Annotated in this window: 46 protein-coding genes, 9 tRNA genes, 2 rRNA genes and 1 riboswitch (1 of these 58 running past the window's edge); of the genes, 10 read left to right on the top strand and 47 right to left on the bottom strand. The window is 32.0% G+C overall.

Annotated elements, in window-relative coordinates; all coding sequences use genetic code 11:
- Positions 1–450: the 5' portion of a peptide-methionine (S)-S-oxide reductase MsrA gene (msrA, locus tag B6K90_RS20235; RefSeq protein ID WP_088014559.1), read on the bottom strand. The gene continues 498 nt to the left of window position 1, outside the view; 450 of the gene's 948 nt are visible here — the first part of the coding sequence; the start codon lies at positions 448–450; its stop codon lies beyond the left edge, outside the window.
- A 151-nt stretch (positions 451–601) separates the two neighbouring features.
- Between msrA and mscL the strand changes: the two genes are divergently transcribed.
- Positions 602–1,003 (top strand): large conductance mechanosensitive channel protein MscL, encoded by a 402-nt coding sequence (gene mscL / locus B6K90_RS20230; RefSeq protein WP_088014558.1) that lies wholly within the window; start codon positions 602–604, stop codon positions 1,001–1,003.
- Positions 1,004–1,086: 83 nt separating this feature from the next.
- On the opposite strand, the gene B6K90_RS20225 is transcribed toward mscL, so the two are convergent.
- The gene (locus B6K90_RS20225; protein WP_088014557.1) at positions 1,087–2,298 is read right to left on the bottom strand and encodes a C40 family peptidase; all 1,212 of its coding nucleotides are present in this window, start codon (positions 2,296–2,298) and stop codon (positions 1,087–1,089) included.
- A gap of 355 nt (positions 2,299–2,653) precedes the next feature.
- A complete protein-coding gene (gene lysA, locus B6K90_RS20220) occupies positions 2,654–3,973 on the bottom strand; it encodes a diaminopimelate decarboxylase (protein WP_088014556.1) in 1,320 nt (439 codons plus the stop codon).
- Positions 3,974–4,105: 132 nt separating this feature from the next.
- Positions 4,106–4,279, bottom strand: a riboswitch (Lysine riboswitch).
- A gap of 304 nt (positions 4,280–4,583) precedes the next feature.
- On the opposite strand from lysA, the gene B6K90_RS20215 reads away from it, so the two are divergent.
- Positions 4,584–5,519: a cation diffusion facilitator family transporter gene (locus tag B6K90_RS20215; RefSeq protein ID WP_088014555.1), complete on the top strand. Its 936-nt coding sequence runs from the start codon at positions 4,584–4,586 to the stop codon at positions 5,517–5,519.
- Positions 5,520–5,646: 127 nt separating this feature from the next.
- Here the strand turns inward: B6K90_RS20215 and B6K90_RS20210 are convergent, their stop codons facing one another.
- From B6K90_RS20210 to B6K90_RS20200, 3 genes are all read right to left on the bottom strand, one after another.
- Positions 5,647–6,303, bottom strand: a complete 657-nt coding sequence (locus B6K90_RS20210; protein WP_088014554.1) for a VC0807 family protein — start codon at positions 6,301–6,303, stop codon at positions 5,647–5,649.
- Between the two features lie 229 nt (positions 6,304–6,532).
- Positions 6,533–7,000 (bottom strand): DinB family protein, encoded by a 468-nt coding sequence (locus B6K90_RS20205; protein WP_088014553.1) that lies wholly within the window; start codon positions 6,998–7,000, stop codon positions 6,533–6,535.
- A gap of 192 nt (positions 7,001–7,192) precedes the next feature.
- Entirely contained in the window at positions 7,193–7,579 is a 387-nt protein-coding gene (locus tag B6K90_RS20200) for a DoxX family protein (RefSeq protein WP_088014552.1), read from the bottom strand.
- A gap of 180 nt (positions 7,580–7,759) precedes the next feature.
- On the opposite strand from B6K90_RS20200, the gene B6K90_RS20195 reads away from it, so the two are divergent.
- Positions 7,760–8,404, top strand: coding sequence for a TVP38/TMEM64 family protein (locus B6K90_RS20195; protein ID WP_088014551.1), 645 nt, complete (start codon positions 7,760–7,762; stop codon positions 8,402–8,404).
- A gap of 112 nt (positions 8,405–8,516) precedes the next feature.
- On the top strand, positions 8,517–8,825 hold the full coding sequence (locus B6K90_RS20190; RefSeq protein ID WP_088014550.1) for a DUF4870 domain-containing protein: 309 nt from the start codon (positions 8,517–8,519) through the stop codon (positions 8,823–8,825).
- A 118-nt stretch (positions 8,826–8,943) separates the two neighbouring features.
- Here the strand turns inward: B6K90_RS20190 and B6K90_RS20185 are convergent, their stop codons facing one another.
- The 3 genes from B6K90_RS20185 to B6K90_RS20175 all read right to left on the bottom strand — a co-directional run bounded on the left by B6K90_RS20185 (position 8,944) and on the right by B6K90_RS20175 (position 12,196).
- Entirely contained in the window at positions 8,944–9,828 is an 885-nt protein-coding gene (locus tag B6K90_RS20185; protein WP_235821867.1) for a TVP38/TMEM64 family protein, read from the bottom strand.
- A gap of 293 nt (positions 9,829–10,121) precedes the next feature.
- On the bottom strand, positions 10,122–10,952 hold the full coding sequence (locus B6K90_RS20180) for an aldo/keto reductase (protein ID WP_088014549.1): 831 nt from the start codon (positions 10,950–10,952) through the stop codon (positions 10,122–10,124).
- A gap of 41 nt (positions 10,953–10,993) precedes the next feature.
- Complete coding sequence (locus tag B6K90_RS20175) at positions 10,994–12,196, bottom strand: MFS transporter (protein ID WP_088014548.1); 1,203 nt, start codon at positions 12,194–12,196, stop codon at positions 10,994–10,996.
- 429 nt (positions 12,197–12,625) lie between these two features.
- On the opposite strand from B6K90_RS20175, the gene B6K90_RS20170 reads away from it, so the two are divergent.
- Entirely contained in the window at positions 12,626–12,991 is a 366-nt protein-coding gene (locus B6K90_RS20170; protein ID WP_088014547.1) for a winged helix-turn-helix transcriptional regulator, read from the top strand.
- Between the two features lie 49 nt (positions 12,992–13,040).
- Here B6K90_RS20170 and B6K90_RS20165 read toward each other — a convergent pair whose 3' ends face one another.
- Positions 13,041–13,712 (bottom strand): DUF4352 domain-containing protein, encoded by a 672-nt coding sequence (locus B6K90_RS20165; RefSeq protein WP_088014546.1) that lies wholly within the window; start codon positions 13,710–13,712, stop codon positions 13,041–13,043.
- 64 nt (positions 13,713–13,776) lie between these two features.
- Entirely contained in the window at positions 13,777–15,141 is a 1,365-nt protein-coding gene (locus B6K90_RS20160) for an alkaline phosphatase (protein ID WP_088014545.1), read from the bottom strand.
- A 332-nt stretch (positions 15,142–15,473) separates the two neighbouring features.
- Here B6K90_RS20160 and B6K90_RS20155 point away from each other — a divergent pair, with 332 nt between their 5' ends.
- Positions 15,474–16,016, top strand: coding sequence for a copper resistance CopC family protein (locus B6K90_RS20155; protein ID WP_167555445.1), 543 nt, complete (start codon positions 15,474–15,476; stop codon positions 16,014–16,016).
- Positions 16,013–17,086 carry a copper resistance D family protein gene (locus tag B6K90_RS20150; RefSeq protein ID WP_088014543.1) on the top strand — a complete coding sequence of 358 codons (1,074 nt, stop codon included), beginning with the start codon at positions 16,013–16,015 and terminating at the stop codon, positions 17,084–17,086. The genes B6K90_RS20155 and B6K90_RS20150 overlap by 4 nt, the downstream gene beginning before the upstream one ends.
- Before the next feature lie 72 nt (positions 17,087–17,158).
- On the opposite strand, the gene B6K90_RS23850 is transcribed toward B6K90_RS20150, so the two are convergent.
- The 6 genes from B6K90_RS23850 to B6K90_RS20125 all read right to left on the bottom strand — a co-directional run bounded on the left by B6K90_RS23850 (position 17,159) and on the right by B6K90_RS20125 (position 21,292).
- The gene (locus B6K90_RS23850) at positions 17,159–17,323 is read right to left on the bottom strand and encodes a hypothetical protein (protein ID WP_167555444.1); all 165 of its coding nucleotides are present in this window, start codon (positions 17,321–17,323) and stop codon (positions 17,159–17,161) included.
- A 54-nt stretch (positions 17,324–17,377) separates the two neighbouring features.
- Positions 17,378–17,812, bottom strand: coding sequence for a methylglyoxal synthase (locus B6K90_RS20145; protein ID WP_088014542.1), 435 nt, complete (start codon positions 17,810–17,812; stop codon positions 17,378–17,380).
- Positions 17,813–17,971: 159 nt separating this feature from the next.
- Positions 17,972–19,399 carry a sensor histidine kinase gene (locus B6K90_RS20140; protein WP_235821864.1) on the bottom strand — a complete coding sequence of 476 codons (1,428 nt, stop codon included), beginning with the start codon at positions 19,397–19,399 and terminating at the stop codon, positions 17,972–17,974.
- On the bottom strand, positions 19,389–20,063 hold the full coding sequence (locus tag B6K90_RS20135; protein WP_088014575.1) for a response regulator transcription factor: 675 nt from the start codon (positions 20,061–20,063) through the stop codon (positions 19,389–19,391). Before B6K90_RS20135 ends, B6K90_RS20140 begins: the two co-directional genes overlap by 11 nt.
- Positions 20,064–20,211: 148 nt before the next feature.
- Positions 20,212–20,880 (bottom strand): PspA/IM30 family protein, encoded by a 669-nt coding sequence (locus tag B6K90_RS20130; RefSeq protein ID WP_167555443.1) that lies wholly within the window; start codon positions 20,878–20,880, stop codon positions 20,212–20,214.
- 1 nt (position 20,881) lies between these two features.
- Positions 20,882–21,292: a hypothetical protein gene (locus tag B6K90_RS20125; RefSeq protein ID WP_088014540.1), complete on the bottom strand. Its 411-nt coding sequence runs from the start codon at positions 21,290–21,292 to the stop codon at positions 20,882–20,884.
- A 1,354-nt stretch (positions 21,293–22,646) separates the two neighbouring features.
- Between B6K90_RS20125 and B6K90_RS20120 the strand changes: the two genes are divergently transcribed.
- The gene (locus B6K90_RS20120) at positions 22,647–24,974 is read left to right on the top strand and encodes a hypothetical protein (protein ID WP_088014539.1); all 2,328 of its coding nucleotides are present in this window, start codon (positions 22,647–22,649) and stop codon (positions 24,972–24,974) included.
- Between the two features lie 592 nt (positions 24,975–25,566).
- Here the strand turns inward: B6K90_RS20120 and B6K90_RS20115 are convergent.
- Both B6K90_RS20115 and B6K90_RS20110 read right to left on the bottom strand, forming a co-directional pair.
- Positions 25,567–25,956: a mCpol domain-containing protein gene (locus tag B6K90_RS20115; RefSeq protein ID WP_088014538.1), complete on the bottom strand. Its 390-nt coding sequence runs from the start codon at positions 25,954–25,956 to the stop codon at positions 25,567–25,569.
- Positions 25,940–26,908, bottom strand: coding sequence for a hypothetical protein (locus tag B6K90_RS20110; protein ID WP_088014537.1), 969 nt, complete (start codon positions 26,906–26,908; stop codon positions 25,940–25,942). The genes B6K90_RS20115 and B6K90_RS20110 overlap by 17 nt, the downstream gene beginning before the upstream one ends.
- Positions 26,909–27,336: 428 nt before the next feature.
- On the opposite strand from B6K90_RS20110, the gene B6K90_RS20105 reads away from it, so the two are divergent.
- Positions 27,337–28,533, top strand: a complete 1,197-nt coding sequence (locus B6K90_RS20105) for a phospholipase D-like domain-containing protein (protein ID WP_088014536.1) — start codon at positions 27,337–27,339, stop codon at positions 28,531–28,533.
- A 476-nt stretch (positions 28,534–29,009) separates the two neighbouring features.
- Here the strand turns inward: B6K90_RS20105 and B6K90_RS20100 are convergent, their stop codons facing one another.
- The 6 genes from B6K90_RS20100 to B6K90_RS20075 form a co-directional block, all read right to left on the bottom strand.
- Positions 29,010–29,705 (bottom strand): hypothetical protein, encoded by a 696-nt coding sequence (locus tag B6K90_RS20100; RefSeq protein WP_088014535.1) that lies wholly within the window; start codon positions 29,703–29,705, stop codon positions 29,010–29,012.
- 348 nt (positions 29,706–30,053) lie between these two features.
- On the bottom strand, positions 30,054–31,931 hold the full coding sequence (locus B6K90_RS20095) for a TnsD family Tn7-like transposition protein (RefSeq protein WP_088014534.1): 1,878 nt from the start codon (positions 31,929–31,931) through the stop codon (positions 30,054–30,056).
- 21 nt (positions 31,932–31,952) lie between these two features.
- Positions 31,953–33,596, bottom strand: coding sequence for an ATP-binding protein (locus B6K90_RS20090; protein ID WP_139840770.1), 1,644 nt, complete (start codon positions 33,594–33,596; stop codon positions 31,953–31,955).
- On the bottom strand, positions 33,586–35,763 hold the full coding sequence (locus B6K90_RS20085) for a Mu transposase C-terminal domain-containing protein (RefSeq protein WP_139840769.1): 2,178 nt from the start codon (positions 35,761–35,763) through the stop codon (positions 33,586–33,588). The genes B6K90_RS20090 and B6K90_RS20085 overlap by 11 nt, the downstream gene beginning before the upstream one ends.
- Before the next feature lie 4 nt (positions 35,764–35,767).
- On the bottom strand, positions 35,768–36,574 hold the full coding sequence (locus tag B6K90_RS20080) for a TnsA endonuclease N-terminal domain-containing protein (RefSeq protein WP_088014531.1): 807 nt from the start codon (positions 36,572–36,574) through the stop codon (positions 35,768–35,770).
- A 266-nt stretch (positions 36,575–36,840) separates the two neighbouring features.
- Entirely contained in the window at positions 36,841–37,305 is a 465-nt protein-coding gene (locus B6K90_RS20075; RefSeq protein ID WP_088014530.1) for a hypothetical protein, read from the bottom strand.
- A 208-nt stretch (positions 37,306–37,513) separates the two neighbouring features.
- Between B6K90_RS20075 and B6K90_RS20070 the strand changes: the two genes are divergently transcribed.
- A complete protein-coding gene (locus B6K90_RS20070; protein ID WP_088014529.1) occupies positions 37,514–37,780 on the top strand; it encodes a hypothetical protein in 267 nt (88 codons plus the stop codon).
- A 95-nt stretch (positions 37,781–37,875) separates the two neighbouring features.
- Here B6K90_RS20070 and B6K90_RS20065 read toward each other — a convergent pair whose 3' ends face one another.
- From B6K90_RS20065 to B6K90_RS19960, 22 genes are all read right to left on the bottom strand, one after another.
- Positions 37,876–41,232, bottom strand: a complete 3,357-nt coding sequence (locus tag B6K90_RS20065) for a DEAD/DEAH box helicase family protein (protein ID WP_139840768.1) — start codon at positions 41,230–41,232, stop codon at positions 37,876–37,878.
- Between the two features lie 69 nt (positions 41,233–41,301).
- Positions 41,302–42,483, bottom strand: coding sequence for a restriction endonuclease subunit S (locus B6K90_RS20060; RefSeq protein ID WP_088014527.1), 1,182 nt, complete (start codon positions 42,481–42,483; stop codon positions 41,302–41,304).
- Positions 42,480–44,060 carry a class I SAM-dependent DNA methyltransferase gene (locus tag B6K90_RS20055; protein ID WP_088014526.1) on the bottom strand — a complete coding sequence of 527 codons (1,581 nt, stop codon included), beginning with the start codon at positions 44,058–44,060 and terminating at the stop codon, positions 42,480–42,482. The genes B6K90_RS20060 and B6K90_RS20055 overlap by 4 nt, the downstream gene beginning before the upstream one ends.
- A gap of 293 nt (positions 44,061–44,353) precedes the next feature.
- Positions 44,354–45,292: an AlbA family DNA-binding domain-containing protein gene (locus tag B6K90_RS20050; RefSeq protein ID WP_088014525.1), complete on the bottom strand. Its 939-nt coding sequence runs from the start codon at positions 45,290–45,292 to the stop codon at positions 44,354–44,356.
- A 241-nt stretch (positions 45,293–45,533) separates the two neighbouring features.
- Positions 45,534–45,974 (bottom strand): hypothetical protein, encoded by a 441-nt coding sequence (locus tag B6K90_RS20045; protein WP_088014524.1) that lies wholly within the window; start codon positions 45,972–45,974, stop codon positions 45,534–45,536.
- A 20-nt stretch (positions 45,975–45,994) separates the two neighbouring features.
- Positions 45,995–48,577: a hypothetical protein gene (locus tag B6K90_RS20040; RefSeq protein ID WP_088014523.1), complete on the bottom strand. Its 2,583-nt coding sequence runs from the start codon at positions 48,575–48,577 to the stop codon at positions 45,995–45,997.
- Between the two features lie 443 nt (positions 48,578–49,020).
- Positions 49,021–50,823, bottom strand: coding sequence for a glutamine--fructose-6-phosphate transaminase (isomerizing) (gene glmS, locus B6K90_RS20035; protein ID WP_088014522.1), 1,803 nt, complete (start codon positions 50,821–50,823; stop codon positions 49,021–49,023).
- A gap of 534 nt (positions 50,824–51,357) precedes the next feature.
- On the bottom strand, positions 51,358–52,701 hold the full coding sequence (glmM, locus tag B6K90_RS20030; protein WP_088014521.1) for a phosphoglucosamine mutase: 1,344 nt from the start codon (positions 52,699–52,701) through the stop codon (positions 51,358–51,360).
- Between the two features lie 13 nt (positions 52,702–52,714).
- A complete protein-coding gene (locus B6K90_RS20025) occupies positions 52,715–54,004 on the bottom strand; it encodes a CdaR family protein (RefSeq protein WP_088014520.1) in 1,290 nt (429 codons plus the stop codon).
- A complete protein-coding gene (gene cdaA / locus B6K90_RS20020; protein WP_088014519.1) occupies positions 53,997–54,815 on the bottom strand; it encodes a diadenylate cyclase CdaA in 819 nt (272 codons plus the stop codon). Before cdaA ends, B6K90_RS20025 begins: the two co-directional genes overlap by 8 nt.
- Positions 54,816–55,393: 578 nt before the next feature.
- Positions 55,394–56,293 carry an arginase gene (gene rocF, locus B6K90_RS20015; protein ID WP_088014518.1) on the bottom strand — a complete coding sequence of 300 codons (900 nt, stop codon included), beginning with the start codon at positions 56,291–56,293 and terminating at the stop codon, positions 55,394–55,396.
- A gap of 240 nt (positions 56,294–56,533) precedes the next feature.
- A tRNA-Ala gene (locus tag B6K90_RS20010) sits at positions 56,534–56,609 on the bottom strand.
- Positions 56,610–56,627: 18 nt separating this feature from the next.
- Positions 56,628–56,702, bottom strand: a tRNA-Gly gene (locus tag B6K90_RS20005).
- 17 nt (positions 56,703–56,719) lie between these two features.
- Positions 56,720–56,792: transfer RNA gene (locus tag B6K90_RS20000), tRNA-Lys, on the bottom strand.
- Between the two features lie 27 nt (positions 56,793–56,819).
- Positions 56,820–56,894 (bottom strand) — tRNA-Gln (locus tag B6K90_RS19995).
- An 8-nt stretch (positions 56,895–56,902) separates the two neighbouring features.
- Positions 56,903–56,987: transfer RNA gene (locus B6K90_RS19990), tRNA-Tyr, on the bottom strand.
- 18 nt (positions 56,988–57,005) lie between these two features.
- Positions 57,006–57,081, bottom strand: a tRNA-Val gene (locus B6K90_RS19985).
- A 10-nt stretch (positions 57,082–57,091) separates the two neighbouring features.
- Positions 57,092–57,166 (bottom strand) — tRNA-Glu (locus tag B6K90_RS19980).
- Positions 57,167–57,182: 16 nt separating this feature from the next.
- A tRNA-Thr gene (locus B6K90_RS19975) sits at positions 57,183–57,255 on the bottom strand.
- Positions 57,256–57,268: 13 nt separating this feature from the next.
- A tRNA-Asn gene (locus B6K90_RS19970) sits at positions 57,269–57,343 on the bottom strand.
- A gap of 10 nt (positions 57,344–57,353) precedes the next feature.
- Positions 57,354–57,469 (bottom strand): 5S ribosomal RNA (rrf, locus tag B6K90_RS19965).
- A 120-nt stretch (positions 57,470–57,589) separates the two neighbouring features.
- A 23S ribosomal RNA gene (locus B6K90_RS19960) occupies positions 57,590–57,671 on the bottom strand; the annotation flags it as partial.

Here is a 57,671-nt window from a genome sequence, read left to right as displayed (position 1 = left end):
CTTCTTATAATAATGCTGATGATATTCTTCTGCTTCATAAAATGGTTTCGCAGATAAAATTTCTGTCACAATTGGTTTCTTGAAAACGCCACTTTTCTCTAGTTTATCTTTTGAAGCTAGAGCTAGCTCTTTTTGATTTTCATTATGATAAAATATTGCAGTTTTATAAGAACTACCTCGATCATTAAATTGCCCACCTACATCTGTTGGGTCAATTTGTTGCCAAAATAAGTCCAATAATTTTTCATAAGGATATACTTCTGGATCAAATGTAATTTGAACAGCTTCGTAATGACCTGTTAAATGAGTGCATACTTCTTCATATGTTGGGTTTTCTTTTTCCCCACCTGTATAACCTGACACAACTTTTATAATTCCGTCCTGTTGATCAAACGGTTTTACCATACACCAAAAACATCCACCAGCAAATGTAGCTAATTCTGTGCCCATACCTTACTCCTCCTAAAAATTGTCATTAATTATATTTACCATATCTAATTGACGATATAAATATTTTTGCTTAAAAAGACCAATTGCTAACTTGAAAGAATTTAAATTTGTATGTAAACTTATACGATAATTATACAGGAGGACATTAAATATGTTTGAAGAATTTAAGAAGTTTGCCCTAAAAGGGAATGTACTTGATTTAGCAGTCGGGGTAATTATTGGTGGTGCCTTTGGAAAGATTGTATCTTCTTTAGTTGCTGATATTATGATGCCAATAATTGGATTAATCTCTGGTGGTATTGATTTCTCTAAATTAATGTACACATATAATAAAACTGAAATCAGATATGGCCTGTTCATCCAAACAGTGGTTGATTTCCTTATTATATCAATTTCAGTATTTTTCTTTATTCGATTAATCAATAAACTATCATTTAGAAGGAAAGAAGTAGAAGAAGCAAAACCTGTTGTTCCTACTAAAGAAGAATCCTTACTTATTGAAATTCGTGATTTATTAAAAGAACAGGTTAAAAACCAAAAAGATATAAGCTAAAGAGCTTATATCTTTTTGGCAATTTTTAATAGAAAATAAAAAACCTCGTACTATACTAATTATAATACGAGGTTAATAAACTATTAGAATTTTCCATAGCCTAGGAAGTGAGAACGAACCCAGCTATTACTTAAGCTGATTACGCTGATACCTTTACTTCCAGCATGAACCATTTTATTTCCGCCAATGTAAATACCCATATGTGAAGGACCATTAATATAAGTATTTTGCAAGAATACTAGGTCACCAGGTTGTGGAGAGCTGATTTTTGTAGCATTACTCCAATATGTTTTTACATTTCCACGAGAGATGCCATATCCATTATGTGAATATACATACCAAATGAAACCACTGCAATCAAAACCGCTTGGTGACGTTCCACCAAATACATAAGGTACACCTCGGTATTGTAAAGCATAATCTACAATTGAATTTCCAGTTGCAGCTGGGCCATCGTTATTTGAACCTGAATTAGATCCAGAGTTTGAGTTTGAGCTAGGTTTTGAATCAGAATTTGAACTAGATTTCGATTCAGAATTTGAACTAGATTTTGTAGCTGGAGTGCTAACGCTGTCATCTTCATCATCATCGCTAGATAAAGCAGCTAGTTCAAGAGATTGTTGCTCAAGACGTTGAACTCTTTCGTCTTCTTTTGCATTCTCTAGTTCTTTAACAGCTAACTTTAAGTTAGCTTCAGCAGTATTTAATGATTTTTGTTTTTCAGCTTGTGATTTAGAAAGTTCACTTTGTTGAGCAACTAAATCTTCTTTTGCATTTACTAAAGATTCTTTCTTCTCGTCAACAAGACGTTTTTCCTTTTCAACTTCTGCTTGTTCAGACTTTTGTTCTTTAATGATATTTTGATCAGCTTCAAAAAGTGTTGAAATTGAGTTTACTCGATTAATGAAATCTACGATAGAATCTGAATCAAATAAAACATCTGTTACTAGATTAACTTTTGGTTGCTTTTGCATTGCAACTAAACGATCCTCTAATAAATCGTTACGTTTTTCAATTCTGTCTGATAAGTATGTAATTCTTGCTTTTTTATCTTTAATAATCTCTTCTGTTTCAGAAATTTCTGCTTTTTTTGCTTCTATGTTTTGCTTAGTTGTTTTAATTTGAGCATCTATTTTCTTTACTTCGTTGCTTAGTTCTTTGAATTGTGATTGGAACTTATCTACTTCAGCTTGCTTTTTATCAACTTTGCTATCAGCTAATACTGAAGCATTTGGCGCTAATGATAATACTATTGTACTTGCCATCGCCAGCACTACTAGTTTTTTTCTTAACATTTCAGCGTTTCTCCTCTCGCTAATCTACGTAAATATTTATACCATAGATTCCCGAAGAGAGTCGCAATTGTTACAATATTGTAATATAAATGATAAATATGTCTTTATATGTCGATAAATTATCATATACTATTAAGGAAAACGAAATAAAACACTTCTATATTACATAGAAGTGTCAGAATGTTGACAAACGCTCGCTTTCTTCGTTACTTCGCCTGTCTGCGGTGCTCATTACCGTCTAGGGTAACTTCGCGCCTCGATAGACAAGCGCTTGCAATCAGTCTGAAAATCAAAATTTAAGTGTTTTGTCTAAACATTGACTCAGTACCTGAGACAAATAACACAAAAATGTTAATTATCTACTAGAGTTTTCAATGTAAACTCTATCGTTTCTTACTAAATCTTCATATGTTTCGCGACGAACTACTTCTCTTGAAACACCATCTTTAACAAAGACTACTGCTGGGCGACGGATACGGTTATAATTATTAGCCATTGAATAGCCATAAGCACCGGTGCAAGATACAGCTAATAAATCACTGTTTTCTACAACAGGTAGGTTACAATCCCAAATTAACATATCGCCACTTTCACAGCATTTACCAGCAATCGATACAACTTCTTTATTCTCATCATTTGCTCGATTTGCTAGCATCGCTTCGTATTTTGATCCATATAGTGCAGGACGAATATTATCAGTCATTCCCCCATCAACAGATACATATTTACGAATTGAAGGAAGAGTTTTTGTTGAACCAATCGTATATAGTGTTGTTCCAGCTTCCCCAACAATACTACGTCCTGGTTCTAACCATAATTCTGGTAGTTTGTAATCTAACTCTTCACATTGTTGTTTAATAATAGTAGTAATTTTTTCAATGTGCTTTGCGACAGCTAAAGGTTCGTCTTCAGAAGTATAACGAATTCCGAAACCCCCACCTACATTTAATATTTCAGCTGTAAAGCCTAAATCGTTTTTAAGTCCATTTAAAAAACTCATTAATACATTGATTGCATGAACAAATCCATCTGGCTCAAAAATTTGAGATCCTATATGTGAATGTATTCCTAATAATTTTAGGTTATTTGAATTTAATGAAACTTCCACTGCTTCATTAGCTTGAGCAGACATAATATCGAATCCGAACTTAGAGTCCTCTTGGCCTGTCATTACATACTCATGTGTATGTGCTTCTACACCTGGTGTTACACGTAATAATATTGATACTTCTTCATTACGCTGTTCAGCTAAAGCTTGTAATACTTCTAGCTCAAAGAAATTATCGACTACAAAACAACCGATTTTTGCATTTAAAGCTTCTTCAATTTCTTCAATTGTTTTGTTGTTTCCATGAAAGTGAATTTTCTCAGCCGGATAGCCTGCTTGTATAGCTGTAAATAGCTCTCCACCAGAAACAACGTCTAGGCATAGTCCTTCTCTTTCTATTAAGCGGGCTTGTTCAACACATAGAAACGCTTTACTTGCATAAGCAACTTGATATTTCATTCCCGTTTCTCTTAAAGCTTCATGGAATTCCCTACATTTTGATTCAATTAATGCTTCGTCATAAATGTATAGAGGCGTACCGTAATTTTTTGCTAAATCAACAGTATCACAACCTCCGATTTCTAGATGTCCTTCATTATTAATTCGACTATTACCATGTAAATACATTCGTATTCTCCCTTCAAATCAAATGTAAGATCATTCTAAGAAGCTTCCTTCAATGTATTAGTGTATTAAAAAAGACACATGAAGTATGTTCATGTGCCTATCGCTTTAAAAAAAGGATTTAGCCAATCACATCTCTTCAATAGCTCTTCACAAACACATGTGACAGTACTACATTTATTAAATGTAGTCCCAGAAATAAAATGTGTGGCAATTTATTTCTTCGGCATAGGATCCTTTCTCATTTCGTCATAAAACCCACAGTTCTCTAAAATGATACTCATATACAATGCAACCTCTACGAATAGACTGTTATTTTTTATATTAGTCTATGTATAACACAGTCTAAAAATAGATGTCAAACCATTTTTAACATATTTGTCGATATATATTCAATCACACACACAGCTATTACTTTCCAAAATAGTATCTATAATATAGAATATGTTTTATGTGAGAGAAAAGGTGATTCAAAATGAAAAATCATTTCAATAAATTTAAATTAAATCTAAAAAAAACAAACCACTAACAAACTGTTAGTGGTTTTTCTTTTTTGTTGCCTTATTACAAAACTCTTAACTTAAGTAGAAAAAATTGGACAGGGGTGAATAGATTGCGTTCAAGCAAAATAGCAGTACTTTCTATATGTAGTAACACATTCATCGTTTTATTAAAATTAATAGTCGGAATCTTTACTGGTTCCGTAGCAATCATCTCGGAAGCAATTCATTCTTTACTGGACCTGGTTGCATCAGTCATTGCATTTTTCTCTGTAAGGATTTCAAACAGACCGCCTGATAAAGATCATCCTTATGGTCATGGTAAGTTTGAAAATATTTCTGGTACGGTCGAAACAATCTTAATATTTGTAGCCGGCATATGGATTATCATTGAATCTGTTGAAAAACTTCTTCATCCTACTCCAATTAAAATGCCAATTATCGGCGTAGTCGTCATGTTAATTGGAGCATTAATCAATTGGAGAGTAGGAAAAATCGTTCAAAAAGTAGGTAATGATACTCATTCTGTTGCAATGCAATCAAACGCTTTGCATTTATTGACAGACGTTTATTCATCACTCGGAGTTGCAGTAAGTTTAATTTTAGTAAGTCTTTTTGGTTGGGAATTTCTCGATGCATTGATCGGAATTGGAATTGCAATTTATATAATGAAGGAATCAATCGAACTTGGACGTAAGTCGTTTACCCCCCTACTTGATACTGGACTTTCCACAGATGAGTTAAAACAAATTGAAAATGTATTATATTCTTTTAAATCTCAATTTATCGAATACCATGACCTACGCACTAGACGTTCGGGTGCCGAGGAGCATATTGATTTTCATTTAGTATTACCATCACACATGAGTATTGAAGAAGCCCATTTACTATGTGATAAAATTGAAGAAGAAATAAAAAAGGTTTTAGTAGATCCTAAAATATTAATTCATGTGGAACCAGAAAATGAAAGAATACAAAAAATTGAATTCTTAAATGCATCTAGAGAAGACAAAGAATTGCAAGAAGTAGGAAATTCATTAAAGGGATAACTTGATATTAGTAATATAAAAACCCACAAGGAACTTTTATAGTGACCCCATAAAGTTAGACTGTGTCTAACATTTGGGTTGCACTTCAACTTGTACCTTGTGGGTTTCATTCTATTAAAAAACTTTACTAAATAATAATTTCATCAGAAGGTTGCTCTGAGTCATCCCCTTTTAATTTTTGAGCTCTCATTGTAACCATCGCATAGCCAATGGCCATAATTATGCCAAAAACATATCCACCAACCGTAAAGATAATTGTACGTGAGTAATATGCTTTTAATCCATACGTATCAACCATCCACCATTGTGCAATAGCAAATAATATATCTTTAATAATCCATGCGATAAACAAGTATTGAAACACTTTAAAAAGTGAAGGGTGTTTATATAATTTTTTACTTTCTTCACGATCTTGCCCCTGTATTGCAGCAATATCGATCATAAAATAATATGGTAATGGCTTTTTCAAAGCCATTAAAAATAAAAATACTCCTACTAGCGCAAAGTGATAATACACATTGTACAAAATTAAGTTTTTCGCAGAACCTAACGCCATTAAATCAACTGCAGTACTAACAGTTAACGTTGAAATAATAAAAATACCAGTAACATTAAACTGTTTTGTATACCAAAAACGAAATAAAGTATATAAGATCCCTGGAACAGTAGGTAAGAGCATTGCCCAATAGTCGCTAAAATAGTGTTGTAAAACTTTATATAAAACAAGCGGAAATACTAAATACAAAATTAGATCGTAAATAATTAAATTACTTTCTTTCTTCATTTATATAACCTCGTTTTTTTTAGGCTGTCTTCGTAATAATCGCTGCTATTTAATATTCTTATCCATTCTACTAAAAAACAAAAGTCAATTACAAAAAAGCCATATTTTATTTTGAATTACCAAAATTTTCAAACTTTCAAGTTGTCAAATAGTTAAACATGATTATAACAAAAAAATCTAAGAGCATAAACTCCTAGATTTAGTGTGAGGACAAAAGTTAAAAATAAATCTATTGGCCAAGTGATCTTTTTAAACCATTTATTAATCCTGTATGTAGACCTTCATGGAAAATGTTAAAGCTAATCATGTCTCGAACAGTCTTTATTTCAAAACTACCTAGTTTCATTTCTTTTGGAATGATTTCATCTAATCGTCCTTCGTATGTAGTAATAACTTGTTCAACTTGCTGTTCTAGTAATGAAACAATTTCCTCATATGATGGTGGCTCCACTTGCCAGTCACCTGGGTTAGTCCCACCCTTGAAAAAATCAATGAATTCCTTTGAAAGTTGGCCAGTATCACCAGTGTTAGCATAAAGTAATTGCTCATATGCCCCTAGTACATGACCGGCATTCCAAAGAATATTATTATTGAATCCTGCTGGTATTACATCTACAACTTCTTTTGAAACTGAACTAAGAACTTTCAAAGTATAAACCCTTGTAAACCTAAGTTGTTCAAAAATAGCATCTACCATCTTGATCCCTCCATATTGTCAATACTTATATCGTATCACGAATGAGGGATATTTTTCATAAAACGAATGTGAACTCATAGGCTCATTAAATGAAGATGAACGTTTTAACGATAACTGAGAACGTGATAGAGGGAAGCCTCTACTATTGAGGCTTCCCTCTATCACGTTCTAGATTTCCAAAAGATCAATCACTTAAAATAAAACCATTGATCCTGGGCCAGTAAGCAATAATCCTACTGCTGCTGCAATAATTAATAGATTAAACTCAAATCCGTTCGAACTATTCCAGAATCCGTTCTTTATATGAACCTTTATTACTGCTACTGCCATTACTACTATAATTAACCATGCACCTATTTCTGTATATACACCGGCCGCTATAAAGAATCCACCTACAATTTCTGCCGCTCCTGTTATAAAAGCAAAAAATGCACCAGGTTTGATTCCAATCGACTCTAACCATTGTCCAGTTCCTTTAATCCCATAACCACCAAACCAACCAAATACTTTCTGCACCCCATGCCCAAATAAAATAATACCTAAAACAAGTCTAATAACTAATAGGCCTTCATCAAGCATATCTCCACCTCAATTCTCTTTGATTTGAGATATTTAATTTAGTGCATAATTATTTTTATTCATTTTTTGACTTGTTTATAACCTTTATTATTAATTTTTAAAAATGAATCAGTTTTCTTGTACTTGAAGAATAGAATACTATAACAGAAGATTTTCTAACTTAAAAGGAGAGCATAAATCATGAAAAAAGTCGTTCCAATAATTGTAATCGGCTTTTGGATTTTAATGCTACTACTCGCTATTCGATATCATTTATTTCATTTAACATTACAGGATATAAAACATTTCATTACTAATTCTTCCATCAATCCTATGCTATTATTTGTCGCTATTTTCTGTGCAAGAATCTTTCTATTTATTCCTAGTTCTGTATTAATAGTAGTAGGTAGCTTGTTTTTTCACCCGTTTGAAACCATTCTCTTATCCTTAATTGGAATGGCCATCACCGAAACAATTATTTACTTATTAAGTAGAAGTATTTTAAGTGATTCGATCCAGCAATTCATGGAGAATAAATACCCAACTCTATTTGAAGAAATTATTTCTAACCGAAAGAGATACTTATTCTTAACAGTTGCAACTCCTCTAGCTCCGACAGATGGCGCATGCTTTATCGCAGCTTCCACTAATATGAAATACTTATCCTATATTGCAATTGTATTTGCTGGTAATATACCGATTGCTGTTCTTTATACTTTATACGGAAATTTCTTGCTTGGCTCGCCATGGGTTACAATCTGTATTACTGCTACAATCTTAGTCACCTTTTTCATTTATATTTCCTTAAAAAAGAAACAAAAAAAGGATACACATTTCTCAGCCTAAACTTTTTAAAATTAAATAATTTCAAAAATTATTAATAAATAAATCGATATATATATATAAATTAAACTATACTAAGATTAATTAAAATTTTTTAAGAAATCGAGGTAAAAAGATGGAAACAAATAAGATTTTGTCCTCATTATGTTATTTTAGTGTATTCTTCGCACCTTTCTTATTCCCAATAATTGTTTATTTCGTTGCAAAAGATCAACAACTAAAATCGCATTCTAAACGAGCATTTTTTTCACACATACTCCCATTTCTAACAATTATTATTTTGGCGCTAATTTCCCTTTTCACTTTTAATACTTTTGGTGATGGTGCTGGTTTTGCTCTTATAGGTGGATTTATATTAGCATTCATTGTTAATTTAATTGTTTTTATATGGAATATAGTTCAAGGTATTAAAGTATTGATGTAAATTCGTCATGTTTTCTACATTATTTCTCAGGAAATTTTCAATTTCGACAAAAGTAAATTTATAATTTCTTAAGCATAAAAAGGCAATGTAAGGTTAAACCATTACATTGCCTTTTTTATTATTCACTTTGTGCTACGTAAGCTTCTTTTGAATTCGTTCGTTTAATTGATTTCTTAATAATAAATGATAAAGATACGATACAAGCAATTAAAATGGAGCTAGTTAAAGCTATTTGCGAAGTTGTTAAAGAGAAAAACTTTGCCAAATAGACAGAGTATGATAATAGAGATGATGTGATCAATTTTGAAATCGAAGCAATTATAAGAAACTTTTTGAAAGATACTTTGCTAATTCCTGCCCCAACACAAATAATTTCATCAGGTAAAATCGGAATGATAAACATTAAAGTTAAAATAATCGTTTCATTTTTTTTAACATATTCCTGATATTTTTTTAGCTGTCTTTCTTTAACAAACTTTGAAACTAATTTAAGTCCACCTATTCTTGCTAAAAAATACATAATGACAATCCCTAAAGTTGAACCTAAAAATCCAATTACCGCTCCAGAAAACGATCCGATAACAGCACTACCTGCAGGAATAGTAAGTGCTTCTGGTAAAGGTAAAAAAATCGGCTGACATAAACAGATTAAGAAAAATAATAATTTTGCAGTTGTAATATGATTGGTCAATATTCGTTCAACTCCGTACGCATCTACGAATACTAGAAATTTACTGGCATAAAATAAAATTCCAACTATTGATATACAAAGTAGTAAGCTAATTAGCGCTATTTTTGTAACCTTTAAAAACTTTTTATGATTCGATATAACAAGATAGAAATCTAGTAGCAGAATTCCCATGATTGCAAAAATAAATGATATTTTATAGATCGTTACAATAGTAGGTAAACTAGTGACTAATATTAAGATCGATATTGTAGCTAATACTATGTGTAACGTGAGTTCTTTCATCGTATTAAACTGTTTTTTGTCTTTCTTCAAAGTATTCAACTCCTCTACTACTGCTTGACCGTTCTCCAGTATTTTTCGTTACTATGTTAATAGTAATGAATCGGTGAACAATTTAAAACGCACTTAAGTATTAAACTTAGTAAGTCTTAAGTCTTACGCTGTGGAAGTTTTATGTAAATGTATATTGTTATATTCGAATATTCGACTCTCAATATAAAAAGCCTCTAAAGTTTATATAAATTTTGATTTTTTTCGCACGACTTTCGATTAGAAATAAAAACGACTGTCATTATTTTGACAGTCGTTTACTTCTATATATTCGATTAAAAATCGAAATTGTCAGGGTCTGGACCAACGCGGTGGTTTTGGTTCAGAGCGTTGATTTGGTTCATATCTTCTTCTGTTAGTTCAAAGTCAAAAATATTTACGTTTTCTTGAATGCGATGTTCTTTGATTGATTTTGGTATGATGACAATACCGTTTTGTAAATGCCAGCGTAACACAACTTGAGCAATTGATTTATTATATTTGTTTGCTATTTGTAATAAGGTTTCATTTTCAAATAATTGTCCTTGCATTAATGGTGCCCATGCTTCCACTTGAATTGAATTTTCTTTTAAAAATTCTCTTAGTTCAACTTGACTTAACATTGGATGTAATTCAACTTGATTGATCATAGGCATAATTTCAGCATTAGCCATTACTTCTTTCAAGTGGTGAATTTGGAAGTTACTCATTCCAATTGCTTTTACTTTACCATTTTTATATAGTGTTTCGAGTGCTTTCCATGATTCAACATATTTTCCTTCTACTGGCCAGTGGATTAAATATAGGTCTAAATAATCAAGACCAAGTTTTTTCAAACTTAATTCGAAAGCATCGATAGTTAATTGGTAACCTAGATCAGCATTCCATACCTTTGATGTAATAAATAAGTCTTCACGTTTAAGACCATTTTCTTCAAGGGCTTCTCTAATTCCTTGCCCTACACCTTCTTCGTTTTGATAGATTGCTGCAGTATCTATACTACGGTAGCCATTTCGTATTGCTGCTTTTACAGAATCAATTACGACTTGTCCGTCTTCAACTTGGAAAACTCCTAACCCGATAACTGGCATTTCTAAACCATTGTTTAATTTAACTACATTATTCATTTTTATTTCTCCTTTTATCTCTTTAATTTTTTTAAAAAAATTTACTTTTTCTTTTCTATAGAAACGCTCCAGATACTAAGTAGAACCGCTCCAAAAACCATAATTCCACCAATCCAAGGTGTATGAATCAAGCCGATTGTATCTACAACTAATCCACCAATAAATGCTCCAATTGCAATACCTACGTTGAAAGCTGCTATATTTAGCGCTGATGCAATATCTACAGCAGATGGAACATACTTCTCAGCTAATTTCACAACATAAATTTGTAGACCAGGTACATTCATAAAAGCAAGTAAACCTAAAAAGAAAATCGTTATAATCCCAACTATTTTAAACGGTGCCGTGAACGATAAAATGATGAGAACAATTGCTTGAACAACAAACATCCACGTTAGTGCTTTTAAAGGATTTTTATTTGCCGCTTTTCCACCAATCGTATTACCTATTGCTACTGCAATTCCATAAACAAGTAAGATAATACTTACAGAGTTTGGAGCAAATCCTGTGATTTTTTCAAGGATTGGTGACAAGTATGTGAATGCTACAAAAGTACCCCCATATCCTAAAGCTGTAATAGCAAAGGCTAATAGTAATGGTCCATTTTTTAAAACTTTCAGGTTATCACTAAATTTTGATGCCAGTGGCTGTTTAATTGTTTTTGGAACTAATATCGCGATTGCAATGATTGCAATAACACCTAATAATGCTACAGCTCCAAAAGTTGATCTCCATCCAAAATGCTGACCAATAAATGTACCTAATGGAACACCAGTCACAGTTGCAACAGTCAAGCCTGTAAACATAAATGCAATCGCACTTGCACGTTTGTTTTCAGGTACTACATCGGCTGCAATTGTTGAGCCAATTGAAAAGAATACCCCATGTGAAAACGAAGTAATGATTCGAGCAACTAATAATAGACCAAAACTAGTTGAAAAGGCAGCAACACTATTTCCAATGATAAAAATAATCATTAATAGCATTAGTAACGATTTTCGACCAATCTTATTTGTTAACGCGGTTAAAATTGGTGCCCCAAGTGCAACACCCATCGCATATCCAGAAATTAATAAACCTGCTAATGTTATTGAAATTTTCAAATCACCAGCTAGAGTTGATAATAAACCAACAGGAACAAATTCAGTTGTCCCAATCCCAAAGGCACTAACAGCAAGAGCCATTAACGCGGGAGTGCCACTTTTTTTCTCTTGCATTTTAATCGAAGTAGCAGTTGAACTCATATATAATCCTCCTTATTATTGCTATTGTATTTTTATTATTAGTTTGAATACAAAAAGACATGGCGCCTGAATAAAGTCTCATTGTCATTCAAAACATAAATGAAAAGAAATTGTAAAAGATTAACATCTGGCTCTATACAATTAAGTAGCAATGGAAAAAATACTTTTTGTAAATGTTTGTTAATCAATTAACTATTGTCATTATGAGTGATAAGATTCAGTAAAAGAAGTATGTACTTTGAAGTGATATAGTTACTTTTTAGTAACATTTATAAGAATAAAGGTTTAAAACAGAGAAAAATTTACAAAAAAATTTTTTACCGGACTAGAAACTACACAGTTTACTACGAGAATGTTATGATGTTTTAATCATTAAAAATATGTTACGTAGACCTTTTTTGATTAAAAATGAATGAAGGAGAGGAGAAAATGAAAAAATACAATATTCCAGTTGAAGCTTCATTAGACGTAATCGGTGGTAAATGGAAGGTTGTGATTCTATGTCATCTGACAAAAGGAACGAGACGAACTTCTGAATTAAAAAAATTAATGCCAAACATTACCCAAAAAATGTTAACTCAGCAACTGAAGGAATTGCAGGAAGATAATATCGTTCACCGAAAAGTATTTAATCAGGTTCCGCCAAAAGTGGAATATTCCTTAACTGATTACGGATGGTCTTTAAAAGAAGTTTTAGATTTACTGTGTTCTTGGGGAGAAAATCATATTGAACAAATGTATCCTGACAAAAATGATGTACTTCTTCCTCCAGTTGAGGATGAAATAACCTTATAAAATAAAAAACTCCTTTTTCTATTATGAGAAAGGAGTTTTTTGTGTAACGCTAATTAAAATTCACTTTAATTTTTTGTCCTTGAGCAACTACTTTATGTTGATCATCTAATACATCACTAGTTGTCAGCTCAATCCATTTCAAGCTAGGGTCAGCATGATCGACAACAAATCCCATTGCACCTTGCTTTGAACCATTAGGACTGATTTCCCCGCCTAAATATTCAATATAAAAATCATCTTTGAATTCCTTTACTTCATTATTACTTGTCACCAAATGTGCAACTGGACCAAAGTGTAGTTGTTTATTCGAGTGATTAATAATTTCTACTTCAACCTTTATAAATCGAAAATTTTCATAGCTTTCCGTATAATAATGAAAATAATCCATTAAAGAATACGTTGGTAAGTTTTTAAGAAGCTTGATGTTTTTAATTTTCATTTCGATTGGACCAACTGAGTAAGATTTATTTAATGAAGCAATGCCTTCTAAAGTAACTTCACCTTTATCATCTTTTACTGTTTGACCTTTAAGACGTAAACTTGTATCATCTGAAACCTGTGGATTAGGCACGTATATATCGTCTAAAGACTTTGCTCGGTTTTTGGATATAGTAGAGACCTTTTTTATGTTTTCAGCCGAACCAGTTGTTTTTTCCTTCTGGACTAAGCTACATCCTGATAGCATGAAAGAAAGTAAAATAAACGGAATCAATTTTTTCATATAAATCCCCTTTCACCCTTAAATCCCGTTAAATAAAGTCATTTAACGGGATCTGATTTTTTACTTATTTACCATGCTTTAAAATTCTAAAAATATTTTTCGCTTGGTCAGTATTATCAATTTTCCCTGCAAATAGTTGGCTGCCAGGGCCATACGCATAAACATTTACGTCTTCACCTGTGTGACCACCAGTAGTCCACCCTGTTACTGAACGGTTATCAAAAATTGCTTCGATAGCATTATCAATCTCTAACACACTTTTTGAGGCCGCTGCATTTTTAACAGATTGAATTTCTTCAGGCTTCAATTCTAAGTTAATATTCGATTTTAATGTTTTTTCTACATCTGCGCCTTTACTAATTTGTTCAGCCATGAAATCAGGAGTATGTTTAGCTGCAGCAATCGGTGCGCCGTACCAATTGTAATCACCTTTTGCCCCAATAGAATATCCACCTGTTGAGTGGTCTGCTGTTGCAACAACTAATGTATGCTTGTCCTTTTTGGCAAATTCAATTGCAGCTTTAAATGCTTTTTCAAAATCTTCCATTTCACTCATTGCTGCAACGATATCGTTATCATGTCCTGCCCAATCAATTTGACTACCTTCTACCATTAAAAAGAATCCATCTTTATCTCTGCTTAATTTATCAATTGCTGTATTTGTCATATCGCTTAATGATGGCATTGAATCATCGCGATCGATCATCTTTGGCATTCCACCAGGAGCAAATAAACCTAATACTTTATTGTTTTTATCCTTTAACATTTGATTTTTATTCGTTACATAAGAGTATCCATCTTTTTTAAATTGCTTTGTTAAATCACGATCTTCTCGTACAAAGTTACTTAATCCACCACCAAGCATGACATCTATTTTATGTCCACCTTTAATTAGTTCATCATAATAATCATCCGCAATTGCATTCATATTTTTACGACTTACATCATGCGCTCCATAAGACGCCGGTGTAGCATGTGTAATTTCCGAAGTAGCTACAAGCCCTGTTGCTTTTCCTTTTTCCTTTGCAGCCTCTAGTACTGTTTTTACTCTTGACCCATCATTATCTACACCAATTGCTGCATTATAGGTTTTAACCCCCGCTGACATAGCTGTTGCCGCTGCAGCAGAATCAGTAATATTTTGCATAGGATCCTCAGGATATGTCATTTGTTGCCCTACTAAATAATGGTCAAATTCTGTTTGTTCTACTACATTCGTTTTTGGATCATCTTTTAAATAACGATAAGCAGTCGTATATGAAACACCCATTCCATCACCAATTAAAAAGATCACATTTCTAATTTCATTCTTGTTTGTTTCCTTAGCTTGTACTGTATGATTAGCAAAAGAGCCAATAAACGAACCAAATGCCATTGTTGAAAGCACTGCCACTGGAATTAACTTTTTCTTAAGTTTGTTTCTGAACATAAAAAAACCCCCTAAAATTAAAATTTAATTAGATTTCACATCTTAATTTTAATGAAATTTTATTAATTCACTTTGGAGGTTCTGTTAATAGAGTATAAAGAATTGTTTTTAATAAGTTAATTTTCTTAATTAAAACCAGCCACTACTTTTTATAAGATTACAAAATATAAACTGACTAGTTACGTCTTCTTCACGATTACATCACATTTTTGAACCAAAATGTCTAATTGAATTGAGTGGTTAATTTAACTAAAATAATAATATTTCATAATTACATGTTTTTACATTATATTAAATTAAGCACTAATTTTTACATAAAGAAGGAGATTTATATGAAAAAAGGTTTATCAATCATTATTTTACTGCTATTTTTATTCCCAACTATGGCGAGTGCCCATACTAAACTAGTTTCTTCTAATCCATCAAATGGGCAAATTATAACTGAACCAATTAATCAAATTACGCTTGAATTTGAAGAGGCTCTTGAGCAATTAGGTACGATCAAATTGTATAAAGCTGGAACTGCTACAGCTGTTACGAATGTGCAAGTTAAAGATAATAAATTAATTGCTGATTTACCAAACGGTTTAGAAAATGGTGATTATAAGATTGAGTGGAAAGTTGTAAGTGAAGATGGGCATCCAGTAACTGGTCAAATTCCATTCAAAGTGCAATTAAAGCAAGTTGAAAATAAGACAACAACTGAAAATAAAACGACTGACAAAGCAGTTAAGGATCAAACGCCAAGTAAAGAAAAGCAAAAAGAGGCTACTCCTAAAAAAGAAAGATCGAAATATCTAATTCCATTAATTGCAATCGGGATATTTGGAATTGCGTTAATGGTTGGTGGAGTTGTTCTTTGGAATAGAAAATGAGTTATATCGTTCCAATCACTGAGTTCATAACATATTTACTTTATTCCATATTAGTAGGAAAGTTTGTACTAGATTTTGTGCCGTCACATAAAAAACTAACAATAATCATTTCGAAACGTACTATTTACTCGGTTATTGTCGGCATATTGTTCTTTTCACTATTTCCTGCTCTACGAGTTATTACATTTTTCTTAGACGATGTTCATCTTAAAACAGCTATTTATTCTGTTTTCATAAAAACTGCTATAGGTAATACATGGATCTACTCGAGTATGTTTGCCATTATGTTAGTCATAAATATTTATAGCGATGGTAAAAAGTTTTTTAATTTCTTTTGGTTATTCATGATGATTTTAAGTATCGGTTATGCTGGCCATATTACCTCTATGAACTTTTGGACAGGGTTTATCTTTCAAAGTAGCCATTTCCTAATGGTTTCTATTTGGAGTGGCATTTTATTTAATGTCACTTGGCTTACTAAGGATACAAAAAACTATCGTAAATTTTTAAAATGGTTTACACCTTTAGCAATCATATGTGTCGTACTTATTTTTATTAGTGGAGTAGTACTAATGCTAGAAGTCATTAGGTTAAAAGACTATACGAATGCTTGGTTACTTCCTTATGGACAGATGTTACTGTTAAAGCACATTAGTATCATTCCTGTATTGTTTTTTGCATTTTTCAATGGCGTACTAATGAGAAAGTCCTCGACTTCGAATAATATTCGTGGCTGGTTAAAAACAGAGTATATTACAATCACATTTGTGTTCTTTTTTACAGCTATAATGGGTACTAAATCTCCACCACATAATATTAATTTAACTTTGCAAAATGAAGGTCCGTCTAAATGGATTGAATGGATTATGGGGATTGATATTACTTTACCTATTAGACTAGCTTTTACATTCACATTAGAAGGAACGATGTTAATGAGTATGTCGATCATCTTCCTAGTCTTATTAGTAATAAGCTTTATTAAAAAGACAAAAATCGTGCTACCAGTTTCATTTAGTATTTGTTTTGTGATTACAATGTACCTTGGTCTAATGTATAGCGTATCAGTTTAAGTAAAAAAAGATTGTACTATGTATTAATTACATAAAGTACAATCTTTTACTTTATTATCTAAATTCCTACTTTTAGCGACCATGTCTCCATTTAGTTGGTTTTCCTGATGAAGGGCAATTAGGAAACTTTTGTCCTGCCTCTAATTCAATGTGCTCCCCGTCTGAGTCAGTATAGTAGCCCGAAATCTTAACTGTTTCACCCGTGTCATGTGTATGTCCAAATCCTTGATTATCCATCATAATCCTCCTTTTCAACTGAACTAGAATTACTATTTCCTTCATCAAAGTTAATTATTCGATTTCTTCATCGCTTTTGTCTCGATTTTGTTTTTCATGTATGATATTTCTCCACTTTAAATCCCCACGCTCTAGCCCATGTATTAAAATTTCTGCAGTACCCATGTTCGTTGCTAAAGGAACTGAGTAAACATCACACAAACGAATTAAAGCCAAAATATCCGGTTCATGCGGTTGCGCAGTAAGTGGATCACGAAAGAAGATTACAATATCCATCAAATTCTTGGCTATTAGGGCACCGATTTCCTGATCTCCCCCAAGTGGGCCAGAATTAAATCGATGTATTTTTAATTTTGTATTTTCCATTATTCTTGTTCCAGTCGTTCCTGTGGAATATAATTCATGTTTAGATAAAATAGATTCATATGCCATTGCAAAATTTACTAATTCTGTTTTCTTTTGATCGTGTGCAATGAAAGCAATTTTCAACGTCAACATTCCTCTCTTTTAGGAAAAATGGAAATCAAATTTCAGCAATTGTTCGTATTAAACAAAAGGAAAAGACCCCACTAATAATTATCCTTTTATATTTTTTACTTCTTTGTAACGTTTATTCTAATCTTGCTTTTTAGTATTATAAAACCCATTCTACGACCTTTTACTATTCATATTAGAAATAGGAATTCGAATAGTAAATGTACTCCCTTTTCCAACTTCACTATTTACCTGAATAGTTCCATTATGGATTTCCACGATCCATTTTGCAATCGCCAAGCCTAAACCATGACTTCCAATTTGTCTAGATCTTGTTTTATCAGATCGATAAAAACGGTCAAATATTCGGGCATGGTCTTCTGCTTTAATCCCAATCCCAGTATCAGTTACTTGTATACATATTTCATTTTCTTTATTTAAAAGAACTAACTGGACCTCTCCTCCGCTAGGGGTATACTTAATCCCGTTATCTATTAAAATATATAATAGTTGTGATAACTTTTCAGGGTCTCCCCCAGCGATTACGTTCTCCGGAGCTGTTAAGTTTAAATTGATTTGTTTTGATGCTGCTAACGGTTGCAAAGCCAAAATTGCTTTTTCTGCAATAGAACGAAACTCAAATTTCTCTAATTTAATTTCAACTTGATCCGAGTCTGAACGAGCTAAAGTTAATAAGCCACTGACTAAATTTGTCATCCTTTTTACTTCGTCTTTCATGTTAAATAAAAGCTTTCGAGAAAAATCATCTTTCTCTGTATCGATCGTCATTTCCATTGCATCGATAGATGATAGCAAAACGGATAACGGTGTTCTTAACTCATGAGACGCATCTGCAACAAATTCGCGCTGTCGATTAAATGATTTAAAAATAGGGATCATCGCCTTTTTTGACATGAAAAAACTTATATATAGTGCAACTCCAGAAAATACGATTGTTAAGACAATCAGTATGATGACAACAAATTTGAATAAATGATAAACATCCGAAATATCTTTTCCAGCATAGATTGTACCGATGAAATCTCCTTTATAAAATAGTGGTTTCCCTGCAATCATCAGATTAATCTCTTTTCGATTTGAAGGAACATGTATTTCATGATCATGTAATTTTCTCATATCCTTTTCGAACTCTTCATGCTCTATTTTAATTTTTACTTTTCGAGTTTCATTTCCTTTAGGAATCCAATCTTTTATTTGCCCAAACAGCCTAGACCTTATTTGCGGGATATCCTCCTGTCCCATTATTAATTCGCCATTTGGATTAACTACATAATAAAAAAATTGATCGACACCTGCTAAAACGACTTCTTGGTTATCGTCCTGAAGGTTTCCTTGTTGATTTTGAATCATATAATTTTCGATAATTTTTGCTTCTTGATTAGCCAATGATTCCACAGTCCGTCTTTGATCATTCATTATGACTACATATAATACTGCAAAGACTATCATTATGAATATAATTAGAAAAAGCATGACAAGTCCGCTATATAGTACAGTTAAGCGATTTTGAGTGCGCTTAAAAACATCCCTTCTTCCACGTTTTTGAAAATCCCGTAAAAAAGAAATAAGATTAGTTATCAAATTTATATCCTACCCCTCTAATACTTTGTAGCAAATCTTGTTTACCAAGCAAATCTAGTTTCTTTCGAAGAAGTTTAACAGTGGCATCTATCGTTTTCATTGCAACATCTGAATCAAAACCCCAAACACGCTCCAAAATAATTTCGCGAGGTAATACTTGCCCTTTATTCTGTATTAAAAAATCAACTAATTGAAATTCGCGTGGGCTTAGTTGTATTTCAGTGTCTCCACCTCTGATTGATTGGCTTGTACGATTTAGAATCATATCACTAATAGGAATTTCTTCCTCTAATATAGGGGCATAATTACGTCTAGAAAGTGCTCTTAATCGAGCTAGTAGCTCATCAATTTCAAAAGGTTTAACTAAATAATCATCAGCTCCTGAGTCCAGTCCTACAATGCGGTCCTCTAGGGCGTCTTTCGCTGTAAGGATTAGAATCGCTCCTGAATACCCTTCTTTGCGTAACCTACGACACACTTCTATTCCTGTTCCACCTGGCATCATCCAATCTAATATTAAAACATCATAATGGGTGTTCGTAGCGTAATAATAAGCTTCTTCTCCCTCTGTAACCCACTCCACTTTATAACCTGATTTTTTCTTTAACATATAACTGATTAGCTCACCAAGTATCAGATCATCTTCAGCTACTAGTATATTCATCATCAAAATACTCCCTCGTTTTATATAAGTATTTCTATATTTTTCGGTTGTCTTCTTCATCTTTTCCATTTTCAAATCAATTATAAAATAAAAGGAAGCACCCGTTAATTAATACGGTGCTCCCCTATATTGCTTTTAGATCATGACCTTACGCAGTTTCCACAGCATGCTGTTTTAGCTTTTGAAGTTCTTCTTCTATTTCTTCACTCATTATGTTATCTTTGTATCCATTAGATAAGTTATTATGATATGCAAATTTATTTTGAGCTTGTACTTCTGCTTCCATCATAAGTATTCGATCTTCTGCACGCGAAATTCCATTTGCGATTGTTTCTGAATTAAATGAAACTGATGTTTGTTGAATTTGTTTAATTGATTTTGCAATATTTGCTCTAGAAACTAATAATAATCTCTTGTGCAAATATTCATCATATTTACCTTTCAGTTCATCTAGTTTTTCATAAAGTGACTGAGTTTGATTTTGAATTGTATTTAGCTGCTCATTATATTGGCTTAACTGTTTTTCATGAACAAGTTTTTCCTGTATTGCCAGTTTTGCAATGGAATCTTCTCCATTTTCTACTGCTAGCTTTGCTTGTCCACTTCTTTTATTGATCAGCCCTTCTGTCTCTAAAATCAGTGCTTTTTGCTTACTCTCTAGATAGATTTGACGAGAAAGTGCTTCTTGTCCTTTTTGAAGATCCTCTTCCATATCTCTAATATATTGATTCAACATTGAAATTGGGTCTTCTAAACCATCCAGTGCTCCATTTACTTTAGCTAACGATATTGATTTCATTCTTTTAAAGATACCCATTTTATTCATTCTCCTTTTTTGATAATAGATTTTTTTCCCATTTATCTAATACATCTGCATTTGTTCTGTTTACAGGTGTATTAAAACTAGTTGTATCTAATGAAATTTGGTTAACTCGGCTAGCTTGTCCCTTTTTAACTAACTTTTTAAAGATAAAAGTCACAACCGCAAATGCGATTAAAAGGAATAATACTAAACCAATCCAAGAAAAATCATGAAAATGGTGTGGACCATGCATCATCTGATGTGATCTAAAATCATTACGACCACCCCTATCCATGATCATTGAATGCCGATCTTCAAAACGTCTTTCATGAAAACCACCTAGTAATCTAAGATAAAAATGCATCCCTAAAACAAAAACAGCTGTTAAAGAGACCCATGTAACTATCCTCTTTACTTTTTTATTCATGTTATTTCCCTCCTCTCATTTCTTAATAAAATGAATTCTAATAGAGTATGGTGAAATTATAGTGAAAACGAACTATTTATTTATGTAAAAAAAGATAGGTAACAGAATTTTCTTCCGCTTCCCTATCTCTTTTTATTGAAACGTACTTTATTACTCCTTGTTCTCAATTAATTAATCCGGTACCTTTAATTTTTACTTCAGACTTAATCTTAAATGCTGGGTTAGGGTACATTTGGTCAGGTAATGGATCTATGATTGCCATCTGAAAGTCTGATTTTAACTTAAGGATGAAACGTTTTTATAAGCAACAAAAAAGAAGCTACTGAAATAACGTAGCCTCTCTGGTTATTAAAGTTCAACCTGATTTGGTTTTCTTATTACAACACGCTCATCAACTTCACTTACATGAAAGTCATCTTTTATTGGAATGAAGTTATCATCGTAAATTTTTATCATCACTTTACACTCCCGGCTGAATTTTTCCATATTGTTAAGATGTAGTGATTGAAACGGGTTTATTCTTAGTTTTTGTTTTAATTTTCAGATGGAGAATTTTAAAATAATTTGCTTATGTCTCGTCATATTCAAAATAAAAAAGGACTAGTGATCATCGCCACTAGTCCCCTGTACTTTAAATTTATCGTTATTTAATTGGTTTTCTTATTACAACACGCTCATCAACTTCACTAACATGAAAATCGTCTTTTGTAGGAATGATATTTTCATCGTTAAATTTTAACATCATTTTACACTCCCTGCTCAGTTTTTAATTTCAAATCTTTTGTTCAAGTACAAGAAAGTCGTAGACTAAATAAAGGCCAAATCCGCTTCCTTACCTTTCATACTAAAAAAAATGTAAAAGAAAGTTTCATACTAAAAAAATGTATAATAAACAAAAAAAGTTTCATACTTTATTATTTATAAGATTGGCTCTGTTCTTGGAACCCCAAAATAGGAGGAAGGTTGCTGGTGATCTTGAAAATAAGATATGAAGTGTATCAATCCCTATCTTAGCATCCACAAAACGAAAAAGTGTATGAATCCATACATGTATCAAAAAATCCTGATTGCTGTCCGTGGACAGTAATCAGGATTTTTTGTTTATGCTCGTAATTGTTCACCAGATTCTTCGGAACTATTAGTAAGCTCACTCATGATATATATAGGATTTCCTTGTTCAACTAACTGGCAATATAATTGAACAAGGAATTCTAAATAAAAAATAGAATATAAGAAAAAGTAATGACTAATTGGAAATGAGCAAGAGTTTTGAAACTTTTGTTACATACAATAACAGTTTCAATAAAGGCTTTCTATAAAATTTATTAAAAAAATGAAGATGTAGGTGTAAATAATGGAACTAAATAAAATGGAAGAAGATTTTAAAAATGTGGTTTTTAACCCAGATCATCAGCACTTTTGGCTATATTGGAAATCTACTTTATACACATACGAAAATGTTGGTAAAACAAAACATAAATTTAAAGATTTTTTATATATAGGGAAAGATGCCTCGTATTCCCAATTTTCTTTAAAAGAAAAATTGGAAAAAAAAGGTTTTTCAACGAATCAATATATTGAAATTAATTCCCCTAATGATTATATTTACTTTTTTACAACACTTTTTTTACATTGGGAAAGTAACCCAAATAGAAATACATCATTTTTTCGTAGGGCAACGAAAACCTTTAAAAAAACCTACACACGTTTTCCAGTTAGCCATTCCATAGATTTTAACCTTTTATTAGGAACCACGTTAATGACTACAAGTGAATTTTTAGAAGAAATCTATTGGATTAATTATATTGATGAATTAATTATTGAACAAAAAATCCCTCCAGAAACCTTTGCTAGATTAAGAGCGCCTAAGCCACTAAATTTATTATTTAATGAAAGAAATATGAAGCATATCGTTGAAGGGGATTTAGGTCTCTCAAATGCCCCATTTTTTGTTTATGAGCAAAAAGTAATTAAAGGTGGGCTCCATTCTATTAGCGAATTTGAACGTTTTATATCTGAGCGTGAAGAAACTGATCCAACTTTTTATAAGCTGGACGTGGATTACTTTTCAACATATGCAAAAGAAAAATATTTGGAAATGGATAAAGAAAAGAATCCACTTACTTATACATACTATTTAAATAAGGCTATTCAAGAAAAACATTTTATTGATAAAATGGTGCTAAATAACGGTGTTGAGATTCACAGAATACCAAGGGAATTAGTAAATGCAAATCAATGGAAAATGATTTCAAATTCACCCTTTAAAACATTATTCCCTAAAGAACTTGGCCCAAATGAGATTCAGAATATTATACACCAAGTAGTTAGAAACCCACATATAATTTTATCACAGCGTAAATGGTGTACTACATTCATTGGTGAGGGAGCATGGGAACACGATCAAAAACAAAAAAGAATTTGGATATCCGTTACTGTCAAGAACGAAAACAACGAAGTTATTACAGCTTATCCAACATTTAACCAACCAAATGATATTTTTGAAAAAGTAACTTTCAAGAGAGTCATGTATACACCAGAGGATCTTAAGATCGGAGAAGAAAAGTTCAAAGAACTTATTACGGGTATAGCAGAAAATATTTCATTTATTAATGAAGATAGAGCATTTCCTGTTCGAATAATTAATAATAAGCATCGAAATTTGGCTATAAAAATTTATACTGATCGTCCAATTGGAAATAGTTTAGAATTTATAAATATTGAGGAAAATAAAGTAATTCCCTTTCAGGAGATATTTAAAGAAAAAGATAGTTTAGAAAATATAAATCTGTTTTTAGGTTTCATGGATCATTATTCATTTCGAGCACCAAGAATGTATATTACTTTTTTAGATACATTAAATGTTAGAGAAGTTCTTAACAATATTTTAGATTTACCTGAATTTAGAGAAGAAATCATAGAAGGTGTAGTGAGTACAAGGAATCAGTTGTTACTAGCTGAACTCGCAAAACCAATTGAAATACTTCATCAGTATGATAGTATACACCAAACAATTTATAGTTTTTATGCAGCAACTAAATTTTTTAACAATTTTTTATACACCTATACACCTGTATATGCAGTAAAAGCCTCTAGAGATGCATCTGATCGAATAAGGATTTTAACTGAATTTACTATCTTAAATGCTGAACGAGATCTTAAAGTAATAAATACCTATATTCAACTTCTTTTACAAAATAAAAACTTTATAAATTTATTTCCTATAGAAATGGCAAAAGGTTTGCACCTCTTGTTATCATATATCGATAGAAATTGGAATGAAGATAAAATAAAATACAACCTAAATACTAAGTTATTATATAAATTAATTAAACTTTGGGATAAGTCTATATTGAAAAAATTAAGAAATTCTATCGTAATACTTGCCACCAGTTCAGAACTATTTGTTTGGGAAAATGTTGTGAAGGAACTATATCTTTCTTTAAATAAATTTACTAGTTCAAAAAATGATAAGCAAATCCTAGCGATGCAAACAAATTTTCTAGAATTGTTTTATAATAGTAAAAACAAAAGAACTTTTGGAAGCTCTTCCTTTCAGTATAATAAGAATGCCCTTGATACAGATTGGATGATTAATAATGTCTATTCTTTAGATGAATCGGACTTTAATGTTGATTTTAAAAATCCTAATCAGTCACGTATGTGGGTAACTAACTGGTAAAATAGAGCATGAAAGTATAAAATAAAAAAACTTCTTCTTCAACTATATGCCAAAATGTAAAAGATGCTGGTGCTGATTAATCAGCGCCTTAATATTGTTCTACAAGCGAATTCTCTAATTTTATAATGACAAAAAAATGGATCTTCGCAATTTGCGATCACCAAGTAAATATTCCATTTAAATCAAAAAAGCATTACTTCTTAAATCGGAGTAATGCTTTTTCAATAATTCTATTTATTTAGATGATTTTCTTATCACTACTCGTTCCTTTATTTTCTCAAGGCAAAATAAGAAAAAAGAAATTCGTGAATAAGATTGACCTAGCAAATTCAAATTTTTGTAATAACCTAGACTGAGATTCATAAATCATTGGTTGTAACAAACACCATGCTTAAAAAAAGGGAAGTAACAGGACTCACTCCCTACGACTCAAACGATCCTTCCGTTCAGATTACTAAAAGTCCGAACTCGGACAAAGAGTATTATCCCTATCATTATTGGAAATTCCTACATGAACGATATTATTAAATAAATCGAAGAATTGGTTGAATGAATTTCATTTAAATGATCCTTATTTACTCTTTAGAGCTGTTTAAATTTCAATTATTTTAAATTGAATTTTATTATTTTCAATTTCGACAATTGTTAAATTAGGGTTCCCTAAAGACTTAGAATATTTTAATGCTAAATATGTCTCTTTTAGTCCTTTTGAGGAACCTGCAGAGAATTTAATTTCACTATTCTTGTTAATTTCTTTAAGAAAAGATATTAGTTTCTCTTCGTTTTCTTCTGGTAACCACCCTAAAACGTTATCGCCACCAGATAAATAAACCTCGCCATTTTGATTTTTAATGAAGTTTGTTATAGCTAATACCACTGCTTTAATATTTTCACTTAAACTTTCTAAGCTTACTAGATCTTCGTTAATAATATATCCTTCTAGAAATTTCCCTACATTATTACCGTCAATTGAAATAAACATTACAAGTCTCCTGAAGATTTATATAATTCCAGAATTCACGACTACTTCTAATTCTTCTTAATGACTCAATCGTCATGTTTAGCACTATCCTAACCTCATCAATTTTCAAATCATACCTAGTATTACTTGAATGAGCAGCAATATTTCTAAAGCTTCTTAATGCACTTAGTAAACCCGGCAATGTTATTAAAGAAACTAGACTTTGATCTTCTTCATTTTTTTTACTAAATAAATTAAAAAAATAAGAAACAGCTCCTAACGGATCTTTTTGAGTATTAAATTGAACATTATTTTCTTTTGAAAAATTTTTAGCTGGTTCGTATTCTTGCAAAAAGGAAACAAGTTTTAAAATAACTCCCTCAACAAATGCAGTTGCATCACTAATTGAGCTTCTTGCAGACCCCTCGTTGAAGAAAGTTTTTATACTTGTTTCTATATCTTCATATGTTTTTTTAGTAAAAACTGATTCAGTGTTTTCAAATATACTATCTAGTTCTTCTATGTAATAAATTAACTCAAAATAACTTACACGAGCCAAATCAGATATATTATTAATTTTGGGTAACTTAATATATTCCTGAGTAGATAGGGATAGATAGTAAATATTATTTATTCCCACTAAACAAGCTGATAAATACAACAATGCTGCAGTTGTCTTTTGCCCGTTTGTCAGATCTACGAACTTTTCACCTGATTCTTTAAATACACTCGAAAACTGTTTTGGATCACTTATCCCAACTTTATCTAACATTACTTCCTCTACCCTGACATTCCCTATATATCTTCTGTATATGGCTAGTTGCTTTGTTAATAGTTCATGACTTTCAGGTGAATTAAAAATTACAATTTTACTAATTACAGATGCATTGTTTTTTAGTAACATTTCAAAATTCTTTGCTACTATCTCTACTGTAAATAAATTAGTGTTGCCAATTGTATAAAGGATGGCCATTTTACTCTTCTCTCCTATCAACTTCACTTCTTTAAAAAACAATTAAACGATTTTCTAATTCATTTTCCATAAAATAACGCAACATTAATTTTACCAAAATTATTCATTTAGTGGTAAATATTGTTTGTGTTTTTCTCACTATGCCATTCGCTTCTACCTTAAAGTGTTTGCAGCAAGACCATGAAATTCTTCAAATCTGTAAATCTGTTAAGATCGACTTCAACCTCAGAACCAAATGTATGTATAGAAATAAAACGATTTGATCATTACGTAATTTGTAGCAAATTAAAGCCGCTATAAGTCAAAAAGTGAATTTGAAACAAGCCGAATTCGTTTCAACGAACCTAAAAAGATTATTTTAAAAATTAATTATTTTCTTTAAAATATATAAGTATATATAAAATATTAAGCATATTATGGGGGTCTATATGAAAGAATTTTTAACAGCGACATTTGGAGATGAAGTCAATTTCACAATTGATGAATTAAACTATCAAGATATTTTAGATAAACCATTCAAAGAGTCTAAGGAAATAATAATATTTACATACAACATCGACAATCATATGATCAAAAAACTAAAGCAACTGAAAGACACTGTGGTTCATTTAATAATTAATAATTTAACAATTAACAAAATTGAAGACCTAGTAGAACTACTACCAGAAAAGTTTAAGAAAATTAAATTAAACTTGTATTTATGCATTTTTAACCATGCCAAAATGATTTTAACAGATAAATACTTTTATTTTGGATCGGCAAACTTTACTAATTACTCATCAAGAAATTATGAAATTGGTACTTATACTGAAACCACACCTCAGTTAGTAGAAAAGGTAAAAAAGCATATTCTAAACTTAAGTACTAAGTCAGCACTTATTGGTTACCCAGAGTTGTTAATACAAAATAAAATTGATAAGTTTTATAAAACTCAACATTCCGTTTATGATGAAAATTACGAATACTTGGTTGAAAAGAGAATTAACGATACCGTTTACTTTAAAACGAAAAGTATTGCAAAAAGTATAGAAAATAAAGTACAAGAAATTATGGAAGAGTACGACCTTATTACAGATGAAGATTTTAAAAAATTTATTGCGAAAATTAATTTATTCATAAATATCGATGAAAATATTGAAGAAACCTGGGAGCTATATGACCTAATAGATACTGATCAGCTCACAAAACATAATAATAATATTTCTGATCAAGTAGATTCTATCAATGATCAAATTACCGATTTAGAAAATATGATTTATGATAATGAAAATAATAATGAAGTTAATTTAGAATATGTTAATACTTTAATAAAGGACGTTATTGATGAGTTATTAAATAAGAAAAATTCGTTATCATCAGTCCAAGAAGCATTAGAGGAGATTACAACAAGAATTGAAGATATGCCTTCAATCGATTCTCAAAAAATAGAATTACGCAGAGAGATGGAATTTGATGGTAATATCGAAGTGATCCACCCTATCATTTATCTTCCTGATGAAAATATTACGGAAAATATTAATTTCATTGAAATAAAACAATACCTAAGAGAAGAAGTAAAACCTAAATTAAAGGAGCAATTCGAATTTTTAGAAGCAAGAAAATCAACTCATAATTTTAAAAGTTAGTTTTAATTTCAATAAACTAATTAACTTATACAAAACTAACTTGTATTTGTTTATTTTACGATTTCTTTTATATATTTACATTTTTCATTAACTTTAAATTATTAATTAGTTGCTATATAATTAAAACCGTTGATGCTACAACATCAACGGTTTGTTTTATTAAACTGAGGTAGATCCATAGCGGTTGAAGTGTCGGGCTACTTCTGTACTTCCTTCTATGCATAATTCTTTAAAATTGCAACGATCACATTTTGAGCATTTTGGATTTACTACAAAGTTTTCAATGCTTTTTGGTTTGTTTATTTATACATTATCAAGTAACTCCCACTATCTATGGTCATTTTTCCGATCATCATTTCTTCGATTTCCAAGGTCGACGGCATTGTCTTGAAAAATAAAGTTCCTAGCAAATGTATAATTACCCGATTTACTTTTGATTAATTTTTTGTCTTTTTCAAAATGCTGCTGTAGTATTCTTACTCCTTTACTTCGGTAGATTTTTTCATTATAGCTAGCACATCAACGGCCGCTTTTAATCGTCTATCTGGATCAGTTGAAGCTAGTTCCTCTTCTAAAATGGATAAAGCTGTTTTTCCTAATTTTTCAAGTTGATCAAATAAACTCCCCATCTTTTCTGTTGTTTTTTTCTCTATTTGTTGGTTTTTATTTATATCTTTATGCAGAGAATTATTTGTCATATTTAATAGTTCAGGAATGCCAGATGAAACAATAGGATATTTAAATTTCGTAATTGTTGTCATGTTCCTTAATAATGCACGAACTTCTTCATTTAATTCATCCTTTTTGACCATTTTTTTCCATACACATAGTCTACGATGACAAGTATCATCAGTTTTTTTACTTTCTTCGTAAAAATAATCTCCTACTACGCCAATATGAACACCTTCTCCTTCGGCCATTAAAACGAGATCACCATTACGCATGACATTTCGAAACGTATTAACTGTCCCCAAATTTGTAGAAAGAGAACGGCCTGAATAATTATAAGCATTTTCAAGAGCAAAACGGATATCCTCTTTTCCCATTTTTGTCATGTCGGGTACTTCTCTCCATCCTATACATACGTAACCTTCTGTTAAAAACTCAGTTGTACGATCATTCCCTCCTGGTTTTGCGCGCAATTGAAAAAGTCGTAAATCATAAAGATTCATCTTAACACTCCCCTTCGTAAACATTCGTATAATTCCGTAAATATTGTTACAAACATATAATAAACGAAAAATACATATATTGTCAAATCGAATACAAAAAATTACGCTTAATTACGAATTCGTAATTAAGCGTAATTGACTAATCAAAGAATGCCATCTGCAAACTTTGTAAAAGACCATGTAAGACATCCTTAACCATACATGTACTTATCATTTATGAGAATGCTCTATCAATCTTATATGAGTTGTTTGATACAGCTTAAAGCTTATCGAAATTAAACGTGAACGGGTAATCGTGTTAAATTACTTATGGATAAAAAAAGTGCGAATAAGTTCCCCAGTAATATATTAATCCTTAACAACAATATTAGAAATGAATAACTCAATTTCTTTACTATTTTTGTGATTTAATCCAGCACGTTTTTTGATTTTCCATTTTCTAAGCTCTTCACCATTATTAATCATTTTATCAACCACCAATTTAATACGCCGAATACGAAAGGTCTCAAAACCCTCAACAACTTTGTTTAAATATTCCATAGTCAATGGGAGATTCACTTTACGTTGATCCCTAAGTGGTTCTATTCCAAGTTTTCTACTAATTCTCCCAATAGTTATCCGAGTAGGTTTTTCAACATTTTGATCCCAATTTTCAATCAAATTTTTAACTTTCCTCAAAATTAATTCGTCTCTTTCTTTCCAATTAATACGCTCTTTATTAGCGTTTCCTCTTTGTACTTTCGGAGAATTTTGTTTTAGCCAATCATAATCGCGGCGATAAAGGAATTGGTAAAGGTTCTGGTTTAATCGACGTAGTTGAGTTTTGCTTAATAAGGGATTGTCACTTACAATTTGTAACCATTTTTCTCTGCATTGATTGATTTTACTCTCTTTATTCAATTCCAATTGACTTATTTTATAAGTTAATTCAACCTTCAATTCAAAATGGTTCAATGAAATCCCTAGACGAGTCGCGTGTTTCTTAACAGTATTTGGAGCACATCCCATTTCCCTTGCAATCATCCTAATACTAGTAAAAATTTTCATTTTTTCTTTTAACGTACTTTCCCAAACCTCACCATATTCTTTTATAAATCCGATTTTATAACGATCTATTTCATCCTTATCGGGACCACGCCTTGAATAAACAAATCCACATTTACATGAAAATGTACCCACCGGCCTTCTTGTACTCCAACAACGTGAAATTTTCAAATCAGTTACACTAGGTTTTTTAAAATTTGAACAGACTGGATTTAAACATAACCATGGTCCTTTTCCAAAAGGAAGGTATTCAACACTTTTATTAAAATAATCTCCCAATTCACCCCCAAAATACATCATTAGTAATAAGAAACGAATTGGATGAAATGATTTTCGATGACTTTGAAACATTGATGTTAACCAATTATGAGGATCTAAAGTAACACTTGATTGAACATCACATAAAAATTCACTTGTAAATGCCCTTAAAAAAGAAGAGTAAAGTTCTTCTCGATGAACCTTTCCACTTACTGATACGAAACCTCGTTGGCGCAATTTATTCTTAAATAATATTTCTAAACCTTTTGGTACTTGTTGTTTAAGTTTATTATTTAGTAACTGATGACTTAACTTAGCAAACTGTAGATGTGATCGGAAGGTCCCATTTAACACTATTACATAATTACCATTTATGATTACGTTCTCTTTCAGTGCTGGAATATACTCTTGGTGATTTGTTTCCTTTATGGAAATGCTAGATTCTATAAGTGGACAATCATGCTTATAACAAACTAAAACACCAGGTAATTGATGACTCCTATGCCAATAAGACTCTCCATAGGTTTCAACGTCTTCTCTAAAGCAATCCTTACAGTGCATAAGATGTGATTTCGGTTTAATAGCGCTTGTCCGAAGTCCAGCAATAAGATGTACTCTTTTACCACTTTCCCCTTTCATTAACTTTCTTACTCTATTGTATTTTTCATTTATTAGAAATGCACCATAATAAGGGAATAAAGTATGTTGATCAATTAAATAATCACTTGTAATCAAGGTATTGTTTATATTACCTACTAGGAGATCTATATTACAAGGCAAGTCTAAAACAGCAGTAACTGTCGCTTTACCGTACAGTTCTTCAATCGTATGTTTAGGGCTGGTATTTCCTTCCTGTACGTGATAACGTGCGTTAATACTATACAATAGTTCATCTGGGTAAGGCGTAGGAAAATGAAAAACCATTAGACCACTCCTAATAAAATCCTATAATATTATTTTTATATAGCCAGCTTCTCTTAATTTTTCATAAACTGATACTTTATTCTTTTTAGCATCAGTATGAATTTTCATAAGAGTATTTATTGGCTTTATATTTGGAGCAACATTTTTTTGTCTTTTTTCATTATCCCTTTCATCGTTTAAGAGAAGTAGTTTCATTGCTTCCTTTTTGGCATCCACCAAAATAAGTGATTCATCCCCTGATTTAATTATTTTTTCTGAAATACGCTTTGCGACTTGCTCATTTGTACCCATTTCAAGTAAAAACAAAACAATTTCTTCCATCATTGAAGCTCGCTTTGCATTTCGTTTCGATTCTTCAATTTTCTTCTGTAATCGTACTTTTTCTTGTAGTTCAACAGATGCGCGAAACTTTTCCATTTGCTCATCCATGTCAATAGGCTTTATATCATCATACTTATTTATTTCACTTGGAATCCCAGACTTTAATGCTAACAACATAGGCCGTACAAGTTTCAAATCTTCTTTTACTACCTTTCTCAATATTGCGGGAGTTAATTTTTCTGTTCCTGAACTGATTGCACGCAATTGAGCGATCATAAATATTTTTACTGCAATATCAATAATTCCTTGGCTTTCTTCGTAAATTAGTTTGTTTATTTCTTCTGTTAATGGAGTAAAATTTTTGGTCCATTGAAAATCCCACATCCCCATAATAAACAGTTTCCAATTTTCATCGAACGGCATTTGGTTCCAAATTAAATCACCTTGACCACTCCCTCTTCTAGCCTGTCTAAATTGACTTTGTAAAATAGAAGTAGCTTTGTTTGTTCCAACCATTACAACAGGCAGGTTTATCGTATTTACCAGTGTTACAAAAAAATTTAGCATTTTTTCACTTCCTCCTGCCTTATTCAATTTGAGATGTTGGATCTCATCGATAATTAAAATTCCAATTGAATATGTGTGAGCTAAGTGAATTATGTGCTGTAATAATGTATCTATGTTATTTCTAGTGTTAAATTTTTTAAAATATTTTGACCCAATAACACGATCAATTGCAGAAAAGAATTCCACACACAATCCTTTTAGTGAGCCGTTGTGAGGACAATCTATTTTTAGGTAGGGGATTTGCATTTTATCAAACATCTTACCTTTATATGATGTGTGTTTAATTAATTTCGGATATAAAGATAATATTTTATCAATAGCAGTTGATTTTCCAATACCTGAAAAGCCAATGATAGTAAATCCAGTAGATGTTTGTCGAGCCTTTGTCGAATAATCTTCTATTAACTCACCTTTTTTTAGTTTTAGATAATTTTCTTGTACTCTTGAGACATAATCAGCATTGAGAGGATTCCTTGATAAATACCCTTGCCTAATAGCTCTAGAAATCCGTTGTTCTAAATTCAAATGGATTTCAAATGGCTGAAAATATTGAAAGAGTCTCTGAATACAATGATAGCGATAGGTTGGATTGAGGTATCTTTCTTTTTCATTGAATCTTGGAAATTTTGAAGTTAGTATGATTATTTCTTCCTCAGTCAAAATTGGAGGAAGTGCTTCAATTAGTGGATTTCCACAAAACTCCTCAAGGATTTGCTTATCATAGGCGGCCTCTACCATCTCCAATTCTTCATACCCGTTGGATAAATTACTTTCCAAGTGCACGCTCTTTCATCTCCTTCTGCTTTTGAAGCAACATATCGTACCTGCTTTTATTAACTATATTTTCACTTTCTAATTCCAATTTTTCAAAAGAAACTAACATATCAGGATCCGAATTCTTTTCAGGAATTGATAGTATTATCGCTTCTTCTGTTTTTCTTGCTTCTTTCTCAATAATTCGATTTTCATTTATTCCTATTTTTCGCTGCGCATCACTGATTTCACTTTTTTCGTTTCTAAACGCTTCTTCAGCTCTTTTAACAACATTTTGGATATCGCTATTTAAATCGATCTTCTTCTGTAATAGTAAGTGCTCTGACTTTTCCTTTTGAAATTTTTCATAGTCTAATAGGTATATAACATCGGCAAGTGTATGGTGCTTATAGCGACTTTGATGTTCTAATAAAGTACAGACTTCATAACTACCATTTTCATTTGGAATATAAATATGTGTTACGTCTCGATCATCATAACAAATCTCAATTCTCCATGATTTTTTACGAGCATCTACAAACCATCCTTCTTTTATGGCCCTTGGACATGAATATTTCATTTCATTAAATTCTATTCCATTAGAAGTCACGCTAGCTTTTTTACGTGGAAGTAATTGAAGTTTTACAATATCCTCTGAAAAATGTCTTAATCTACCTGCTCGATTTTTTATTCCCCATTCCCATAGACGGCAAGGAATGGGTTCTACTCCATCACTTATCATGTGCTGATCCATTACATAATTTGATAAGTATTTATGATTGTTATGATTAATAACACATTTAATAATGATCTCGGTAAACTCATTAATAGTCAATTTTCCATCTAACTTGTAGTCTTTATCACCTCTTACACGGACACTTGAATCAACTACTCCAGGAACAAAAGGTTTTACTTTAAGGTTTATAGTTCTAAAATGTTGCTCAACAATTCCCTTCATATCTCCCCGATAGGGTGCAGTATTATCAACTTTTACATTAAATGTCTTAATTAATCTTTCTACGTCATAGCCCTCAAATTCTCCATTATCTGCTAGGAATGATTGTGGTAAATGATTCACATCCCATTCCTCTTTTTTTATTTCAATACCATATTTTCTGCAGTATGCTACCTTATCACTTACAGTGTTTGCTATTGCAGTACTTGCTCCCTTCCAGGAAGGGCCTTCTAACCCCACATACATACCAACAACCATGCGGCTAAAATTATCAATTACGAAATAGATAACTGGTCTACCAATTATCCAATTTCGATTAAACTTACTAACAAGATAAACATCTCCAACAGTTGCATCTACCTGAAATTGTGTACCTGGTCCATACATATCACCTGTAGAGGTTCCCAAAAGAGGCCGGTTTTCTAATTCAAATTTCCTATTACCTTTTTTCTGCCTAATTTTTTGCTCAGTGGAGTACATTTTGTTATACCAGTATTTAAATTGCCTTATTGTAGGAATCTCGTTTCTATCCTTAACAATAACTTTTTTAGTACCATTTTCATATCGATACTCTGAAACAAAGAAATCCTGGATCATTCTTTCATAAGCGATTTTGAGAGAATAATTCCCTGGATTAGATAGATACCTCTTGTAACTTAATTGAAATATGTTCTTAATTTCTTCAGTTACATTAGTACCTTCACCAAGCACACTGTTTTTTCTTTTTCTTCCAGTCTTCTTGTGATTAAGGATTTTATCCTTACCTTTTCCACCGGAATTTTGATAGTTTGGAAGAAGTGCATTTTTTATCTTACCAAGCCTCCAATATTGTTTTAAATAATCATATATTACGGATTTTATTTTTTTTGTTGAACGAGATAACTCTTCTACTAATCTACCACGAATATGTTTTTCATAAATGTCTGGCTCATTTTCCACAATTTCTCCTATAATTCCCCATCTCTTGTCTCTAATTTCTTTTTGTTTTTGTGATAAGTTCTCATCTTCCTTATAGATATAACTAAACGGCTCCTCTGAACAAATTTCTAACATATGAGAGTTAAATAGCTCTTCAAGATCTGAAAGCTTTCTTTTAATTGGTAATGCTTTTTTATCAAAAATATTAATGCAATAACAATATTTATAATCTTCATCGATATACAGAAGTCTCTCTTTTGTTGTACCATTTATATCGGTAATTTGAAGAATGTCATTTAAAACAAACACTTGTTTCACAACCTTAATCTACTGATAAAATAATATCTTCTACATTAAAATGGAGTTGGATCCTTTTACTAATATTTACTTCAACCTTTTTTCGACATATCAAATGCTTAAACAGTTCAACACCTAAGCCATTTTCTAAGTTAAATTTATTTTCGAAATCCACTAAAACCTTAATAATGGGTTTTCCATAGTTTTGAAGAGATAATTTTAACTGATATAAAAGTGCCTCATATACGGACTGCTGAAAATCATTATGCAAATAATACGCTCCATGTAACCATTCAACATTATTTACAAAATCTTTTTGCGTCTCAAGTTCAGTATATATTCCCCAATCAATCCCCTGTCTTTCCCAATACTCACGTTCAATTTCGAATTTTTCTAGTGTTCTTCCGTTTTCTAGATCGCTCGATGGCTTTACAGTTCTTGCAACTAATTTTTTTTGCCCGTCAATCTCTAAAGTTAGTAAAAAATCTGTTGTCATTACAATAGGAGTTTTTGAGTGTGGATCAACTGGATGTTTAATTCCTTTTTCCTTTGCAATTTCCAATGTATCGATTCTATGAAGGGGAAATTGTTCTCGAATATCTTTTACATGTAAATTCCATTCACATTCATAAAAAAAATTCGTTTCATTTTTAGATAAAAAATGATGAATTCGATTTGTCTTCCAGCCCATTACGCGAGTAGATAAACCGTGAGAAGACACATCTTGAATATTAAACCATGGCTTATAATTTTCCTTTTCCCCTTGTCCTCTACCTTCTTTCTCAAATTGATCAATTTTTTTTTCAGTTAGCACTCTTTTACGTTTTGCCAAAATAATCACTCCCTAGAGAAACAGTATAACTAGGTATTAAAATTTTTACATTGGTAATTCCGCCCTTCAGAACAATAGAAAACTTGCATTTTTCACATAGGAAAATAGTAAGTAATCTAAATCAATATAGGTAAACAAATGATATTTATCCTAATATTAGTGTTGCTTAAAAACACAAATTATATACATATTTGTGTTTGGAAACACAAAAAAAAAAAAAAACAGATACATTATCGTAAATGTATCTGTTAATAGTATTAATTTATTCATCTAAATATCTTTATTAATGTTTCAAGCCTTGTTAACGTTTCACTTTCATCATTCGTAATACACTTTTCAGCTAACGTACTAAATAGATCTTTAAATTTAAGTATAATAGCTATATTTCCTTTATATTTTTTTAACTGTTTTATAGGTAAATCGTTTGTTATTAACAGCATAATATCACGCCAAGAAGGATCACTATTATTTGTCTTACTTCCCTTTATCAGGGTAAGAGCATAGTCTTCACCATACGTATCTATTGCAGCTAAAAACCCTTCTAAATAAACTGTTGATGTGTTTTTTTCACCAGAGATAAAATTTTCTAAATACTCCTTAATTTCGGTTACTCTTACCGAGTCCTTAATTTTACCATTTTTAATTAAAATTTCTTTTGTTTTTATTGCAAGATCTGTTTTTGAATCGTTATTATAAATCTTCAATACTTTTCTAAGATTATCGAAATACATTTCTAATCACCCTTTTTTTATAGAATGATTAGTTATTCTTTTTATCATAAAAATCTCCTTTTTTTATTTTTAAGTTTCTTTTCATTGCTTCGTTTTAGCGCATTTGATTTGACATGTTTTACACTTTGTCATTTTTTCACATGCACTTACCATAAATTAGTATGTGGGCTATTATGAGATATATTATTTTAAGGAGGGGTTACGTGATATGAAGATTAGTAAAGTAAAAGTGCATCGAGTAAATAGTCAAAATCACAAAGCATCTTTTTGGGTTTTCACTCAAATTGATAAAGAAGAAGAAAAGAAACAACTCGTTATAATTGAAGGGAACGGTCGTGTATCTCCTAAGGAGTTTCAAAACTTTCATGATGAGATTTTGAGTGCAAATTCAGTAGCAATTCCTCTCGCCATGCAAGGATTCAAATCAAAAATACACAAAAAATTTATGGATAAAAATAAATTAGAACATACATGATATTACTAACTCTTATTAATATTTTTTCGATCATATGAGATTAGTAAACAAATCAAATAATGGTGAATTGACATATGTCAATTCACCATTATTTGTTAGCTTATTTCTGAATGCTTATTAATACTTTGTACGATACGCATTAACTTCATTCGTTTCGCTTTTTCTGGAAATAATCCAATTACCCCTGAACTATGTTTATTAGTAAAAGGTTTCTCTTCAAACAATTTTTTAGGTTCAAGTACTCCGTACTGTACAAAGTAATCAATTATAATATTAATAAAATCAATTTGATTACTGTTTAGAGTTTTATCTTCAAGGAATTCACTAAAAGCTTCTTTAGCGGCAGCTAAATCTAAACCTAATAACTGTCGAACAAGTACTGTTAACCCTTTTTCAGCGCCAAAATGAGAATAAAATTCTTCACGGGCTTCTTCTCGTTCTTGAAAAAGAATACTTTCTAATTGTTCTAAATCACTCAATGTTATTTCTCTGTTGTTTCGTATTTTTTGAAGGGCAAGTGATTGTGCTAAGGAACCTTTCAAATATGATCGAATTTCCGTACGATAATCATGGTAATCACTTTGACGAGGTAATTCTCTAACTGTTATACTTTCAACTTTGTCTACAAAATCAGTGTAAAGTGGTTTCACTTCGTTCTTATCCATATATTTAATGAGATCCCGCAGTTTTCCATGTACATGTAGAAGTTTCTCCACTGTACAATGTTCAAAAAATATAGGCTTTTGAATTTCACGAATAAGTTTTATTTCATTTTGGACTTCTTCCAAATTTCGTTTTTTTTCTAACTCCCGACCAATCACAGTTAAACGCTTGACCAAAGATTGCGAAACCTCTTCCCCCTTAAGGATACCAAGTAATCCCGTAAGTAATAGAAGATCGAAACGTTTCTTGCTATCGAGATCATCAACAGTTATTAAAGGAGCAATATAATCAATAATTTCACGTAGTTCGTCTTCCAGTAGGCTCTCCCAAAAAACAGGATTTTCATACTTTTCAACATATGCACGATAAGGCTTTATTAAAAAATGCGTTTTATCTAATGATTTTATATTATGGAGAAACTCGTTTACTAAGCTATTTCTTAAAGATAGGTTATTATCATCTTCTTTATGCTCTTCTTGGCTAAGTTGGAAGATTAATCGAGCCTTGACCTCATTTAGTTTTGTACTTAGAGGTATAACTGCTTTTGCTTCTTTACCTTCTGGGAACGCTTCAAAAAACTCTATGTTTTTACAAAAATCGAAAACGTAAAATTCCTTTTTATTTAGTCCTGGACCGAATAGATTTTCACATAATCTCGTACCTCGTCCTATCATTTGCCAAAATTTAGCTTTTGAATAGACTGGTTTCACGAGTACAAGATTTACTATCTCGGGGACATCGATCCCTGTATCGAGCATATCGACAGATACCGCAATTCTTGGAAACCGATCACTTCGTTTAAAATTTTTAATGATGTGCTCAGGATTCCTCACATGGTAATCAATAACTTGTACAAACTCACTGTGATATTGGCTTCCGAATAGAGCATAGAAGCGATCAACCATGAAACGTGCATGTTCCTTATTCTTAGCAAATATTATAGTTTTTCCGATCTCATCGCCGCTATTTATTTTAATACCATGTTCCATCAACACTTTCCAAACAGAATCCATTGTATCACTATTAAATAGCCATTCATTTAAATGCGATGGTTCGATACTAGTTGGCATTTCACCAGTTACACTATCAGTAAATGTATCTTCGTATTTTTCTTTCTCTTCCTCACTTAGTAATTCGTATTGAATTCCTTCTCGTAAAAATGTCGTTTCAACCGAAATTGGTATTGCTGGAACAAGAAATTTTTCCTCAACTGCTTTTTCATATTCATATGCAAAAGTTGGAATTCCATCTTCTAACTGGAATACACTAAACGTATTTTTATCCAGATCACTTTTAGGTGTTGCAGTTAATCCAACTAACAAACTATCAAAGTACTGAAAAACACTACCGTATTTTTGATAAACTGAACGATGTGCCTCATCGATTACTATTAGATCGAATGCCCCAACACTAAATTGCTTTTCACCATTACTTTTTCTTTGATCTAATGCATTCATCATAGTACCATATGTTGAAAAATAAAAATTAGCTGATGTATCATAGCGATCTCTTAGCATATTTACAGATGGTTGATGAGGTAAAAATTCAGTAAATGTACCACTTGCTTGCGATACAAGTTCTTTACGGTCTGCTAAAAAAAGTATTTTTTTCACCCATTCTGCACGTGTTAATACATCTATTAGAGAAGCTACAGTCCTAGTTTTTCCTGTTCCTGTCGCCATTACGACAAGCGCATGGCGATTACCTTTTTCAAATGTTTCAGTGACGCGACGAATTGCCTCTTCCTGATAATACCTTCCTGCAATTTCCTTACGCAGTACTATATCTTTAAGAGGTTTTTTGTTTTCTCTACGATGAATACTTCTACTTAGTTCGTCAAGGCGATAGAAACCGTTTACTCGCCTAGGATATTCTTCTTCTTTCTCTGATATAAATACATCAAATCCATTCGTTAAAAAAATAACAGGAAATATTCCATAGTGTTTTTCTATACTTCTCGCATAATTCAAAGCTTGAATATGCCCGTCTTTAGGTGAAATACTGGTTCTTTTAGCTTCAACAATTGCGATTGGTACCTTACTATCATCCCAAGCAACATAATCTACAAAACCTTTACCAGTAGGAGTTGGTTGTCCATCAACAGGATGTTCATGAGTTAGGTTTGCTCTATCAACACTCCATCCACTCTCTAATAACATTTCATCAATAATTAATGTACGTGTCTCCTCTTCCGTATAAGATGTAATGTTATTTTTAACTCTTGTACGTGGGTTTTGATATTGTAAACGTTCCTTCAGTGCATTATTTTCCTTTTGAAGAAGAGATAATTCTTTACCACGATCTTCTAATTGCTTTGATAATTGTAGCAATTCAGCTTCATTCTTTTCAACAATTCCACCAACATGATGAGATTTTAAAACCTCTTCATTAAATGGATAATCATTTTGCGGAAGTTCACTGTAATACCTGTGGATCCATCCCAAAAAAGAATGAAGGTATTTAAATACTTCTAATGACTTGTTAGAACGGAATAGTTCTTCACTGTGTACAGCCCGGTTACCTATTCTTCTAATGTAATCTAAAGTATAACCCATTCCTCTATTCAAATTTTCTTGAAAAGTTTTCGATAAAAGTAGTTCGTGTAGTGTATCTTTTTCGGGTTTAATTAAGTAGTCATCGTTGTCATACAACCAATTAACAGCACGTTCTAATGTATGACGACTATAAAAAATACTCGTTCTAGGAGCTGTGTATATATTTTTTTCAGCTTCTAATGCAACCTCATAAATCGAAGCGAATTCTTGACTTAGAAAATCTACTAAAAACAAACATTTCACCTCCAAAAAATAATAGAAGATATATCCCTCACTTTAAAGGCCGTAAGGTAAAATCACTATTTAACTCACTTCTTCTTTAACTATTAATTCACCTTTAAAAGCACGGTTAAGTAGAGTATGAAAATTTTGTTCTAATTGTGATAGGCTTAATTGCATTACTTTTTTTTGTTCTTCGACTTCCAAAACAAATTCTTTGAATTCATTTTGTTTATCAACTTTTGGGATCATTACTTCAAGATTATTTAAAATACTTAAATTAATATTTTTTTGTGCAGATTCTGGTGCCGTTTCTTCTAATATTTTTTGCCAAAATGTAAGCCAATAGTGTATATAAATATTATTAGTCTTACTTTCATCTGCAATAAATCCAACTATGCTGTCAGGAAAACATGAATTAAATTTTAATATTCCTGACTTGGCAATATTTGCAGCAATTGTTATACATAATGTACCTTCATCCCACATTTTACTCTGATTTAATCCGATCTCCGAATAAGTCTGTGTATAATGCTCAATAAACAATCCTGACTTGGCAACATCACCAGTTTGAATTAATGGATATGGACCATTTAATAGTTCAGGAGCATTTCTAGGTCTATGTTTAGATTTACCCCTGTTTAGGCTCCCCAAAGTTTCTAATTTAACCTTCTGCAAATTTCTAGAATTATTTACAGGGTTACCAAACATTTCCAAAAACAAAGATTGAACTAGCTTATCCATTTTATCTATGCTTTCATTTTGAAATGCGATCAAAAATTGTGCTTCATCTAAAATAAGTGCAATTTTTTTTTGTTCTAAAAGAGGAGGTAAAGGTATAATTAAATTTTTTAGAATAGATAAATTTATGTTGTTTTGTGCTACACCTCTCCCTGAATTCATTATCGATTGCTTAATACTCTTTAAATAATAGAATAAAAAATTAATATCTACTTTATTTTCATCTACCATAATTGCTGCAATTGCTTGGTTCGTGGATGCATCAATTTTTAATATTGATACTTCTCCTAATGTAGCAAAAATAGAAAATAAAATTGTATTTTTTTTTATAATTTTTGCTGAAGAATTATTTAATCCTTCAATAGTAATTTTTTCTTCAGTACTAGTTACGTACTTATTTTTCATATCACTAATTTTCACCCAAGGAATGTCGCCATTTTCCCAATATAGTTTTTGGCTCCTATTAGGCGTACCTCCGGCTGAAATAAGCGCAATGTCCCCTAATCTGAAATGCTCAACTGTCATCCTATAATATCCTCCAAACGTTTAAGACCTTCAAATATATTATTTTGTAGGTTCTTGATATCTGAAATAATCTTCTTTGGATCATCGTATTGTACTTCTTCATAAATTGTTTCTTTGTAGCGATTAATATTTAAATCGTAACCATTTTCACGGATTTCCGAAACGGGAACAAAAAATGATTGATCTGCACGATTTCGATCACTTTCCTTATTTAAATTCTCAAATCGCGATAGTATATCTGGTATATCGTTCTCCGAGATCGGGCTTCTCTTATCATCCAATGTATATCCATCCGCTAACATATCGTAGAACCAAACTTTATTTGTTCCACCATGATTTGTTTTGGTAAAAATAAGAATTGCTGTCGACACACCAGCATATGGTTTAAAAACACCAGATGGCATAGAAATAACAGCTTCTAACTTGTGATTATCAATTATTTCCTTGCGAACAGACACTGGTGCCTTATTTCCTCCAAATAAAACACCATCTGGTACAATAACAGCCGCGCGACCACCTATTTTTAACATGCGTAAAATCAACGCAAGAAATAATAATTCTGTTTTCGCTTTAGATATTTTTTGGGATGGTTTACCATCTTTCCCCTTCTTGGTTGAGGTAGTTAAAGGTACAATGTCTGTTAAATCACTGGCAATAACCTCTGCATCAACTGTCCCTTTAAAAGGCGGATTAGCTATAATTAGACTATATTGTCCTTCAACTTTGTTTTCTTTTGACAAAGAATTACCATACGAAATGTTTGGTGCTTCAATTCCATGAAGATATAAATTCATTGCTGCAATTCGCACCATTGTTATATCATTATCTATTCCATGTAATACATCATGATAAAAGCGGTTTTTTTGTTCCTCTTTTTCTGGATCTGTAAATATGTCTCTATAATTATTTAACAAATAAGCTAGCGAAGAGACCAAAAATCCCGCCGTTCCCACACTCGGATCGCATATGGTATCCTCAGGTGTTGGCTTCATTAGCTCGACCATCAAATTACGAATATGTGCAGGGGTACGAAATTGTCCGTTACGTCCTGCCGTTTCAATCTTCATAAGTAAATATTCATATAAATCACCAAGTGTATCTGCATCGCCATCTTCTTGATGATAATTTAAACTTTCAATAGTTGACACAAGTTCATCAACTTCTGAAATAATTCGACTAAGTGCAGATGGATCTTGGATTTCTAGTCGAGCATGTTTTAAGTGGTTTGCAATTCCTCTATCTTCTTCTTTCCCCAATTTTTTCATATGCGTAAATACTTCATCTCGAACTAACATGTACAATTCTTCGGTATTGCTCATGTTTTTTAAATTACTCCAACGATACCGTTGTTCTTCTTTAGTTATAAAAATTGGATTTTCTATCGGGACAACTTCCCCAAGCAATTCACTCATATCATTTGCATACGCTTCTTTTCTCTGTTGCAACTCATCTAGACCTTGAATAAATAACATATATGTCATTTGTTCAATTGCTGTAAGTGGATTATTAACACCATTTGAATAAAAAATATTCCATATCGCATCAACTTTATTTTTAACACTTGCCGATGTAACCAAATTAATTCCTCCTAGATAAATTATTAATTTATATGAATATGGCCTTTATAAAAAGAAATTTTATTTATATTATTTTCTATTATACTATAATTTCGGCTTTAAAATATTCAGCGATTTTTTCTAAACTTTAAAATCAAAAAGTATAATAAAGAGCTAAATTGGATTATTTCAATTGAATATGCATGGAGTTAAATTCATTATTAAAAATAAAAAGACACTCTTTATTGAGTGCCTAGTAAAGTAATATACTATAAAAATAATTGAGCCTACTATGTAATTCTCAATATTGTTTTTTAAATTGAAACTTGTTCAATTTTTAATATACTACCATCGTGGAATAGCTTATAGTTGAATTGTTTAGGTTCAGCTCCTCCTGTACTTACTTCAGAAACAATATAATAATTTCCAGGTTCTTTTGGTAATCTCATGATGAATCCCATACCGAATAATTTAAGAGCAAACCCTTTTAGGATTGGTTTATCTGTTGGCGAGATGTGTTTCACAAATGATTTCATTATCATTGATCGATCTTCAATAATATACACACTTTCCTCTTCTTCTCCTCCTAAACTAGGTAAATTAATTTTAGGATCAAAGCTCAATTTAATTGCTGTATATGTAGCAGGCGTAATAGATTCATTAGATATATAAATATTCAGACCAATTTGGTTAGTGTAATTTTCATCTGAACCAATTAAAGGATCAGGTTGATTTTGAATTTCTATGTTCAACATAAGATTCGGTGCAACAAAACGATTACCTACATCCCTTACCTCATATTCTGTCATTGACTCTGACTTAAAATTATAACGTTTATAATACCTTTTGTCTGCAGCCATGTGAGGAGCAAGAGAACTTTGTGGAACATAAACAACATAAATAACATTTCCGCTTGTTAAACGAATTTGATTGATTCTTAAATCGGGTATCTTTCTATGAATATTTGATGTAATAACATTTTCAAGCCACTCCTTACTTATTTCTCTTGGGTTTACTCCATCATCAATAGCAATAGGTAAATGTGTAGCTTTATCTTCAATAACGCCGTAAACTAGTGTTCCTCCGCCAGAGTTGGCAAATGCAGAAACATCTTTACTTATTTCTTTTTTATTTCCTGGCGTATTAAAAAGAGAATCACTTTGCTTATAATCTAAGTACAAATCTTCCTGAACTTCATTTTTAATAAGCTCTTCTATATCAGCTACAGTCGTCCACTCCCAGGGATTTTTCATATATATGTCATCTCCAACTTCATATATTTTACTAGGTTCTTGAATTACTTTTTTAATTTTTTAATCAAAACAGCACAAGCTTACAATATTCGACATCTGCTATAGCTATTCCTTTAATTTATATGATTAAAATAAAAAAAGAGATCCTATATATAGGATCCTCCTCTTTAAAAATTATTTATACTTTTCATTTATTGCTTATATACTTTTAAAGTGAACCGTTTTTTTGCAGCCTAGTATTCTAATGAACAACTTGTTCCATTTGTAATTCTTTTGAAATTTTGATCTTAAGACTATAATCATCCCATACTGCTGTTGAATCGTCTGTTGTTGTTATAGCTCCCAATCGTAATTCATCAATAATCTCTCGTCGTAATCGTTCAACACCTATTTTACGGTATCTCCGTACTCTTGATGGTAATGGTTCAACTTTAAGTAGTTGTTTTAGAAAAGAATCCGGTATAAGATCAATGTAATCATAGTGCTTAATATCAGAAATTCTGTTATTTTTTATAATACTAATAATAATTCTTTCCTTTAAGAACGATAAACTGTAGGTAGATTGTTTGAAATGGATGATAAAATCAGGATTATAATAAGTTGCAATTTGTTCCTCAATTATTGGACCAAAAAGATTACAATAATTTAGTAAGGCCTGTTTATCAACTCCCAATTTAACCATTGTGATCCTCCTTTAAACATTTATATCCCTTCTTCTAAAGAATCAGTCACTTTTTTAGTATCTAGATTTCGGTGCTCAACCAGTTCCCTATCTAATACAGTTCTAAACATTTTATCAATTTCTTGTTGAGTAATGTTTTCCCTTGTAAACAAATGAATAAGTCGTTCATAAAAAAGATTTCTATTAGCATCTATATGTTCGACATTCTTTCTATAACACTTATGTAAATATAAAAGTGATTGAATATCTAGAAAAACAGGATGTGTGTCGTATTTTTCACCCAATTTTTCGTTAAAGTATTCACGCATACCATCCTTTTGGTGATCTTGAAATCGATTTGATATAAATAAATGTGCACTTAGTTCTTCTTTATCACTAAACCTTAGAATAAATGGATTATCATTTAATTTTTCAACGTAATCAATAGCTTTGCGTTGTTCTGCTTTAGCTAAATCATATCCTATGTCTTTTTTTGTAAATTTGCAGTCATACGAGAAAACTCTTCTAAGATCTTCACGTTTAGTGTTTTTAGTCGAAATTGCAAAAATTCCTTCAGGAAAGGGTTTACCACTCTTTTCTTTTCCCCATTTTTCACCATTAGGTACTAAATCTTTTAGGATGGCAAAAACATCATCTTCAAATATTTTGTCATCATAACCCTCAACAATTTCACTTGGCTTACTTTTTGTTCTTTCTAATGATTCCGTAGCATGATCAGCAGCTTTAGAAATTATTGTTTGAGATTGCATTTTTATGATTTCGATGTTGTTATGAATTAACTTCTCCAACTCTTCTTCTTCTGATAAATAAATTTTACTAAAGCTAATAGGATAAACGCCTTGATCCTTTAATGATTGTACAGCTTCTTCTACCATTCCTACCGTAACAATAATTGTTGGAATCATCATGGTAGTTATTCGCTTCATAAAAGATGATCGAATATGCTCGCTAGTAATAAATAATTGGATAGTTTCATTAGTATCGTCATTATGAAAATTAATAAACTGATACTTTTCTTCGTCAATTTTAATGGTAGATGGTTTCGGAGAAGCAACATAACCCATTTTTAATAACGAAGGTGTTAAAATTTGTTTCGTCTTGCTAGTTACTTTTTTTATATCAACTTCGCAACTGCTAATCTTTTTACTATAACTGGATGTATTTTCACAACTACAATGAAAAGTTTCAAGATCGAAGGACATATCTTCCGTTTCCGAAACATCACCACAAGCAGTACAAGTGAGGATAAGTTTATTATTTTCTTTTATTAATTTACTTGCAACTAATTTATCAAATAATGTTCTTTCTACTTCAGTTAAAGTTGCAGATGTTGATAAAGCCATTATATAGTCAAGCTTATCTGCTTTTCCCTCAAAAAATTCATAGTTAGATATTTCATGAAATAATGGAATTCCAAATAAACCTTCAAATTGTTCTATAAAACTTTGTTTAATTGCTTTATCCATTTTACTATCATCCATTGAAAAAACTACGTTACCATTTGAAAGAACTATGCTTCGAATAAGTCTTTTCTTATTTTGAACTTGAGCCATTATATGTTCAATATCTTTAATGCTCCTAAAGCTTAAAATACCTTTATCATTTGCATCTATAACTGATGGCCAAATGCTTTCATTTTCAAGCTCATATGTCATCTTTGGACTCTTTTTTAGTAAACTTGTTCTAAATGATATTTTTGTCACAAGGAAGTCTTTAACTTTACTCTTAATAATGGGTTCACCAGATAAAAATGCATTACTAATGAGTACTGGATCATAATTTTTAAATACGCCTGTTTCAATTTTAGAAACTTTAACAGGAAAGGTTTCCTCAATATATGTAATAATATGTGCAGCGTCTGAATTATTTGCTCCCTTTACTTCCACTATTTCTTGTTCAGAATTAATACTTAACAATATAGTAGAAACTTCTTTATTTCGTATCGCCTTATCAAAATCCTGCTTTGTAGAATCGTTTACCTGTTTATAAATGCTTAAAATAATTTCAGTCTTATTTACAAAAAAAGAATGGATTTTATAATTGTTATCTTTGCCCGATAATTGATAAAGTCTGTCTGGAAAAGTTTGCTTATATTCACTTATTAACTTTAGCAAGTTTTTTATAGGTATTACTTTATTTATACTAAAAATTTTACCCGATCCTTTTTCATTCCAAAGAAAATATGTCAACCCTTCCATAAGTAACTTAGGAGACAACTTAAACATTTGAATTAGCCTTGGCAATGAAGTAGAATAATGAATTTCTTCACTATTCATTTTTAATAAATACAATTCATCAATAGTTCTTTTTTTACGATTTAAAAAATCTTGCAATATAATAATTTCTTTCTTTTTGTCGAGGATCAAACCAATAAAACTGTCAATTATTTTCTCTTTTGTACTTTCAGAATAAATCTCTAGATTATAAAGAGTGGCGAGCTCCTTCAGACATTCTATTGTAAGCCTATTTAATAGGCTAGATAACCTTTGATTTATTAATCCTTCATTTTTGGATAACTCCACAATAGGATTAATCGCAATTCCTAGTTCTTGCCAATAATCTAAATCCAAATCGTCATGAGAATGGTATTTTAATAAAGACATTGCATCACCTTCATAGTTTTTTAGTCATATTCTTAAATTTTACCGAATATTTCGTCATAATTAAATAAAATTCAAACAAAATTCTATATTAATTAAAAGAATATTAGAAGAAAAACAAAAGCATTACTTCAAATGTCCGAAGTAATGCTTCTAATATAGGGAAAATTATTTATTCGGTTTTCTAACTACAACTCTTTCATCAATTTCACTAATTTGAAAATCTTCTTTAGTTGGAACATTTTTATTTTCAAATTTGATCATATTTTCCAACTCCCATTTGATATTATTAGTTCCTAATTTAATCTTTATTTGACTAATTGTTAGTATGAAACTTTGTTGTTCAGTATGAATCAATTTTTGTAAGTGTATAACTTTCTTGTTCAGTATGAATCTTTCTTGTTCTTAAACATCTTTTCTTTTAAACTGTAAGATTACTAATTTGATTATTCAACTGTAACTGATTTTGCAAGATTACGAGGTTTATCAACATCACAACCACGATGTAAAGCAGCATAGTAAGAAATTAATTGTAATGGTACTACTGAAAGGATTGGAGATAATTCTTCTTGTACTCTTGGTAAAATGAAGCGATCGCCTTCCATGTTTAATCCTTCCATTGAAATGATACAAGGGTTAGCTCCACGAGCCACAACCTCTTTTACATTTCCACGAATGTTTAAGTTTACTGATTCTTGTGTTGCTAATGCGAAGATTGGAGTCCCTTCTTCGATTAAAGCAATTGTTCCGTGTTTTAATTCTCCACCAGCAAATCCTTCTGCTTGGATGTAAGAAATTTCTTTTAGTTTTAATGCGCCTTCTAAGCAAACGAAGTAATCTACGTTACGACCGATGAAGAATGCATTACGTGTTGTAGCTAAATATTCTGTAGCAATTTTTTCAAACTCTTCTTTTTGGTTTGTAATTGATTCCATTGCATTTGCTACAATTCCAAGTTCTTTAACTAGGTTAAAGTTAACTGTTTTTCCTTTTTCTTTTGCAAGAGCATTTGCAACAATTGCAAGTACTGCTAATTGTGCAGTGTAAGCTTTCGTTGATGCAACAGCGATTTCAGGACCTGCGTGTAAAGGAAGAGTGAAATCAGCCTCACGTGATAATGTTGATCCTGGCACGTTTGTAAGTGTAATTGCTTTGTGACCTAATTTATTTGTTTGTACTAGACATGCTCTACTATCAGCAGTTTCACCACTTTGTGAAATATAAATGAATAATGGTTTTTCTGATAGCAATGGCATATTGTAAGAGAATTCACTTGCAACATGTACTTCTACAGGAACTCCCGCCATTTTTTCAATAAATTGTTTTCCAACAAGACCAGCATGATAACTAGTTCCACAAGCAACAATATATAATCTGTCAGCTTCTGCTAAAGCTGCTTTAATTTCAGCGTCGATTACAAGCTCGCCGTTTTCATCTTGGTACTTTTGGATAATATTACGGATTACTAAAGGTTGCTCATCTGTCTCTTTTAACATGAAATGAGGGTAAGTTCCCTTTTCGATGTCGCTAGCATCAATTTCCGCAGTATATGGAGAACGTTCTTTAATATTTCCGTTAAGATCCATTAATTGAACATGATCCTTAGTAACTAAAATAACCTCTTTATCCATTAATTCAATAAATTGATCCGTAATTTGTAACATTGCCATCGCATCAGATGCAATAACATTAAATTCTTCACCAACACCAACAAGTAATGGGCTTTTGTTTTTTGCTACATAAATTACATCATCATTTTGTTTATCTAATAATGCAATTGCATAAGAACCTTTAAGAAGCTTTAGTGTTTCTCTAAAAGCATCAAGAACAGATAAACCATTTTTAATATGACGTTCAACTAACTGAACAATTACTTCAGTATCTGTATCACTTGTAAATTCAATGTTATTTAAATAATCGTTTTTTAATTGTACATCGTTCTCGATAACGCCGTTATGAACAAGTGTAAAACGTTCAGTAGAGCTTTGGTGAGGATGCGCATTACGTTTACTTGGAGCACCATGTGTTGCCCATCTAGTATGACCAATTCCAACGTTTCCGTCCGCTTTTGTAGGGATTGATTTGCGTAATACTGCAATTCTACCTTTTTCTTTATAAACTTCTACACCATTGTCAGTTAAAAGAGAAATCCCAGCAGAATCGTAACCACGATACTCTAATTTCTCTAAACCTTTTAATAAAATTTCTTTCGCATTATCATTTCCAATATATCCAACGATTCCACACATAATTACTATTGCTTAGTAAGTCCTAAAACAAGACATACAAAATGTATAGGAATGGAACGCTGTTTTCCTAACCGTTTAACTATTTAATTTTCTATTCCCTCGTCATGTTTAATAATGGTAGAGGACTTACAAGCAATATCCACCTACCTTTCATATTCCGCTCATATAGCGAGTTCTTTTATTTGTTTTAAACGGTGTATCAGATTATTTACGTTTGTGCACACAGTCACCCATGTGTTTTACATAAATAATTTCGGTTGTGATACAGCAACCGGGAGTCATCCGCCGAAACTTCGATAAAACTCCACCTCGTCAACTACACATTCACGTCTAGTGTAGTTCTGGCGCTTTTTTAATACTTTATTATTTCTATACTCCTTCCTTGTTAGGAAAACAATAAAACAACTATACTATACTGTGTTTAAAATGGTCAACAAAAATATGTTGAAAAAAATTATAGAATAGCTGTATATAACAAAAATATGCATAGACTTACACAAAAGTGCTCATCAATGCATATTTTTTTAATTTATATTATTCTCCAACTTCTTCTTTGACAACAGCAACAATACGTTCTACATATTGTTTACATTCTGCCTCAGAAGGAGCCTCAGCCATTACACGAATAAGTGGCTCAGTACCAGAAGGACGAACTAAAATACGGCCATTGCCGTTCATTTCATCTTCTACCTCTGAAATGGTTGCTTTAATGCGTTCGTTATTAAGTGCTTCATTTTTATCTGTAACACGAACATTAATTAATAATTGCGGATACTTTTTCATTTCTCCAGCTAATTGAGATAAAGTTTTACCTGTTTCTTTTACAATACTCACGAGCTGAATCGCACTTAACATACCATCACCAGTCGTAATATGATCTAAAAAGATGATGTGTCCAGATTGCTCACCGCCAAGATTGAAACCATTCTTTCTCATCTCTTCCATTACATAACGGTCTCCAACACCTGTAACTGCACTTTTCATCCCATTCGTTTCTACCGCTTTGTAGAAGCCTAAGTTACTCATAACAGTTGATACGATTGTATTTTGTTTTAGGCGACCTTTTTCATTTAAATATTTTGCACAAATATACATTATTTGGTCACCATCAACGATTTCACCATTTTCATCGATTGCAATTAGACGATCGCCATCTCCGTCAAATGATAAACCGATATCAGCACCTTTTTCCTTTACAAGAGCTGCTAATGCTTCAGGATGTGTAGAACCTACACCATCATTTATATTAAATCCATTAGGGTTTGTCCCCATTGTAACTATATCCGCTTCTAAATCTGCAAATAAATATGGCGCTAAGGAAGAAGTGGCACCGTGTGCACAATCTAAAGCAACTAATAGGCCAGAGAAATCTTCATCAATTGTATTTTTAAGGAATTGTAAGTATTTTTGACCACCTTCAAAGTAATCACTAACTTGACATAAATCATTTCCAGTTGGTCTTGGTAGACGATCAACTTCTGCATCCATTAGTTCTTCAATTTCATCTTCTTGCTCATCCAATAATTTAAAACCGTCTGGACCAAAAAACTTAATACCATTATCTGCAACAGGATTATGCGAAGCAGAAATCATAACACCAGCTTGTGCCCCAAGTGCTTTTGTTAAATAGGCAACACCTGGAGTAGAGATAACCCCTAATCTCATAACTTCAGCACCAATTGATAATAATCCTGCAACTAGTGCTCCTTCAAGCATATGTCCTGATACACGTGTATCACGCCCAACAATGATTTTAGGTTTGACATTATTTTTTGTTAATACATAGCCGCCGCAGCGTCCAATCTTATATGCTAATTCAGGAGTTAACTCTTTATTTGCAACTCCTCGTACACCATCAGTACCAAAATATTTACCCATTTTAACTCTCCTTCTAATTCGATGACTGTCCTACATCGCCTGAATTCTCATTTTCATCCGTTTGAGCAGATTTTTTATCAGTAATTTCAATCGTTATTGTATCAACATCTAAACTATATATAACCCCTTTTGGGCCAGTAATAGTAAGCGCTACATCTCTAGTTCCTGGATCTAGTCCATTAACTTTTGCTGTAATATTTAAATCGCTTAGATTAATCGCATCCAAGTCTTCCTTAAATCCTTTAGCAGTAACTACTACTTTTCCTGTAGGAGGCTTAGTAAACTTATATTCAAATTGATTATTTTCACCTACTAAATTAATAGGGATATTACTAAATTTCTTTTCCATTTCTTCATCAAAATTAACGTCTACATTAATCGTGCTTGTATCAACTCTAAATGCACCATTAGGAGTAGGTACATTTACTTCATATGTACCACTTTGATCAAATGAAGATATGTCGACTGGCACTTCTATAGGTCCACTAAACTTGTCCAACCAATCTTTAGATGCATAAATTCTCACTGAATCAACTTTACTAGCGAGACTATTTAGTTTTAAACCATCTTTAAGTGTTCCGGTTTGCACTAACTTAATCGGGAAGCTGGCACTTTCTGAAACAATGGGGACAGTTACTTCAACTTTTCTTGGACTTGTAGTAAACGGAAGTTGAACACCTTTTTTATTGTATAATTTAACAGGTAACACTTGGCTAAATGTTTGATTCGCATCAGTAACATCCACACCAACACTCGCATATGCCACTTGCGACACTTCGTCTGTTGATCCCACTATTTTGATCGAACCTGGTTTAACTATTGCATTCTCTGCTTTATAGCCATGTTTAATCTTTTTTTCGTTTAGATAAACAACTTTAACTGAAACGTCTTTTTCAATTTTTTCTTTAATTGTTACTCTAACTGTTCTTGGTTTAATAGTTGCTTTTATTTTATCTGATATATTTCTAATTTTTAAAGGAACTTCATATGTACCTAAAGCATAAGAAGTTAAATCCAAATAAACTTCAAAATCTTTTTTCATTTCAGCAGTTTTTACAATACTATTAGGTCCATCTAATTGCACTGAAACATTTTTTGGAATTCCAGTTACAATTAGATTGTGCTGATCATAAATAGGTGTTACTGGTACTTCTTTTACTAATTCTTTATTTTTAACAAACGGAATATCTCCTAATCCCGATGTACTTGATTGTGGAACTAGATTGACAGACATAAACAGTAATAATGTTACTAATAAAGCGATTCCTCTTAATATCCAACGATTATCCATAAAATTATCCATTACGCTTCACCTTCCAATTCCATTTAGATGTAGTGGACTCTTCTGGTGATTTTAGTTCAGAATTTAATAAATTTACAAGTTCGTCTTTTGATAATTCTCTGTATAGATTTCCATTCCTTGCTACTGAAACTGCACCTGTTTCCTCGGAAACTACAATCGTAATACTGTCAGTAACCTCACTGATACCAACTGCAGCTCTATGTCTCGTTCCTAGTTCCTTTGAAATAAACGCACTCTCAGACAAAGGTAAATAACAGGCTGCTGCTGTAATCTTTTCACCTTGTATAATTACCGCTCCGTCATGTAGAGGTGTATTCGGTATAAAGATATTAATCAATAATTCTGATGATAAATTAGCATTCATTCGAATACCAGACTCTATATAGTCACCCATACCTGTTTGTCTCTCGAAAGAAATAAGTGCACCTATTCTTCGTTTAGCCATGTATTCAGTGGCTTTTGCAATGTTCTCAACAATATCATTTCGGTCGTTAATCCCATTTCCTGTCGTTCTAGAGAAGAAGCGACCACGTCCAAGCTGTTCTAGTGCTCTCCTTAATTCTGGTTGAAAGATAATAATAACCGCCAAGAATCCCCATGTTAATGCTTGATCCATTAAAAATTGTAAAGTATGCAGGCCAAATAGGCTACTTAATACCTTTACAACAATAATGATTGTTACACCTTTTAAGAGTTGGACAGCCTTCGTCCCTTGAATAATGATAATTAATCTATAAATAACAAACCAAACTATAAGTATGTCTAATCCATTTTGTAAATACTGTAAAAAATTTATATGTAAAGAAGGCATCTTTTACCCTCCAAATTCTATAGAATAAAACTGTATCTTGAGTATTATACCATATTTTTTCAATACACAAAATTTGTGAGTTGTTAAATATGTTAACAATACTTTAACGACTATTTTAGTTATATTAAACAAAATTACAGTATTTATATATATTGGTTCAATAAATTCGAAGGAGAATAACAAGGAATTTTTTATTTAATTTTTTAGTGGTTTATAAAGGACAATTTCCCAGAGTTTTTAATTATTAGGTTAAAAACAAAAAAAGCTAGCAGATGCCAGCTTTTTGATAAAAGAAGTTTTCCTATTAAATACGTAATGTCTTGTTGATTTTCATTACAGGGTGCTCGCTTTCAACGGGGCAAGACCTTAGCCTCTTCGTTCCTGCGGGGTTTCAGCCTTCCCGCTAATCCCATGAGTCGAGCACCCCTTTAGTTCCAACCAACTTTAAAAGGATGTTTTCATAGCTTAGATAACCATATACTTATTCATAACAGCCTTATTTAACAATTTATATTCGATATTTTGCTCGAACATTGACTACGTATCTTAATTCTACTTCAGTGAGTTTTATTTAATAATTATAGTAACTTCTCACCTAATAATGAGCCTATTAATGCGACTGCTACGATTGCTGTTCTATTTCTTTCATCTAATATTGGATTAACTTCTACGAATTCAATTGAAGTAATAATATCAGCATCAGATAACATTTCCATCGCTAAATGACCTTCTCTATAAGTGATTCCTCCAGGAACAGGTGTACCAACTCCAGGAACGTGAATTGGATCTAGACCATCAAGATCTAATGATAAGTGTACACCGTCACACCCTTTCAAGTGGTCAATGCTTTCTTCCATTACTTTTGTCATTCCTAATTTATCAATTTCATGCATTGTATAAACTTTAATTCCTAATTCTTTAATAATTGCTCTTTCGCCTTCATCAAGATCACGAGCGCCAATAATGATTACATTCTCTGGTTTTACCTTAGGGAAGTAACCACCTATTTTTGTTAATAAATCGTGACCATGACCTAAAGAAACAGCTAATGACATACCATGAATATTACCAGAAGGAGATGTTTCAGCAGTATTTAAATCTCCATGAGCATCAAACCAAATTAATCCAAGATTATTATAATGTTTTGATACACCCGCTAATGTACCGATTGCAATACTATGATCACCGCCAAGTACTAATGGCATTCTATTTCTTTTAATAACTTCATCCACTTCAGCAGCAAGCTTTTCACATGTTTCTTTTACAGATTTTAAGTTCTTTAAATTATGTTCTGAATTATCTTCTTTAACTGGTGTACGTTCTACTAAAATATCGCCTAAATCTTCTACTTGATAAGACATTCTTTCAATACGTTCGTGTAATTGTGCATATCTAATTGCACTTGGTCCCATATCTACTCCACGTCTAGTTTGTCCTAAATCTAATGGTACTCCAATAATTGAAATATCTTTTAACATTTTTATTTCCCCCATCGACTGAATTCATTAAAGAAAACGCTTACTTGATTTTGAAAAAATATAATTTTTTGACTGTTAAAGTTATTAATTATATTAATAGTTTAAATCTTTTGAAACAAATGGGTCAACTCGACATTTTTTTGTATACATATGCATTTTGCACTTTAGATTTGCTATATCATATGATTATATACAACAAAAAACCTTAGTCAAATGACTAAGGTTTAACTTTATGTATATTGGTGGAGCCTAGCGGGATCGAACCGCTGACCTCCTGCGTGCAAGGCAGGCGCTCTCCCAGCTGAGCTAAGGCCCCACTATTTATATATGCGAATGGAGCGGAAGACGGGGCTCGAACCCGCGACCCCAACCTTGGCAAGGTTGTATTCTACCACTGAACTACTTCCGCATATAAAAAAAAAAGAGTGAGCCATGAAGGATTCGAACCTTCGACCCTCTGATTAAAAGTCAGATGCTCTACCTACTGAGCTAATGGCTCGTAATAAAATTACGATTAAATAAAAAATGGCTGGGCTACCTGGATTCGAACCAGGGCATGACGGAATCAAAATCCGTTGCCTTACCGCTTGGCTATAGCCCAACAATAAATGGTGGAGGGGGACGGATTCGAACCGCCGAACCCACAGGGAGCGGATTTACAGTCCGCCGCGTTTAGCCACTTCGCTACCCCTCCGGTATTTATTAAATAAAATGGTGGAGGATGACGGGCTCGAACCGCCGACCCCCTGCTTGTAAGGCAGGTGCTCTCCCAGCTGAGCTAATCCTCCGTAATATAAATGGTGACCCGTACGGGATTCGAACCCGTGTTACCGCCGTGAAAGGGCGGTGTCTTAACCACTTGACCAACGGGCCAGTACAACTTTCCCTAAGCTTCCAACCGGGCTCGAACCGGTGACCTCTTCCTTACCATGGAAGTACTCTGCCTGCTGAGCTATGGAAGCATTAAGCTAAAAATGGCTCCGCAGGTAGGGTTCGAACCTACGACCACTCGGTTAACAGCCGAGTGCTCTACCACTGAGCTACTGCGGAATGATCATAAACCAAGCGACGTTCTACTCTCACAGGGGGAAACCCCCAACTACCATCGACGCTGAAGAGCTTAACTGCCGTGTTCGGTATGGGAACGGGTGTGACCTCTTCGCTATCATCACTTGATTCATTTTCTTAAGGACATTAATTATTATATCAAACTTCATTTAAAAGTCAATAACTTTTCGAAGTTTTTTATAATAATTTTTGTACCCTCAAAACTAGATAATGTCATTATCAAACTTGTTAGTTAAGTCCTCGACCGATTAGTATCAGTCAGCTCCACGTGTCACCACGCTTCCACCTCTGACCTATCAACCTGATCGTC

This window comes from Gottfriedia acidiceleris (assembly GCF_002128425.1).
Taxonomy (GTDB): Bacteria; Bacillota; Bacilli; order Bacillales; family Bacillaceae_G; genus Gottfriedia; species Gottfriedia acidiceleris.
The sequence above is the reverse complement of the archived record's forward strand: the minus strand, read 5'-3'. Positions and strand labels throughout refer to the sequence as shown.

Coding starts and splice junctions, on each gene's coding strand:
- mscL (WP_088014558.1), top strand. CDS start 602: ATGTTTGAAGAATTTAAGAAGTTTGCCCTAAAAGGGAATGTACTTGAT.
- B6K90_RS20225 (WP_088014557.1), bottom strand. CDS start 2,298: ATGTTAAGAAAAAAACTAGTAGTGCTGGCGATGGCAAGTACAATAGTA.
- lysA (WP_088014556.1), bottom strand. CDS start 3,973: ATGTATTTACATGGTAATAGTCGAATTAATAATGAAGGACATCTAGAA.
- B6K90_RS20210 (WP_088014554.1), bottom strand. CDS start 6,303: ATGAAGAAAGAAAGTAATTTAATTATTTACGATCTAATTTTGTATTTA.
- B6K90_RS20205 (WP_088014553.1), bottom strand. CDS start 7,000: ATGGTAGATGCTATTTTTGAACAACTTAGGTTTACAAGGGTTTATACT.
- B6K90_RS20200 (WP_088014552.1), bottom strand. CDS start 7,579: ATGCTTGATGAAGGCCTATTAGTTATTAGACTTGTTTTAGGTATTATT.
- B6K90_RS20195 (WP_088014551.1), top strand. CDS start 7,760: ATGAAAAAAGTCGTTCCAATAATTGTAATCGGCTTTTGGATTTTAATG.
- B6K90_RS20190 (WP_088014550.1), top strand. CDS start 8,517: ATGGAAACAAATAAGATTTTGTCCTCATTATGTTATTTTAGTGTATTC.
- B6K90_RS20180 (WP_088014549.1), bottom strand. CDS start 10,952: ATGAATAATGTAGTTAAATTAAACAATGGTTTAGAAATGCCAGTTATC.
- B6K90_RS20175 (WP_088014548.1), bottom strand. CDS start 12,196: ATGAGTTCAACTGCTACTTCGATTAAAATGCAAGAGAAAAAAAGTGGC.
- B6K90_RS20170 (WP_088014547.1), top strand. CDS start 12,626: ATGAAAAAATACAATATTCCAGTTGAAGCTTCATTAGACGTAATCGGT.
- B6K90_RS20165 (WP_088014546.1), bottom strand. CDS start 13,712: ATGAAAAAATTGATTCCGTTTATTTTACTTTCTTTCATGCTATCAGGA.
- B6K90_RS20160 (WP_088014545.1), bottom strand. CDS start 15,141: ATGTTCAGAAACAAACTTAAGAAAAAGTTAATTCCAGTGGCAGTGCTT.
- B6K90_RS20155 (WP_167555445.1), top strand. CDS start 15,474: ATGAAAAAAGGTTTATCAATCATTATTTTACTGCTATTTTTATTCCCA.
- B6K90_RS20150 (WP_088014543.1), top strand. CDS start 16,013: ATGAGTTATATCGTTCCAATCACTGAGTTCATAACATATTTACTTTAT.
- B6K90_RS23850 (WP_167555444.1), bottom strand. CDS start 17,323: ATGGATAATCAAGGATTTGGACATACACATGACACGGGTGAAACAGTT.
- B6K90_RS20135 (WP_088014575.1), bottom strand. CDS start 20,063: ATGAATATACTAGTAGCTGAAGATGATCTGATACTTGGTGAGCTAATC.
- B6K90_RS20130 (WP_167555443.1), bottom strand. CDS start 20,880: ATGGGTATCTTTAAAAGAATGAAATCAATATCGTTAGCTAAAGTAAAT.
- B6K90_RS20125 (WP_088014540.1), bottom strand. CDS start 21,292: ATGAATAAAAAAGTAAAGAGGATAGTTACATGGGTCTCTTTAACAGCT.
- B6K90_RS20120 (WP_088014539.1), top strand. CDS start 22,647: ATGGAACTAAATAAAATGGAAGAAGATTTTAAAAATGTGGTTTTTAAC.
- B6K90_RS20115 (WP_088014538.1), bottom strand. CDS start 25,956: ATGTTTATTTCAATTGACGGTAATAATGTAGGGAAATTTCTAGAAGGA.
- B6K90_RS20110 (WP_088014537.1), bottom strand. CDS start 26,908: ATGGCCATCCTTTATACAATTGGCAACACTAATTTATTTACAGTAGAG.
- B6K90_RS20105 (WP_088014536.1), top strand. CDS start 27,337: ATGAAAGAATTTTTAACAGCGACATTTGGAGATGAAGTCAATTTCACA.
- B6K90_RS20100 (WP_088014535.1), bottom strand. CDS start 29,705: ATGAATCTTTATGATTTACGACTTTTTCAATTGCGCGCAAAACCAGGA.
- B6K90_RS20095 (WP_088014534.1), bottom strand. CDS start 31,931: ATGGTTTTTCATTTTCCTACGCCTTACCCAGATGAACTATTGTATAGT.
- B6K90_RS20075 (WP_088014530.1), bottom strand. CDS start 37,305: ATGTATTTCGATAATCTTAGAAAAGTATTGAAGATTTATAATAACGAT.
- B6K90_RS20070 (WP_088014529.1), top strand. CDS start 37,514: ATGAAGATTAGTAAAGTAAAAGTGCATCGAGTAAATAGTCAAAATCAC.
- B6K90_RS20060 (WP_088014527.1), bottom strand. CDS start 42,483: ATGACAGTTGAGCATTTCAGATTAGGGGACATTGCGCTTATTTCAGCC.
- B6K90_RS20050 (WP_088014525.1), bottom strand. CDS start 45,292: ATGAAAAATCCCTGGGAGTGGACGACTGTAGCTGATATAGAAGAGCTT.
- B6K90_RS20045 (WP_088014524.1), bottom strand. CDS start 45,974: ATGGTTAAATTGGGAGTTGATAAACAGGCCTTACTAAATTATTGTAAT.
- B6K90_RS20040 (WP_088014523.1), bottom strand. CDS start 48,577: ATGTCTTTATTAAAATACCATTCTCATGACGATTTGGATTTAGATTAT.
- glmS (WP_088014522.1), bottom strand. CDS start 50,823: ATGTGTGGAATCGTTGGATATATTGGAAATGATAATGCGAAAGAAATT.
- glmM (WP_088014521.1), bottom strand. CDS start 52,701: ATGGGTAAATATTTTGGTACTGATGGTGTACGAGGAGTTGCAAATAAA.
- B6K90_RS20025 (WP_088014520.1), bottom strand. CDS start 54,004: ATGGATAATTTTATGGATAATCGTTGGATATTAAGAGGAATCGCTTTA.
- cdaA (WP_088014519.1), bottom strand. CDS start 54,815: ATGCCTTCTTTACATATAAATTTTTTACAGTATTTACAAAATGGATTA.
- rocF (WP_088014518.1), bottom strand. CDS start 56,293: ATGTTAAAAGATATTTCAATTATTGGAGTACCATTAGATTTAGGACAA.